The sequence below is a fragment of the Actinomadura sp. GTD37 genome (assembly GCF_041951365.1).
In the GTDB taxonomy this organism is placed as follows: domain Bacteria; phylum Actinomycetota; class Actinomycetes; order Streptosporangiales; family Streptosporangiaceae; genus Spirillospora.
This window is the reverse complement of sequence record NZ_JBGNUS010000001.1, coordinates 335,296-381,798: the sequence shown is the minus strand read 5'-3', so window position 1 is coordinate 381,798 and position 46,503 is coordinate 335,296. Positions and strand designations below refer to the sequence as shown.

Below are 46,503 nucleotides of genomic sequence, written 5' to 3'. Positions count from 1 at the left end.
GGCTTGCCGGACGCGTTGCGGTCGTCACCGGGGCGTCGAAGGGGATCGGGCTCGCGGTCACGCGGACGCTGCTGGACGAGGGCGCCCGCGTGGCGGCCGTGTCGCGCAAGGCGGGCCCGGAGCTGGACGGGCTCGCCGGGCCGAACCTGCTGCACGTGCCGTCCGACCTCATGGACCCGGACGCCCCGGCGGCGGCCGTGCAGCGGGCGGTGGAGGTGTTCGGGCGGCTCGACGTGCTCGTCAACAACGCCGGAGGCCCGCCTCCCGGCGCGTCCCTGCCGCGCTTCGGCTTTCTGACCCCGTCGGACGACGACTGGCGCGACATGTTCGAGTTCAACCTGTTCGCGGTGGTCCGGGCAGTGCGGGCGGCGCTCCCGCACCTGCTGCGGAGCGACGCGGCGTCGATCGTGAACGTCTCGTCGGGGAACGGGCGGCGGCCCGGACCGATGAACTTCGACTACAACGCGGCGAAGGCGGCGCTGAACAACCTGACGAAGGGCCTGTCGGAGGAGTACGGCCCGCAGGGCGTCCGGGTCAACACGGTCTCGCCGGGCCCGGTCCGGACGCCGTGGTGGACGGACGAGGGCGGCGCCGCCGACATCATCGCCGGGGCGACCGGCTCCGACCGAGACGCCGTGCTCGACGGCGGCGCCGCGGAGATGATGGGCCTCACGACGGGCCGCCTCGCCACCCCGCAGGAGGTCGCGGACGTGATCGCCCTGCTGGCGTCGCCGCGCTCGGCGAGCACGACGGGCGCCGACTTCGCGGTCGACTCCGGCTTCCTCAAGGAGATCTGAGGCATAAGCGAACCTGCTTGAGTCGATCAGATCTATCTCTTGGACTTCTGGCTCTCTGCTCCCGAAGATGGAGGTGAGCAGCGACAGCGTCCAAGAGGATGTGAGACCCCGCGGTCCGGCCGGCGTCCCCGGGCTCTCACGCAGGTCCCCCGGCCGGTGGGCCGGGGGCTTCTGCGTCGCTCGGGGGCAGGTCCTTCACGTAGCGGTGGACGGGCACGTCGACGGTGCCGTTCGCGGTGGGCGCCTGGTAGGTGATGGGGCCGGTGTCGCGCCATCCGTGGAACTCGTAGAAGCGCCTGGCCCGCGTGTTGCCGGGGACGACCGCGAGCCACGCCTGGCGGTGGCGGCCCCGGAAGCGGTCTTCGGCGGCCCGCAGCAGCGCCCCGCCGACGCCTCCGCCGCGTGCGGACCCGTCGACGGCCAGTTGGACGACCTCGCCGTCGTCGTCGCCGAGGATGATCAGGCCGAGGATCCCGCCGTCGTCGCCGGTGGCGACGAGGGTGGAGCCCGCGTACTTCTCGGCGTGGACGGCGAAGTGGTCGGGACCGCGCGCGTCCATCAGCTCGGCGGGGACGTGCCCGGCGTGCCCGTCCAGCCAGGCCGACCGCCACAGCGGCGCGAGCATCGGCAGATCGGCGGGCTCGGCAGGTCTCACGATCACGGTCGTCGCCTCTCTCCGCCAGGTGCCAGGACGGCGGCCACGCCGACGTCCGCGGGTGAATTTCGGACACCGTACCCCCGGGGCCGCCGGTGCGTCCGTCCGGTCGCACCCCAAGGGCTACCTACGGGAGCAGCAGGTCGACCACTCCGGTGGTGTCCTCGTCGCCATGCCCGTCGGCGAGGCGGCGTTCCATCAGTGCCATGAACGGAGTGAGCAGCTCGGAACTGACCCCCTGCTCCTCGGCGGTGCGCAGCAGGGTCCGGTTGCCCTGCACCATCATGGCGAGGTTGGACGTCACGCCCAGCGTGTAGTCGCCGCTCTCCAGATGCGCCGCCGTCCCGTGCGCCGCACCGGCCATGGCGGTGAGCCATTCGACGAGCAGCGGCGCGAACTGCTTCGGCGACGCCGCCCCGCGCGTCAGGGCGAACGCGTGCGCCATTCCAGCGAACATGCCGGTCATCGCGCTCAGCAGCGCCACATCGTGCAGGGCGGCCGAACCGGCGTCCGCACCGACATACCTGGCGGCAGACGGGACGCCCAGCGCGTCCTGGCGGTCGGCGAACAGGTCCGGCGACCCGCTGTAGAAGACGTAGGCGCCCGAGCCGGGGACGCCGATCATCGGCGGCACGGCCATGATGCCGCCGTCCAGGTACCGGGCTCCCCGTCCGGACGCCCATCGCGCGCGGTCGCGGGCGTCGCCGGGCGTGCCGGTGGTGATGTTGACCAGATCCTTGCCCGCCAGATCGGCGTCCGCGAGGGCTTCCCCGACGGACGCGTCATCGAGCAGGCAGACCACCACCAGGCCGCTCGCGGCGACGGCCTCGGCGGCGGTCGCCGCCGCCTTCGCGCCTTCGGCGACGAGCGGCTCGGCGCGGCCCGCCGTCCGGTTCCACACGGTCGTCTCGTATCCGGCGGCCAGCCAGGCGCGGGCGATCGCGCCGCCCATCGCGCCGAGGCCGAGCACGCTGACCCGCTCAGTGTCATGTCCCATGCCGTCCAGGCTCTGCCCCGGCCGCGCACCCGAACAAGTACGCACCTTGAAGTGCGTGGTTACCCTGACCTCAGTGACGAGGCCAGGGGGCGGGACGATGCGGACGGCACAGCGACCGGGGTCGTACATCTGCGGGATCGACGCCGCGATGGACGTGATCGGCGGCAAGTGGAAGGTGCTGATCCTGTGGGCGCTCAACGAGCGGCCCCACCGCTTCGGCGAGCTGCGCAGGGAACTGCCCGGCGTGACCGAGAAGGTGCTCGCCGCCCACCTGCGCGAACTGGAGCAGGACGGCATCGTCCACCGCGAGGCGTACGACGAGGTGCCGCCCCGCGTCGAGTACTCGCTGACACCGCGCGGCGTCTCGCTCAACGAGGCCCTGGCGCCGCTCGGCGCCTGGGGGCGGGAGAACGTCATCGCCGACATCACCCACCGCTGACGTCCTCCGCCGGCAGCGCGTGGAACTCCGCCCACACGGCGGTGCCGTTCAACGATGGATGCGACCCCCAGCTCTTGGAGAGCGCGTCAACGAGGAACAGCCCACGCCCGTCCTCCGCGAACGGATCGGTGCGGACGCGCGGCCGCCTCTGAGCACCGCCCTGGTCGAGGACGGTCACGCGCAACACGTCCTCGCGGGCGCTCACCACGACGGTGACCTGCCCGCCCGTACCGGACGCGGTGTGCTCGCACGCGTTCGCGACCAGCTCGTCCACGCAGAGGACGACGTCGGACAGCGCCTCGTCGTCCACATGCGTCGCGACCACGCTCACGAAGGCCCGCGCGACCCGCGCGGACCTCGGCTCGCCGGGCATCGTGATCGTCCCGAGCAACCGCAAGTCTCCGGACTCCGCCGCACAAGGCGTCATTGCCTCACTCCCTCCGGTAATCGACGCCCGCAAGCATGAATGCCCAGGTGAGAGCCCACAACCGTCTTCATGGAGAGGGGGAGGGCGGTTCGGCGGGAGATGCGTCAAGCGGGATTTCCCGCTTTTGGAAAAACGCATGACAGCCTGTGTTGTGCCAGTGACAATCGGTGTCATGGCGACACGACCCCCGACTGTTCGCCGCAGGCGACTCGGCGTCCAACTACGCAAGATCCGCGAAGAACGCGGCCTCACCCTCGACGGGGCGGCGGCCTTCCTCAAGATCTCCAAATCCGCCCTCAGCCGGATGGAGAACGCCCAGATCGTGGCACGCGTCCACGAGATCAACTACATCCTGATGATGTACGGCATCCAGGAGGACGACGACCTCAGAACCGCACTGATCGGCCTCGCCACCGGCGGCCCCTCCCGCGACTGGATCCGACGACACAAGCTCCCAGGGAAAGGCCCGAACTACGGCGAGTACGTGATGCTCGAACTGGACTCCTCGGAACTCTTCACGTACCACATCGACCTCATCCCCGGGCTCCTCCAGACCCCGGAGTACGCACGCGCCATCATGGCCTCCGTTCCCAGCAGCAGTTCTGGCAACATCGACCAGCTCGTGGCGTACCGCATGGCCCGCAAGGAGGCGCTCACGAGACCTGATCCTCTGGCGATCAATGCCGTGATCGGCGAGGCGTCGGTCTGTCAGTGGATGGGAGGCAGGGAGGTGATGCTTGCGCAGCTCCGGTACCTGCTCGAACTCACCGAGTGGCCGAACATCGATGTCCGGATCCTCCCATTCACCGCCACCACGAACCCCGGTGTTGACGGATCCTTCACCATCCTGCACGTTGAATCAGGGAACTTCCCGATCGTGGTCGTCGATGGTTTCCTGCGACGGATCTTCCTCGATGACGATGAAGGTGTCTCGGCCTACCGAGCGATTCAAGCGGAACTGACCAGAGTCGCTCTCCCCCCGACTGAGACTCGCGAACGGATTGAACAGGCCGTCCGGGACCTGCAACCCGGCGCGGCTGAGAGGACGAGCAGGTGACTTACTGGCGGAAGAGCAGTCACAGTGGCAGCTACCCCGAGACGTGTGTGGAGTGCGCGCCCCTGCTCTTGGGACGAGGCGGCGTGGTGGGTGTTCGCGACTCGACAGACCCAGATGGGCCGCGTCTCACCTTGAGCCCGGAGGCGTGGGGAGCGCTGCTCAGTCAGCTCAAGCGCCACGCATCGTAAGACCGGGAGCGGCGAGCCGTTGAGGACGGCTCGCCGCCACCGCGTGTCTACGGATAGGCCGGGCCGGGTCGATCAGATGCGGGTCGAGGTGGAGGCGTATCCGCCGCCGCCGGGGTAGACCCACTCGCCGGTGAGCGTGGTGTCGTCGGCGTCGAAGGTGCCCTTGTAGTACGCGGGGCCGCCCTTGGCACCGGCCCAGATGGTCAGCGTGTCGCCCTCCAGGTCGTAGACGTAGTCGAAGGTGTTGCCCGCCGAGTCGTAGTAGCGCGACACCACGTCCGCCCCGGTCGGCTCGCCGAACGGGCGCAGGTTGCCGATGATCTCCATGCCGGTGACGGGCTCGCCGAACTGGGTCAGCTCGACGTGCTGGACCAGGAAGAACCGGCCGGGCATCCACTCGTAGCGGACCGTCCCCTCCGCGCCGCCGGTGACCTGCCAGGTGCCGACCAGGCGGTCCAGGGCCTTCAGTTCGGGGGTGGGCTGCTGGGTCTCGATCATGTCGTCCTCCTCTGTGGGTTGCTCGCCGTTACCTCGGAGACCCCGGCCGGGCTTTGACGCGATACCGCTATGACCTGAATCACATTCGCGCAGCGTCAAAGAGCCCGATCCGGATCCGAGGTAGCGAGCGAGAACCCATCGACAAGAGAGGACGCCATGACCGCCGCCACCGCCGTTCCCGTCCGCCGGACCGTTCAGGCGTCCGGACGCCTGCCGCTGGCCGGGCCGCTCTCCGCGCTGGTGCTGCTGCTGGTGCCGATGCCGCCCGCCCGTAACGTGGCCTGCGAGGACCAATCGAGGGATTCATCATGAAGTATCTGCTGCTCAGCTACACTCCGGCCGCCGCGTGGGACGCCGCCACCGCCGACGTCCCCTCCGAGGAGGCGCTGGCCGCGTTCGCGACGTACCAGAAGCTGGAGCAGGAGCTGATCGCCTCCGGCGAGTTCGTCACCAGCGAGGGCCTGGGGCACCCGGCGGTCAGCACCACCGTCCACCGCGACGGTGCCGAGGTCGTCGCCACCGACGGGCCCTTCGCCGAGCTCAAAGAGGTCCTGGCCAGCTTCGCCGTGATCGACGTGGCCGGACGGGAGCGCGCCGTCGAGATCGCCGCGCGCATCGTCGAGGCGCTCGGCGAACCGATCGAGGTCCGCCCGATCATGGGCGAGGACTTCGCCGCGTGAACCACGAGCTCGACCATCTGCTGCGCGCCGAGGCGCCGCAGGTGCTCGGCGCGATGGTCCGCCGCTTCGGCCGCTTCGACATCGCCGAGGACGCCGTGCAGGAGGCGCTGCTGGCCGCCAGCCGGACGTGGCCGGCCGAGGGCGTCCCGGAGAATCCGCGCAGCTGGCTCATCCGCGTCGGATACCGGCGCATGGTCGATCTGATCCGGTCCGACCAGGCCCGCCACCGCCGCGAGCAGCAGGCCGGAGCGGCCGAACTCGCCATGCGGGCACCCGAGCGCCGGGCGCACCCCGCACGCGAGACCGACGACAGCCTGACCCTCCTGCTGCTGTGCTGCCACCCCGCGCTGGACACCACGTCCCAGGTGGCGCTCACGCTGCGCGCGGTCGGCGGCCTGACCACCGCCGAGATCGCCCACGCCCACGGCACGACCGAGCCCACCATGGGCGCCCGGATCAGCCGCGCCAAACAGCGGCTGGCCCGCGCCGGAGCCCGCTTCACACCACCCACCGACGCCGACCGCGACAGCCGCATGACCGCCGTGGAGCGCGTCCTCTACCTGATCTTCAACGAGGGCTACACCGCCACCGCCGGCGACCGGCTCGCCCGCGTCGACCTGACCCGCGAGGCCATCCGGCTGACCCGCATGCTCCACGCCATGCTTCCCGACGACGCCGAGGTGACCGGCCTGCTCGCGCTGATGCTGCTCACCGAGTCCCGGCGCATGGCCCGCACCGACGGCGGCGACCTCGTCCCCCTGGACGAGCAGGACCGCACCCGATGGGACCGCGACCTGATCGACGAGGGCACCGCTCTCATCGACGGCGTCTGGAACCGCGACGAGCCCGGCCCCTACCAACTCCAGGCCGCGATCGCCGCCGTCCACTCCGCGGCCGCCTCACCCGACCAGACCGACTGGGCTCAAATCGCCATGCTGTATCTCTGGCTCGAACGGCTCACTCCCACCGCACCGGTCCAGCTCAGCCGCGTGGTGGCGGTGGCCCACGCCCACGGACCGGCCCGCGGCCTTGCGCTCCTGGACGACCTCGACCAACGCCACCACCTGGACCGGCACCCGCTCACCAGGCAACGCGAGCACGCCGTCCGCGCCCACCTGCTCCAGATGACCGGCGACACCACCCGCGCAGCCGCGCTCTACCGCCAGGCGGCCGACCTGACCGCGAACCGGGTCGAGCAGCGCTACCTGCTCGGCAAAGCCGGCGACCTCACCTGAGCGACGCGGCGACCGCGTCCGATCACCGGCGGATCGACCTACCGGCCAGGCCGCTCAGTGGGCGGCTTCGGTGCGGCGGAGGGCTTGCTCGTACTGGGGGCGCGAGAACACGAAGGGCCCCAGGGCGGACAGGTCCCAGTCACTGTGGGAGTTGCGGAATCCCGACCACCGCACGGTCGTTTCCGTCACCTCGACCCGGGCGAGGAACGACCAGCATTCGGCCATTCCGCATCCCGAGCAGGTGAGCAGCATGGTCTCGCCGTCTTCCCTGATGCCGAGGGGCTCGTCCCTCGGTTCGCCCAGGAAATGGCGGCTCGGCCAGTAGTAGTTCGGCAGCAGGTCGGTGTAGGCGCCGGCCAGTTCCTCGGGGCCGTCCTCAGGACCGAAGGCTTCGGGCCGCTCCCGCATCTCCTGTATCGCGAACGGCAGTTCAGCCTGCCGCACCAGATCCAGCAGCCGAAGGCCGTTGACGGAGATGCCGGCTGCGGCGAACTCGATCGAATCCATTCCGGCACGATACTGACAGTGCCGGGCGGCCCCCTCGCCGCGTTTGTCCACCACCACCACATGCAGGTCGATCTGGCCCTCGCCATAGGCTCGCAGCAGGCGTCGAACCGCGGTGCTGAATCCCACACCGTCCCGGTCGAGCGCCCGGCGCTGCGCCGCGTCGTGTTCGGCATCTCGGTGCAGCCAGAACTGACGGGTCTGGACGTAGGGTCTACTGGCCCGGCCCACCGCTCCTGGGGAAGGCGGCCCCAAATCCACCAGCCCCGCGCCGTACGCGCGGGTGAGGGATTGCACCACCCACTGCATCGTCACACGCTCACGCCGGGCACGTTCTGCCGCCGGGTCGTACTCCCGCTCTGTGTCGATGGCGATCGGATACCTGTGCCGGCCGAGGCTGTCAACGGGCCGACCGTCGGCGTCCTTTCGGCGCACGCCGGACGGCATCTCAATATCCGGCGTGCTCGGGGTGACATGACAGGAGGAAGGCGAGCATCTGAGTCGCATCGCGCTCCAGATAGAAACGGACCATCTCCGTGTTGAACTCCTGCCTCCGTGCCGCCGGGACGCTTATCGCGTCAATTCCCTGCATCATCAGATGGCCGTTCATCATCGATCGTCCGGTCCGCTTGTTCTCGTCGAAATAGAACTGCTGGAGCGCGGCGAAGAGAAAGTAGGCCATGGCCTGCTCGGCCACGTTCGTCAAATCCGCTGTCAGCCAGGCAACGCCCCTGGCATGCAGTGCACGCAGGTTGTCGCCGCCCGGCTCGGTCTCGGGTGGTAGGTAGCGGCCGTGTTCTCCCAGGCTGGCACCCGGCGTCAGCATGACCGTCCCCTCGCCTCTGAACATGCCCGACTCAAGCGCCTCGTCACGGGCGATGATTGCGTGCAGGCGGTCGGAAGTGGCCTTGTCGAGAACGAACTCGCCATTGGAGACAAGGCCCAGCAACTCCCGGGAGGAGTCGGCCAGGGCCAATACCTGCTGCTCATCGCTGACTTTTCGGCCGCCGACGGTCACCCCGTCCATCAGGGTCTGTACTTCTGGGTAGGTGAACGGGTTGCCTTCCAGTTGGGCGGCGTCCCAAACGAATTCGGCGGCGATCAGAATAGGTACAGTTGTACCAACTGAGAATGCTCCGTCATGTGGCCCGCCGGGGGTCCCATCGACCAGATTTTCCCTGACCATGGGCATCAGGGTGGGCGACTCCTCCGAGCGTCGGCCGCTCAGGTCGTCGGCTGTTTCAGGTGGTGGGTCGTTGCTGGTCGGTGAAGCAGTAGGCGATGGCGGCGCGGGCGGCTTCGGTGGCGTAGCCCTTGCCCCAGTGCGCGCGGGCCAGGCACCACCCCACGCCCAGGCCCGGAAAGCCGTGCGGCCGCCAGGGGCCCGCGCGACCGACGAAACGTCCCGTTGACCGCTCGACCACGGCCCAGTGGGAGTAGCCGCGGATCTCGCGGTGCCCGATGAAGAGCGCGAGGCTGCGCCAGGCGTCGGCCGGGGTGCGGCCGACCGGGTCGGCCAGGCCGTCCGACACTTGAGGGTCGGCCATCATCGCCGCGTAGTCGTCGAAGTCGTCGCCCGTGAGGGGACGCAGGGTCAGGCGTTCGGTCTCCAGCACCCTGATCACAGGATGGGGGTGTCGGCGGGGGTGGTGTGCGGGGGGACGCCGAGTTGGGTGGCGAGGGCGTCGCGGAGGCGGGTGAGGTGGGTGATCTCGGCGTCGAGGGCGGCGAGGCGGCGGCGGGCGGTTCCGGTGCTCTGGGAGGCGCAGGCCGGGCCGTCGTAGGGCGGGAGCGCGTCGCCGTCCAGGAGGTGGAGGCGGTCGGCGCAGCCGCGGACGTCCTCGACGGTGAGGCCGAGGGACAGCAGCCGCCGGATGGTCCGCACGCGGGCGACGTCGGCCGGGCCGTACCGGCGCTGCCCGCCCGCGGTGCGGGACGCCGGGGGCAGCAGGCCGCGCTGCTCGTAGAAGCGCAGTGCGCGCGGGGTCGTTCCGGCCGCCGCCGCGGCGTCGCCGATCCGCATGGGTCCTCCTCCGGCCGTCTACGGTTCGACGATGACGGCGCCCAGGTGTCGTCCGCTGATCAGTTCGTGCAACGCCCGCGGGGCCTGCTCGATGCCCGTGACGCGCGCGTGCGGGAACGTGACGGCGCCCGAGCGCAGCCAGCCGCCGAAGCGCTCGGCCCACTCGGGGCGCGGGCCGGTGTCGTCGAGGCCGCCGTGACCGCGCATCTCGATCCGCTTGGCGACCAGCTGGAACGTGTCGATCTCGACCGGGGCCGTGGTGCCCGGCCGGTCCGGCGAGAGCTGCCCGGCCAGCGTTCCGACGATGACGAACCGCGCGCCGGGACGGGCCGTGGTGATCGCGGCGCGGAGCTGTTCGCCGCCGACGTTGTCCACGAGGACGTCGATCCCGTCGGGCGCCGCCTCCGCCAACTGCTCCGCGATGGGCCGTTCGCCCCGGACGAGGGCCGCGTCGTAGCCCAGCTCGGACACCAGGCGGGCCGCCTTGTCCCGCGAACCGGTGCTGCCGATCACACGGCCCGCTCCGAGCATGCGGGCGAACTGGCCGGCCAGCGAACCGACCCCGCCGGAGCCGCCGGAGACGAACACGGTGTCGCCCGGACGGACCCGCGCGTCCCGCGTCAGCGCCGTGTAGGCGACGGCCGCCTGCCCGAGATGGGCGGCGGGGTCGGGCAGCGTGTCGTCCAGCGGCGTGCACTCGGCGGCCGGGACGACGGCGTGCTCGCGCCAGCCCAGCCAGTGCTGGACGAGGTCGCCGGCGCGCAGGCCGGAGTCGCGCGGCGCCGAGACGACCTCGCCGATCGCCGCCCCGAACAGCGCGTCGCCCGGCCGCAGCGGCGGGAAGGGCGTGCCCGGCACCCCGCCGCCGATCAGCGTCCGCAAGGCGGGGAAGACCTGGAAGAAGCGGTTCCGGACGAGCACTTCGCCTTCGTCCGGCACCGGGACGGGCGCCTGGACGACGGTGAAATGCTCCGGCTTCGGCAGCCCGTCCGGCATGGCGGCGAGCCGCACCGTGCGGGATGTGGTGGACGACATCGGACACTCCTCAAGAGCTCGGAAGCAGCGCCGAGACGCTAACCCTTGACCTGCGGGTCAAGGTCAAGTCCCGGCGCGGCGCGACCGCGGGGCGGGGTCAGCGCGGCGGCCGCGAGCGCGGCGACGGCGGCGGCGACCGCGGCCAGGACGAAGCCGTCGGTGAAGCCGTCGAGGGTGTCGCCGGTCAGGCTCACGGCGGCCACGCTGGAGATCACCGCGGCTCCGATGGACGCGCCGAACTCGTGGAACGTGCTCACGATTCCGGAGGCGATGCCGGCTTCGTGCGGCGCCACCTGGCCCAGGGCCGTCGCCGAGGCGACGACGAACATCGCGCCGGTCCCGGCGCCCGCGACGGCCGTGCCGACCACGACGGTCACCGGGTGCAGGGAGAGGGCGGGCAGGGCCATGCCGGCGGCGGCGGTCAGCAGGCCGGCGACGGCGAGGCGGCGCGGTCCGGCCCTGGCGATCGTCCGGCCGGTGAGGTCGGCGCCGGCCATCGTCGCGACCGCGACGGGCAGGAACAGCAGGCCGGTGCGCAGAGCGCCGTAGTCCTCGCCGTGCTGGAAGTAGAACGTGCCCAGGAAGAACACCGCGATCATCAGCGCGGTCGCCATGAGGATCAGGAAGGTGCCGGTCGCGACCGGCCGCCTGAGCAGGAGCGACACGTCCATCATGGGTGACCTGGCGGTCTTCTGCCGGAGGACGAACGCCGCGTAGCCGACCGCGGCGAGCAGGACCAGCCAGCCGGTGGCGGCGGTGAGCCAGCCGTCGTCTCCGGCCCGGACGAACGCGTAGATCAGCGCGCCGGACGAGGCCGTGACCAGGAGCGCGCCCAGGACGTCCAGCCGGGGACGCGGCGCGGCGGCGAGCTGCCGCGGCAGCATCCGGGCGAGCGCGGCGGTGATCGCCAGCCCGATGGGGACGTTGACGTAGAAGACCCACGGCCAGCCGGGACCGGCGGTCAGCGCGCCGCCGAGGAGGACGCCCAGGGCGGCGCCGCCGCCGCCGAGCGCGGACCAGACGCCGAGCGCCCGGTTCCGCTCGTCGCCGTCGAACAGGCCGACGACCAGGGACAGGGCGGCGGGCGACAGCAGCGCCGCGCCGAGCCCCTGCGCGACGCGGCCGCCGAGCAGCACGCCGGACGACCCGGCGAGCCCCGTCACCAGGGACGCGGCCGTGAAGATCAGCAGACCGGCGAGGACGACGCGTTTGGCGCCGATGAGGTCGGCGGTCCGTCCGCCGAGCAGCATCAGCCCGCCGAACGTGAGGGTGTAGGCGCTGACCGTCCAGGTGACGGCCTGGCGGCTCAGCTCCAGGTCGGTCCCGATGTGCGGCAGCGCGATGGCCACGACGGTGACGTCGAGGATCAGCATGAGCTGGGCCACGCCGAGGAGACCCAGGATGCGCCAGCGCAGCGGATGCGCGGACGCGGATGCCTGCGATGTCATGGAAACCTCCTTAACCCGTACACCTCCGTACGAGTTATTGGAGAGTAACACGTACGTCCGTGTACGAGTTAGGATGCGGGCATGCCAACCGCCTCAACCGGCCGGCGCCGGCGCGCGGACGCCGAGCGCAGCATCGCCCGCATCGTGTCCGCGGCACGCGAGTGCCTGGGCAGGGACCCGGCCGCGAGCATCGACGACATCGCCAAGGCCGCCGGCGTCGGCCGGATGACCCTCTACGGCCACTTCCGCAACCGGCGGGAACTGGTCGAGGCCGCCATGGCCGACGCGCTGCGCGCCGGTGACGAAGTGCTGTCGGACGTCGATCTCGGCGGGCCCGCGCAAGACGTCCTGGTCCGGCTGCTGGAATCGAGCTGGTCACTCGTGGCCGAGTCGACGGCGCTCCTGACGGCGGCCGAGGAGGCGCTCCCCGCCGGACGCGTCCGCGAACTGCACGCCGAGCCCGCGGCGCGCCTCGAAGAGCTCATCCGCCGCGGCCAGGACGAAGGCGCCTTCCGCACCGACATGCCGGTCATCTGGCTGGTGAACGCGGTGCAGTACGTCCTGCACGGCGCCGCGGAGGAGAACCGCGCCGGCCGGCTGGAGCCCGCCGAGACCGGCCGGATCGTGATCTTGACCGTCCAGTCGATCCTGGCCGCGTAGCCGGGCGCCCGGCCGCCCGGCCCGTGTCACGGGACGACGCGGGCCGGTTCGCCGGGCAGGATGGCGGGGTGAACGAACTCGAAGAAGGCACCCGGCTCACCCTGGACTTCGACAAGCTCGCCGGCGTCGCCGCGACCGGCGCGCGGGTCGTGCCCGTCGTCTTGCAGGACGCGGCCAGCGGCGACGTCCTGTTCATCGGCTACGCGAACGACCAGGCCCTCAAGGCCACGCTGGACGAGAAGATCGCCGTGCTCTGGTCGACGTCCCGCAACGAGCTGTGGCGCAAGGGCGCGACCTCGGGGGACGTCCTGGCGCTGGTCGACGTCCGCGTCAACTGCGAGCAGAACTCCCTCCTCTACCTGGTCAACCGCACCACCGGCGGGGCCTGCCACACCGAGGACGCGTCCGGCGAGGCCCGTCCCACCTGCTACTACCGCTCGCTGACCGATACCGAGAACCTCCGCCACATCACGGCGTAGGAACGCCGAGCGTCGCCCCGGCGCGGGCCCGCACCACAGGCCGGGCCCGCACCACAGGCCGGGCCCGCACCACAGGCCGGGCCCGCACCACAGGCCGGGCCCGCATCACCGGCCGGGGCGGCTCGGTCAGCTCGTCGGGAACTTCTGGCCCAGCCAGGTGGCGAGGGCCGTGCGGGCGGCGGCCAGTTGCGCGTCGGTGGGCCGGGCGCCGGTCGCGGTGTTGACGACCAGGGCGAAGTGGACGCCGTTGTCCGGGGCGGTGATCTGCAAACGCTTGGCGGTGGCGGAGCCCGTCTCCGCGGTGGCCGCGATCGGGCCGGATGCCGGGACGCCGCCGAGCGTGCCCATGTCGCTCACGACGGCGGTGCCGGCCGGGGCGAAGGAGTTCGGCAGGTGCAGTTCGGTCGGGGCGTTCGTCCCCGCCGAACGCCAGACGAGGATGCCGTACTGCCGGTCCTGGACGAGCGACGCGAGCTGCGGCATCGACGTCGGGACGGTCAGCCACGCCTTCTGCTGCCCGGCGCCGCCGTAACCGGAACGGGCGAGGTCCTCGAAGGCGAACGCCAGCGTCTCGCCGTTGACGGCGGACGGGTAGAGCCGGTCGAGGACGCGCCGGTCCAGCCGCAGCGCGACGGATCCCGCCTCGTCGGTGGACACCACGGAATGGTCCTCGTCGTTCCAGCCGTCCCCCTCGGTCTGCACCTTGCCGGGATTTCCGTTCATCAGTTCGTGGTGCCGGCCGTTGTAGACGTCCCAATGCCATTGGAGCGCGGACAGCACCGTCCCGCCGGACGCGGGCGCGTTCCACCAGCTCTTTCCGGCGACGCCGTAGTCCATCGCCTGGTACATGGCGCGGACCATCCACGGCGTGCGGTCGTCGGACATCTTGTTGCCGAATTCGGAGACCAGCGGCGCGGTTCCGAGGTCGGTCGCGCGCTGCCGGATCTCGTTCATCGCGGCGTCATAGGTTCCGTCGGACGCGGCGGACGGGTCCAGCGTCATGCGGGCCCCGTCGTAGTAGTGGGTGTTGAAGACCATCCGGGCGCCGAGTTGCCCGACCGTCGTCATTCCGCCCTGCTCGAAGAAGCCGGTGTTCCAGAAGACGAGCGGCTCGGCGAAAGTGGGCTTGGCCGTCCAGCCGGCCTGGTCCATGGCGGTGCGGACGCGCTGGTAGAACGGCATCAGATAGGTCTTCTCCCAGTCCAGGCCGCTCTTGCCGTCGAGTCCGCCGTCGAAGGGCTCGTTGAACGGGTCGAGGCCGACGATGTTCTCGAACGCCGGCTGGGGGAGTTTCTGCTTGAGGTACGCCATGGTCGCCTTGGTCTGGGAGAGGTAGGCGTCCTGGACGCCGATCGCCCCGGCCGGCGTGGTGAGCACCCGGTTGCGCCAGAAGTCGTAGGCGGCCTTGCGCACGGCGGTGTTCGTCTGCATGTTCTGGCCCCACATGATGCAGATGCCGCACGATTCCTTCGGATAGCCGCCCGCGTCGATCACCCATTTCGGCGCCCCGTCCCCGGTGTACCAGCTCCCGGAGTTGAACAGGTGGGAGGAGTAAAGGTCCTGGTGGTAATCCAGCAGGACGCGGATTCCGCGATCCGTGAACGCCCTGATCTGTGCGACCGCCCGGTCGAGATAGGCGTAGTCGATCCGGTCGGGGGCCGGTTGGACGCCCTCCCAGCTGATCAGGAAGCGGACCGCGTTCGCACCGGTCAGATCGCGCATGGCCTGCGCCGATTTCGCCGCGTCCGCCGTGCTGCGGAACGGCAGGAGGCCGTTCTCGTAGAGCTTCGTGCTGCCCGAGACGTTGAAGCCGCGCAGCGTGATCTCGCGGCCCGCCGCGTCGCGGAACACCCGGTCCGGGGAGACCGTGATGTCGGCGCGGGCTTCGGTCGCGGTGACGGCCGCCGCGCCTGCGGCGGCCATCGCCGCGGCCACGGCGACGCTGAGGAAACGGATGGACGAAGCGCGCATCACTGGCATGGCGGGGGCCTTTCTGGGGGCTCTTGCCCAGCAGTGTGCAAGAACCTTCTTGCATCCGCAAGAACTATCTTGCATTCGTGCCATCCACCACGCGTGAGCGCATTCTCGACGCCGCCCTGGAGCTGATCCAGCAGCAGGGATTCGGCGGCACCACCGTCACCGACATCGAGGAACTGGCCGGGCTCTCGCCGGGCAGCGGCAGCTTCTACCGGCATTTCCGCTCGAAGGAGGAGGTCTTCCGCGAGGTCTTCGAGCGCGAACTCGCGCGGGCGCAGGAGCACCGCCGGGACTTCGAGCGCGGCCCCGTCGCCGACCCCCGGGAAGCGCTGACCCGCCGCCTCGTCCAGCAGCTCGACTACCTCACGCGGGTCAGGCCGCTGATGAACCTGCTGGCCCGGGAGCACGGCCGGTTCCCCGACCTGACGCGCAGGATCCGCAGCGTCCTCGTGGACCAGGGCATCGCCGAGGAGGCCGAGCACCTGGCCCGCGACCTGCCCGCGGGGCCCGGCCACGACGACCCGCACGCCCTGCTCGCGGTCGTGGTGTCGGCCCTGACCGGCTACGAACTGTCCCGCGGCTTTTTCGGACGCCCCCCGGCCGACATCGCCCCCGACCGCTTCGCCGCGACCCTCGCCGCCCTCATCACCGACCGTCCCGGTCACTCCTGATCCGGCCGTGGGACGGGGCCGGATCCGGCCAGGCGGTGGAGGCTCGGTCGATCGGCTGCGACGTTGTCTTCCGGGCGTCCCTGCTCGCTGGGATCAGGGCCGCGCTTGCGGGTTCGGAGGGTCCGGGGGATGCGGCGACCGATCGCGGCGGTGCTGGTGGCGGGTGCCCTGCTGACCGGGTGCGGGGGCGAGGAGAAGGCGTCCGTCCTCGACGAGGAGACGCTGGTCGCGGGCGTCCGGCCAGACCTGCCGGGCATCGGCGTCCGGCGTCCGGACGGGACGTTCGAGGGCCTGGACGTGGACGTCTCCCGCTACCTCGCCGAACGGATGGGGAAGAAGGTCCGGTTCGTCCCGGCGCTGGCGCGGGACCGTGAGGATCTGCTCCAAAAAGGCGACGTCGACATGGTCCTGACGTACTGGCTGGAGCCCGCGTGGGCGCAGCGCCTCTCGTTCGCGGGCCCGTACCTCCTGTCGTACCAGGACATCCTCATCCGGGACGGCCAGAAGGACGTGGAGAACGTGCGCGACCTCGCGGGCCGCAAGATCTGCGACGTCGACGGTTCGGGTGCGGCCGACGCGGTGATCGTGGAGCGGCAGGTGCCGGCGGTGCCGATCGCGGCGCGCTCCTACGACGAGTGCATGACCATGCTCAAGGACGGCCGGATCGACGCGGTCACGACGAACGACACGATCCTGGCCGGGCTGAAGACGCGGCAGGGCGAAGGGTTCCGGCTGCTGAACTCCAGGTTCGGCGAGCGGGGTACCGGCATCGCGATCCGCAAGGGCGACCCCGACGGGTGCGAGGCGATCAACCGCGCCATCACCCTGATGTACCAGGACGGGACGATGCCGAAGCTCATGCGCAAATGGTTCGGCACGTCCGGCCTCGACCTGACCGGCATCGAGGTCCCCCAGTTCAACGGCTGCCTCTGATCGCCGCTCCGGGCCCGGCCGCCTAGGACCCGCCGACGCCCTCCGCCGTGCCGTACTTCGTCGTGCCGTCCTTCAGGCCGCCCGTGACGCCGTTGCCCGAGTTCTCGCCCGCCGGGGTGCCCTGGTTCGTGTTCCTGCCCTTCCCCTTGCCGGGATTGGCGGTCGGCGTGTTGTTGCCGTTGTCGTCGCCGGGGCCGCGCGGGGGCGCGCTCGTGCTGTGCGAGTTCGAGCTCTTGCTCTTCTGCTGGTTCGGCGCGGCCGACTCGCCGTTCCGCTTCGCCGCCGTCGAAGACGGAGACGGGGACGCGGACGGGTGCGGCGAGGGCCTCGGCGGCAGCGGGGACGGCGAGTACCGCGTCGCCGGGGTGCTGTCGTGGCCGCCGCCCCGCCGATCGTGCGTCGGGGACGGGGCGGGCGACGGCTCCTGGCCGGGGAAGTGGCCGGTCGCGTAGGCCACGCCCCCGGTCAGCAGGATCGAGCCGCCGACCAGCGCGATGGCCTTGGCGGTCAGGAACCGGTGCAGGACGGTGAGCCGGGACGTCCGCGCGGGCGCCGGGGCGGCCAGGAACGCGGCGGCGGCGGCGTCCTCGCCCGCGAGCTCCCCGGGACGGCCGGGCGCCGCGGCGGACGCGAGCAGGGCGTGCAGCGGCTCCTGCCCGCCCGCGCCGTCGAGCGGGCGGTCGCCGTCGAGCAGGCGTTCGGCGGTGCGCTGGTCGAGCCGGCCGCCCTCGGTGTGGTCGCTCATGACACCCCTTCAGCGCCGGTACCGCCGGATTTGTCACCTCGGACCAGCGGCCGGGCGGAGTCGGCGTCCGACAGCCGGTCGGCGAGGCGGCGCAGGCCGCGGTAGGCGGCGGTGCGGACGGCGCCCGACCGCTTGCCGAGGACCTTGCCCGCCGACTTGGCGTCCAGGCCGACGACGACGCGCAGCAGCACGGCCTCGGCCTGGTCGCGGGGGAGTTCGGAGATCAGCTTCAGGGCCTCCTCGGTGGCGATGCCGTCCAGGGCGTCGAGTTCGGTGTCGCCGTCGGCGGCCAGCGCGGCCAGCTCGTCGACGGGCAGGTCGGAGCCGGGGCGGCGGGACTTGCGGCGCAGGTGGTCCAGGGCGCGGTGCCGGGTGATCGTCGCGGTCCAGCCGCGGAAGCCGTCGAGGTCGCCGCGGAACGAGCGCAGGTCGCGGGCGATCTGCAGCCACGCCTCCGACGTCACGTCCTCGGCGTCCGCGCCGACGAGCGCCCCGGCGAACCGGATGAGGCGGGGCTGGACGTCGCGGTAGAGCATGCGGAAGGACTCCTCGTCGCCGTTCTGCGCCGCTCGCAGCGCACGACCGAGTTCGTCCTCGTCCATCGCGCCATTGTGCAGAAATTCTCACCGTGGTGTGACACGTACGCACAGGTTCGCGCTGATGGAGTGATGCCCCGCGGCGCCGGGACGTCCCTCCCCGCCTCGATCACTGGACGATGATGAGCCGCAACACTCCGCAGAACCGGGACGAACTCCTCGTCACCGGCATACCGCCGGTCGCGGATCCGCTGCCCGACTCCGCCACCGCGACACGACCGCTGCCCGAGGCGGCCCCCGTGTTCGTCGACGCGTCCGGATGGCGGGCGCGGTTCGGACGCCGGCTCGGCCTTCTCACCGGTGCGCTCCTCGTCGTCTTCCTGGGCGCGCTGGGTCTCGGCATGACGACAGGGCCGGATATGCCGCTGACCCCGTGGAGTGAGCCGTCCCCCCATCCGCGCGTGAAAGTGAGCCACCCCCAGGTGACACCGACCAGAACGGCCGAACCGCCCGCTGCCGCTAGGCCGCAGCCCACCATGCCGACCACCATGCCGACCGGAGGCCCCGCTCCCTCCGCCGTGCCCACACCGTCGTCCACGCCGAGGTCGGCGCCGACTGGGGTCACGTCCACGAGCCATCCGGGCAAGTCCACGGCGGAACCGCCCGCATGGGGACGTAAGAAGAAGAACAGCTGACCATGCGACGCAGCGAGCCGCGAGGGCACTGGGTTCTGCTCCTGCTCGGTGGGCTGGCCCTCACCGTGCTTCTCCTGCTGGACGGCTTCGCGCACGGCGCCGTCGGCGAGGCGCACAGGGACGTGCCGAAGCGTCCTGTCCCGGCTCCGCAGCAGGTTCGTTCCGGCGGGCCCGTGCTCAACCTCGCGGACGGCACGCCGCGCAGCCGCCGCATGCCGCCGAAGACGATCGCGCTGACGTTCGACGACGGCCCCGACCCCGAGTGGACGCCGCGGATCCTGGACGTCCTGCGCCGCCACCGCGCCCACGCCACGTTCTTCGCGGTCGGCGCGCACGTGGCCGAGAACCCGGCGCTGACCCGCCGCGTCCTCCGCGAGGGCCACGAGATCGGCTCGCACACGTACACGCACGTCGACCTGGCCACCGCGCCCGCGTGGCGGGGACGGCTGGAGATGGACCTCACCCAGCGGGCGCTGGCGGGGGCCGCCGGCGTGCACACGCGGCTGATGCGGATGCCGTACTCGTCCCGTCCGGACGGCATGACCGCGCCGGAGTGGCGGGCGGCCGAGCGGGCGGGCGGGGCCGGGTACATCGTCGTCCTCACCGACCGCGACACCGAGGACTGGGCGCGTCCCGGCGCCGCGAAGATCGTCCAGACGGCGCTGGCGGCGGAGCGGCGCGGCGAGGGCGCGGTCGTGATGCTGCACGACTCGGGCGGCGACCGGGCCCGGACCGTCGCGGCCGTCGAGGCGATCATCGACCGGCTCCAGCCGCAGGGGTACCGGTTCACCACGCTCACACAGGCGCTCGGCATGCCGCCGGCGGAGGTCTCGGTGCCCGCGCACGAGAGGGCCGTCGGCTGGACGCTGGTCGCCGCCCAGCGCGCCGCGTCCGCGCTCACCGGGACGATGGGCGCCCTGTTCGCCGTCGCCGGGGCCCTGTACGTGCTGAGGCTTCTGCTGCTGCTGGTGTTCGCGCACGTCCACGTCCGCCGCGTCCGCAGGCCGCCGGGCCCGCCCGACCGGCCGGGCCCGTCCCTCATGCCGGAGACGGCGGAGTTCGGGGAGCTGCCGCCCGATCCGTTCCCGCCCGTGTCGGTGATCGTCCCCGCCTACAACGAGGAGGCGGGCATCGCGGCGACGATCGCGTCCCTCCTCGACACCGACTATCCGGGCACCGTCGAAGTGATCGTGGTGGACGACGGCTCCACCGACAGCACCCCCGCCATCGTCGAGAGCATCGGCCTGCCGGGCGTCCATCTGATCCGCAAGCCGAACGGCGGCAAGCCCAGCGCGCTCAACGCCGGCCTGTTCGTGGCCCGGTCCGAGCTCCTCGTCCTGGTGGACGGCGACACGGTCTTCCAGCGCGACACCATCCGGCACCTTGTCGCCCCGTTCGCGGACCCGGACGTTGGGGCGATCAGCGGCAACACGAAGGTCGCCAACCGGGGCGGGATCCTCGGGCGCTGGCAGCACATCGAGTACGTCATCGGATTCAACCTCGACCGGCGGATGTTCGACGTCCTGCAATGCATGCCGACCGTCCCCGGTGCGATCGGCGCGTTTCGGAGGTCGGTCCTAGCCGAGGTGGGGTGCGTGCCAGGCGACACCTTGGCCGAGGACACCGACCTCACCATGGCGATCTGCCGCACCGGTGCGCGCGTCGTCTACGAGGAGAAGGCCATCGCCTGGACGGAGGCGCCGTCATCACTGCGGCAGTTGTGGAGGCAGCGCTACCGCTGGTGCTACGGCACCATGCAGGCGATGTGGAAGCACCGCCGCTCCCTCATCGAGAGCGGTGACTCGGGACGCTTCGGACGCCGCTGCCTGCCCTACCTGACGGTGTTCCAGGTGCTCCTTCCGCTGTTCGCACCCGCCGTGGACCTCTTCGCCCTGTTCGGCTTGGTCTTCCTGGACCCCGCCGCGCCCGTCCTCACCTGGACGGCCTTCGTCGCCGCGCAGGCCGCCGCCGGCGCCTACGCCCTATGGCTGGACGGCGAGCCCATCCGTCCGCTGTGGGCACTGCCTCTCCAGCAGTTCGTGTACCGGCAGCTCATGTACCTGGTGGTCGTCCAGTCCGTGGTCACGGCGCTCCTGGGATCGCGCCTGGGCTGGCACACCATCCTCCGTACGGGAACGTTCGCGGAGGCCCGGGAACAATCCCGGGGACCCGTCGGTTACACATGACAGCCGGTGTGCCTGGTGTCCCCGGGCCTCACCTTTCGCCTTCACGGAATACCGTCCGGCTGGAGCCGTGTTGTGCATTTCGCCGAGAGGCGACCCCACACACCGGCCGCAAGACCAGGGCCCTGCCGGGTCGCACGACCCGGCAGGGTCTGGTCGTTTTCCGGGGCGGCTCCTCAGGCAGACTGGCGCCATGAGCCTCGCCGCGCACCTGGAAGACATCGGCCGCCCCCTGATCGACGAGCAGCTCGTGCACCCCACCGTGGCGGGCATCGCCCAAGGGAACCTGGACGAGGCCGTGTTCCGCTCCTGGCTCGAACAGGACTACCTCTACCTGCACGACTACGTCCGCGTGTTCTCCCGCCTCGCCTGGCAGGCCCCCAACGCCCACGTGGGCGACCTCGTCGACCTGGCCTACTCGACCTTCCACGAAGAACTCGACCTGCACCGCTCCCTCTCCGCCGAGTTCGGCGCCGACCTGGACGGCGCGAAGATGGGTCCGGCCTGCGCCGCCTACACGTCCTTCCTCCTGGACAGCGCCGCCGTCTACACCGAGGGCCTCGCCGCCCTCTACCCGTGCATGTGGGGCTATTCCACGCTCGGCCGCCGCCTGGCGGAGAACCCGCCGTCCGAACCGCGCTACCGCCGCTGGGTCGACACCTACGCCGACCCCGGCTTCGCCGAGCTGACCGCTCGCATCGCCCAGATGATCGACGAGTGCGGCGCCGACCCGGAGACCGCCGAACGCCTCTTCCTGGAGGGCATGCGCCACGAACTGGCCTTCTGGGACGTCCCCCGCTGACCGCCGCGTTACGTCGCGGCCTGCGGGACGGGGGCCGTCGGGTAGTCGGTGTAGCCCTCGGCGTGGCCGCCGTAGACGAGCTTCTCGACCGGGGCCGCCAGCGGGGCGCCTGCGGCGAACCGGTGCGGGAGGTCGGGATTGGCGATGAAGTGGCGGCCGAAGGAGAAGACGTCGGCCAGGCCCGCCGCCACCACGACCTCGCCTGCCCGCTGGGACGTGGGGTCGGGTCCGTTGAAGTTCCCGATCAGGGTCCCTGACCAGCGCGGGCGCAGGTCGGCGAGCGCTCCGTAGGCGCCCCGCTCGATGACGTGCAGGTAGGCGAGGCCGAGCGGGTCGAGGGCGTCGACGAGCGCGCGGTAGGTGCCCTGCGGGTCCTCCTCGGCGATCTCGTTCTCCGGGTTGTGCGGGGAGACGCGCAGGCCGACCCGTCCGGCGCCGACCTCGGCGGCCACGGCCTCCACCACGTCCAGCGCGAACCGCAGCCGCCCCGTCCGGGAGCCGCCGAACCGGTCGGTGCGCCGGTTGGTGTTCTCGGCGAGGAACTGCTGGACGAGGTAGCCGTTCGCGCCGTGCACCTCCACACCGTCGAACCCGGCGCGGACGGCGTTGCGGGCCGCCGCGGCGAAGTCGGCGACCGTCGCCTCGGCCTCGGCCGTCGTCATGGCGCGCGGCGTGACGTGCGCGACGTCGCCCTCACGCGTGTAGATCGGCTCCCCCTCGATCCGGACCGCCGAGGGGGCGAGCGGCGTCGCGCGGCCCGGCAGGTTGAGCGGATGCGTCATCCGGCCCACGTGCCACAGCTGGGCGAAGATCGTCCCGCCGGCGGCGTGGACGGCCCCGGTGACCTCGCGCCACCCCGCGACCTGCGCGTCCGTGACCAGTCCCGGGATGCCGGGCCCGCCCTTGCCGAGGACGTGCGGCCACAGCCCCTCGGTGACGATCAGCCCGGCCGACGCGCGCTGCGCGTAGTAGGTCCGGGTCAGCGGGTGCGGCACGCCGGTCGCGTCGTCGGCGCGCCCGCGCGTCATCGGCGCCATGGCGATCCGGTTGCGGAGCTTCAGCCGAGGCCCCTCGTAGGGGACCAGCAGCGGACTGGGCATCGTCATCACCTTCCGGCCGCGAACACGAGTTTACATGTACCTACATGAGTTGTATGTACATGCAGATATTGGCATTGCATGTAAGGTGGTGTCAACCAGGAAGCGGGTGCGGGATGAGCGTGGACGAGAAGGCGCCGGTCACGGCGGACGGGCTGCTCTGGGACGGCGTCGTGACCCTGCACGGGCGCGTCGAGCACCGGCTCACCAAGGCGCTGCAGAGCCGCCACGGCCTCGGGCTCTCGGAGTACCGGGCGCTGTGCCGGCTGTCCCGCGCCGGCGACGGCGAGCTGCGGATGCAGGAACTCGCCGACCTCATCGGCCTCAACCAGAGCTCCGTCAGCCGCCTGGTCGCCCGCCTGGAGACCGCCGGGCTCACCCGCCGCGACATGTGCCCCAAGGACCGGCGCGGCGTCTACACCGTCATCACCGACGAGGGCCGCGCCGTCCAGCGCGACGCCGCCCCCACCTACGCCGAGACCCTCACCGAAGCGCTCGACGACGCCGCGCGGGATCCGGCCCTGGCCCCGCTGCTGGGCGTCCTTCGCCCCTGACCGCTCCGGCGGCCGTCCGCGCATGCGCGAGCGCGCGGTCCCCGGGCGGGGGCCGCGCGCTCGCGGGGCGCGGATCAGCTCTGCGGAGCGCCCGTCAGTGCCTTGAAGCGGCGCAGGCGGAGGCTGTTGCTGACCACGAAGACCGACGAGAACGCCATCGCGCCACCGGCGATCATCGGGGTGAGCAGGCCGGTCGCCGCGAGCGGCAGGGCCGCCACGTTGTAGGCGAACGCCCAGAACAGGTTGCCCTTGATGGTGCCGAGCGTGCGGCGGGAGAGGCGGATCGCGTCCGCCGCCGCGCGCAGGTCGCCCCGCACCAGGGTCAGGTCGGACGCCTCGATCGCCACGTCCGTCCCGGTGCCCATCGCGAGGCCCAGGTCGGCCTGGGCGAGCGCGGCGGCGTCGTTGACCCCGTCGCCGACCATCGCCACCGTCCGGCCTTCGGACTGGAGGCGCTTGACGACGTCCACCTTGTCCTGCGGGAGGACGTCGGCGATCACCTCGTCGATGCCGACCGCGTCCGCGACCGTGCGGGCCACCTTCGCGTTGTCGCCGGTCAGCAGCACCGGACGCAGCCCGAGCCCGGTCAGCTGGTCGATCGCCTCCCGCGAGGTCGGCTTGACCTGGTCCGCGACGGTGACGACCGCGCGGGCCTCGCCGTCCCAGCCGACCGCGACGGCCGTGTGTCCGAGCGACTGAGCCTCGTCCATGGCCCGCTCCAGGTCGGGCGTGAGGTGCTGCGACCACTCGGCCAGCAGCTGCGGGCGGCCCGCCAGGACGCCGTGGCCGTCCACCACCCCCTGGACGCCGAGGCCCTCGACGCTGGCGAAGTCCTCGACCGCGCCCAGCTCGCCGGCCCTTTCCAGCGCGCCCTTGGCGATCGCCTGCGCGATCGGGTGCTCGGACGCGTTCTCCAGCGCCCCCGCCAGCCGCAGGACCTCCTTCTCGGACACGCCCTCGGCGGTGACGACGCCGACCAGGGCCATGCGGCCGGTGGTGACGGTGCCGGTCTTGTCCAGGACGACGGTGTCGACGGCGCGGGTGGACTCCAGCACCTCCGGGCCCTTGATCAGGATGCCGAGCTGCGCGCCGCGCCCCGTCCCGACCATGAGCGCGGTCGGGGTGGCGAGGCCGAGCGCGCACGGGCACGCGATGATCAGCACGGCGACCGCGGCGGTGAACGCGCCCGCGAGGGGCTCGCCGGTGCCGATCCAGAACCCGAGGGTGCCGGTCGCCAGCGCGATCACGATCGGGACGAAGATCCCGGAGATCCGGTCGGCGAGCCGCTGCGCCTGGGCCTTGCCGGTCTGCGCGTCCTCCACCAGGCGCGCCATCTGGGCGAGCTGGGTGTCGGCGCCGACGCGGGTCGCCCGCACCAGCAGCCGCCCGCCAGCGTTCACCGTCGCGCCGACCACGGTGTCGCCGGGCCCGACCTCGACCGGGACCGACTCGCCGGTCAGCATGGACGCGTCCACGGCGGACGAGCCCTCCTCGACCGTCCCGTCCGTGGCGATCTTCTCGCCGGGACGGACGACGAACACGTCCCCCGGCGAGAGCCGGTCGACCGGGACGCGCTCCTCGCGCCCGTCCCGGATGACCGAGACCTCCTTCGCGCCCAGCTCCAGCAGGGCGCGCAGGGCCGCGCCGGCGCGGCGCTTGGACCGCGTCTCGAAGTAGCGTCCGGCCAGGATGAACAGGGTCACGCCGGCCGCGGCCTCAAGGTAGATGTTCATCGACCCGTCCGAGCGGGTCATCGAGAACTCGAAGCCGTGCTTGATGCCCAGCTCGCCTGCGGTGCCGAAGAACAGCGCCCACAGCGACCAGCCGAACGCGGCGATCGTGCCGAGCGAGATCAGCGTGTCCATGGTCGCCGCGCCGTGCCGCAGGTTGATCGCCGCGGCCCGGTGGAACGGCCAGCCCGCGTACACGACGACCGGTGCGGCCAGCGTCAGCGACAGCCACTGCCACCCCTCGAACTGGAGCGCCGGGATCATCGCCATCGCGATGACCGGCACCGACAGCACGAGCGCGGTGACCAGCCGCTGCCGCAGCGGGCGGAGCCCGTCGTCCGGCTCCGGCTCCCGCTCGGCGCCGGACGCGGGCGCGGCCGGAAGCGCGGCGGTGTAGCCCGCCTGCGCGACCGTCGCGATCAGCTCGTCCGGGGAGACCCCCGGGGCGAACTCGACGCTGGCCTTCTCGGTGGCGTAGTTGACCGTCGCGGTCACGCCGTCCATCTTGTTGAGCTTCCGCTCGATGCGGTTGGCGCACGACGCGCACGTCATCCCGCCGATCGCCAGCTCGACACGCCCGGACTCGATGTCCGTGCTCATCGCTCCTCCTCTGCCTTGATCGTGCGGGACGTTCAGTGCGTGTGCGGCTGGTCGTCGTGGCCCGGCTCCGGCTCCGGCGCCGGCTCTTCGGCGGGCGTCCCGGCGTCTCCGGCGTGCACGGTGAACTCGGCCGTGCGGACCTTGCCGTCGTGCTTGAAGTCCAGGTACAGACGGTATGCGCCGGCGCTGGGCGCCTCGGCGAAGAACGTGACGCCGGGGCCCGGCTTCGTCTCGCCGTCGCCGGGCTCCCCGTCCGGGTGGACGTGGAGGTAGGCGAGGTCGCCCTGCCGCAGCGCGACCAGGTGCCCGTACGCCTCCAGGTACGGCTCCAGGTCGGTGACCGGCTTGCCGTCCTTGCTCACCGTGAGGGTGAGTTCGGTGGACTTGCCGGGAGTGAGGCCGCCGGTGAGCCCGACCTCGTACCCGTCCACCTTCGCGACCTGCTCGGGCTTCGGCAGCGGCGTGCGCCGCAGGTCGCCCGGGGCGAAGACGTCGGTGCCCAGGGTGAGCTGGCGGGTCGCGCCGTCCGGCTGGATGTCGGTGAAGAACCGGTACACGCCGGGCTTCGGCAGCTCGATCGGGACGGTCCAGACCCCGCCCCCGATCTCGGTCGGGTGCAGGTGCTGGAAGCCGGACAGGTCCCGCCGCGCGACGATCAGGTGCAGGCGCTTGCCGTGCAGGGGCTTGAACCCGGTGACGGGCCTGCCGTCCGGCCCGTTGATCGTGAACCGGAAGTCGGTCTTCTCCCCGGGGGTCAGGGTCGTCTCGCGCGGGGTCAGCGTGTAGCCGTCCTCGGACACCTGGAGGCCGCCGGGGACGCTGCCCGCGCTCGGCGTCGTGCTTCCGCCGCCGCCGTGGCCGCCGCCGTGCCCTCCGCCGTCGCCTTCGTGGGACGCCATCTCCGCGGTGCCGCCGACGGGGCCGACGGCCTTGCCGATCCCCGCGGCGCCGCCGAAGGCGACTGCGAGGCCGAGGGCGTAGACGCCCACCTTGGTCGCGCTGTTCATGCCGATCCACTCCACTCCGTGCTCACCGCGTCCACCCCGCCCGGAGGCGGGGTGCGCCGGTCATGACTTCAGTTCGTATCCGGCCTCTTCGACGGCGTCCTTGACGCGGGCGTCGTCGAGGGGCGTGTCGCTGGTGACGGTGACCTTGCCGGTCTGGAGGTCGACGTCGACGGCGGTGACGCCGGCGATCTGCTCGACCTCCTCGGTGACCGAGCTCACGCAGTGGCCGCAGGTCATCCCGGTGACGGTGTAGGTGGCGGTGCTCATCGGCGTCTCCTTCTCTGTTACCCCTAGGGGGTATCTTCCGAACGTCATGCTGCCATAACAGGACGTCTCTGACAACCCCCGGGGGGTACCCCCGCATTTCGAGATCCCGGTCACACCGGTCCCCGAGGTTGTCCACAGTTGTCCACAGGGCTGTGGACGACGTTCCGGCGGCGCCGCTCTTCGCCGATACTGAAGCCATGCCTGAGCTACCAGAGGTGGAGGCGCTGGCGGGGTTCCTGCGGGAGCGCGTGGTCGGCCATGCCGTCGCCCGGGTCGATGTTCTCGCCATCTCCGCGCTGAAGACGTACGACCCGCCGGTGACCGCGCTCGGCGGGCTGACGGTGACGGGCGCGGCCCGGCACGGCAAGTTCCTCGACCTCGACGTCGACGGGCTGCACCTCGTGATCCACCTCGCCCGCGCCGGCTGGCTGCGCTGGCGTGACGAGATCCCGGCCCGGCCGCCCCGGCCCGGCGGCAAGAACCCGCTCGCCCTGCGCGTCCACCTGGACGACGGATCGGGCTTCGACCTCACCGAGGCCGGCACGAAGAAGGGCCTCGCGGTCTACGTCGTCCGCGCCCCGTCGGACGTGCCGGGCGTCGCCGCGCTCGGCCCCGATCCGCTGGACGACGCGTTCACGCCCGCGGCCCTCGCCGAGATCGTCGGCGGCGAGCGCACCCGGATCAAGGGGCTGCTGCGCGACCAGAAGGTGATCGCCGGCATCGGCAACGCCTACTCCGACGAGGTGCTGCACGCGGCGAAGATGTCCCCCTTCAAGATCGCCGCATCGCTCACCGGGGAGGACGTCGCCGTCCTGCACGAGGCGATCGTCACCACCCTCCGGGACGCGGTCGAGCGCTCGCGGGGCCTGGAGGCCCAAGACCTCAAGGGCGAGAAGAAGACCGGCCTGCGGGTGCACGGGAAGGCCGGCCAGAAATGCCCGGTCTGCGGCGACACCGTGCGCGAGGTGTCGTTCGCGGATTCTGCCCTCCAGTACTGCCCGACCTGCCAGACCGGCGGCAAGCCCCTCGCCGACCGCCGCATGTCCCGGCTGCTCAAGTGAACCGCCGCGGCTGAATCCGGCCGCCCGGCCGGGACGGCGCGGCCGGGCGGCGTATCGTGTCGCGAGACAACCCCGGTGATCGCCTCGCTCAGGAGCCGTCATGGGATACCCCCCACCCCCACCGCCCGGCCCCGGGTACGGTCCGCCGCACCCGGGCTACGGCGCTCCTCAGCCCGGCGTCGCGCCCGCTCCTCCCTACGCGCCCGCTCCGCCCTACACGCCCGCCGCCCCCCAGCCCGGGTACGGATATCCGCCGCAGCAGGGCGGCTACCCGCCTCAGCAGGCCGGTTACCCGCAGCACCAGCAGGGCGGTTACCCGCCGCAGCACCAGCAGGCGCCGCAGGCCGCCCCGGATCTCTACGGCTCGCCGATCCTCGTCTACGACCAGCCGGCGCAGTTCTTCTCGACCGAGGCCAACTACACGATCTGGAGCCCGCAGGGGCAGCCCGCCGCCTACGTCCGGGAAGAGGGTGTGAGCGGCGCCAAGAAGGCGTTCCGGGTCATCAACCAGGGCAGCCAGACCAAGGCCGAGCGCAAGCTGACGATCTACCGCCCCGACGGCATGCCGTACTTCCACTTCTACAAGCCGTACGGGTTCATGGGCACGCCCAGGATGCAGGTGCTGACCGCGCAGGGCGGCCTCATCGGGCACCTGCGCAAGCGGGCGATGCGCGGCTGGGAGATCCTGACCGCGCAGGAGCAGCAGATCGGCTACTACGAGCTGCTGAGCGGCCGGGTCACCGACTGGCAGCAGCAGGAGATCGCCCGCATCCAGCGCGGCTTCGACGGGATGGGCGAGCTGCTCTCCCAGATGTTCACCGGCGCCGACCGGTACGTCCTGCAGATGTACGCCCAGCAGCCCGAGCCGATGCGCACGCTGCTGCTGGCCTGCCCGCTGGCGTTCGACACCGCCGTCTCCCAGAACCGCAGCATCGGCGGCTGGATCTAGACCGCATCGGCTGGCGGCGCCGCCAGGCCCCTCGGCGCCGTCACCCGATGCACCCCTGCCGTCCGGCGGGCCGCGGACGAGTCGGGCCCCGGCATCTCGCCGGGGCCCGGAATCGGTGGACTCGGAATGGATGGACTGAATGGACTGGGAATCGGTGAACGGAGCCGGAACGGGGATGGCTCGTTCAGCGGACCTTCGGGACGTCGCCGAACACGGGGGCCACCTCGGTCCAGCGGTGGAACTGGCAGCCGTCCGCGCGGGTGAACTCGGTGTCGATGTCCTTGCCCTGCCAGGTGCCCTTCACCGTGGCGATCTCAGGACCGCCGTAGATCTGGGTGCACATCTTGTCCTTGGGGACGGGCTTGAAGGGGTCCTTGGCCTTGGTCAGGGCCGCGCAAGCGTCGGCGGCCTTCGGGTGGGTACCGCCCGGAGGACCGCAGGTCAGCTTCCAGGTCTTGGCGGGGGCCTCCGCGGAGGCCCTGACGGTGATGGTGAGGGAGTCCGCCGGGGTGCCGGAGGGTTGCACGGACGTCGTGCCGGACGGCGCTTCGGCGGGGTTTCCGTTGGCCTGTTCATCGCCGCAGGCGGCCAGAGGCAGGAGCATGGCCAGCCCGGGCGCTGCGAAAAGGAGCGTCCGATACCGCATGCGTGATTCGACGCAGGGCGGGTTCGCGCGGTTCCATGGGGGTGTGATGAATTTCGGGGAAGACGTACCGGCCGTGGTCGCGGCCGACGTCCCGCAGGGCGGCTACCTGCTGGACGTCCGGGAGCAGGACGAATGGGACGCGGGCCACGCGCCCGAGGCCGTCCACATCCCCATGCGGCAGCTGGGCGATCGGGCCGGCGAGGTCCCCCGTGACCAGGAGGTCTTCGTGATCTGCCGGTCCGGGCAGCGGTCCGCGCAGGTGACGGTGGCGCTCAACCAGGCGGGCTGGCTCGCCAAGAACGTCGACGGCGGGATGAAGGGCTGGGCGGAGGCCGGGCGTCCGATGGAGGGCGCCGGCGACGGCCCGCCGTACGTCGCCTGATCTCGTTTGCTATGCCCCCTTCTGGGGGAAGACGGGCGGTTGTACGATCGGGACCGACCGATAACCGCGGGAGCTCGGGCCAGAAGCCGGGCTGAGAGGGCGGCCTCCAGGGCGTCGCCGACCGCATGAACCTGTCCGGGTAATGCCGGCGTAGGGAGCGTGTCCCGTGACGTCCGATGTCGAGAAGCGCCCGCGGAACGAGCGGCCGGACAACGAGGTCCCCTTCACCCTCGACGAACCCGCCCCCAGGGTGCTCGGGTTCTGGGACCAGAGCGCGTTCTGGGCCAACCTCGGTGTCAGCCTCCTGGCCTTCTCCGGCGCCTACACCGTCCTCGCGCCGGACGCCGACGGCAAGCCGACCATCTCCATCATGGCGGGCATCGTCGCCATGGCCGTCGGGACGATCCTCGGCGGGCTGATGCTCGGCCTCGCCGCCGTCCCCGGCGCGCGCACCGGCCAGCCCGCGATGGTGCTGCTCCGCGGCCTGTTCGGCGCGCGGCTGTCGTACGCGCCGACGATCCTGAACATCGCGCAGCTCGTCGGCTGGGGGACGTTCGAGCTGATCGTCATCGCGGACGCGGCCCGCGAGCTGTGGGACGGCGTGCCGCGCTGGGGCTACGTCGTCGCCGCCGGGCTGATCACCACCGTGCTGACGGTCTGGCCGCTCGGCTCGGTGCGGCTGCTGCGCCGGTACGTGACGGTCGCGGTGGCGATCGCGCTCGTCTACTTCTACGTCGAACTCGTCCGGCAGCCGCTGCCCGACCTGGCGCAGGGCTCGTGGGGCGGCTTCTGGATCGGGGCGGACGCGGCGCTGGCGGTGTCGATCTCCTGGGTGCCGGTCGCCGCCGACTACACCCGGCATTCCCGGACGGAGCGGGCGGCGTTCAGCGCGGCGTCCGTCGGCTACTCGGTCACCCAGATCGTCGCCTACGTCCTCGGCCTGCTGGCGCTCGCGCTGGTCGCGGGCGACAGCACCCGGATCTTCGACCCGTTCCTCGGCGCCTCCCTGGGCGTGGTCTTCTTCGCGATCTTCGTGCTGCGGGAGGCGGACCAGTCGTTCGCCGACACCTACTCCACCGCCGTGTCGATCCAGAACCTGTTCCCGCGCGCCGACCGCCGGGTGCTGAGCGTGGCGCTCGGCGCGGGCATCACCGTCCTCGCGCTCGTCCTGGACATCGGCGACTACGCGGGCTTCCTGACGCTGATCGGCTCGGTCTTCGTGCCGATGCTGGGCGTCCTCGCCGCCGACTTCTTCCTGGGCCGCCGCCACGCGCCGGACGGGTGGGACGTCTCGCGGCGGGCGCCGTCGCGGTGGGGGATGATCGCGGCGTGGGCGGTCGGGTTCGTCGCCTACCAGCTGATCAATCCGGGCACGGTCGAGCACTGGGCGGGGTTCTGGCTGGACGTGCGGGAGGCGCTGCACTTCGCCCCGCAGGGCTGGATGAGCGCCTCGCTGCTGTCGTTCCTGGTCGCGGGCGTGGCCGCGCTCCTCATCGGGAGGCTTACCAGGCGGTAGCCTTACCTGAAGGTAAGGTTCCCGTGGCAATTTTCGCTGCAAGTTACCCGGCGCCGCGCCGGAGTCCGGTGGCACGATGACAGACGTGTACGAGCACGTCCACGATCCGATCGCGCGGGCCGTCATCGAGAGCGCCGCCGACGCGATCGTGGCGGTGGACCAGCGGCACCGGGTCACCGTGTGGAACCCCGCGGCCGAGCGCATGTTCGGCTGGAGCGCCGCGGAGATGATCGGGCGCGTCCCGCCGATCGTCCCGGACGAGCTGAAGGCCGAGCACAACGCCGTCCAGGAGCGGCTGCTCACCCGGCCCGCCGGCGAGGGCGACAACGGGCGGATCTCCATCGCGACCCGCCGGTTCCACCGGGGCGGTCGCCTCATCGACGTGCGCATCGACACGAGCCTGCTGAAGGACCCGAACGGGACGCTGCTCGGCTGGGTGGGCGTGTACCACCCGGTCGAGGAGGACGACATCGCCCAGCACCACATGGCCGAGCGGGCCCGGCTCGTCCGGCGGCTGAACGACATCGTCGCCGACCTGAACGCCGAACTCGACCTCGGCGTCGTCCTCGACCGGATCACCACCGCGCTGATCGAGCTGACCGGCGCCGACGCGGGCGGGTTCGTGCGGATCGAGGGCGAGCGGCTGCGGCTGGTCAGCATGTCCGGGCTGCCCGAGCACATGCGCGGACGGTCCGCGGAGCTGCGGACGAGCCTGGTCGGGGAGCTGCTGCGGTCCGGCAAGACCGTCAAGCTCGCGACCGGCGAGCAGCGCCTCGGCGACCTGATCTGGTCCGAGCTGCCCGGCCTGCACACGATCGCGCTCGGCCTGTCGTACCTGCAGAACCGGCCGTACGGCGCGCTCTACGCGCTCTTCTCCGGCAGCAAGGCCGGGCACACCGAGCTCGAACTGCTCGAACTGCTCGCCGGGCACGCCGGGGTCGCGGTCGGCAACGCGGTCGCGTACGCGGAGGTCGTCCGGCAGCGGGCGTACGAGCGCGCGGTGATCGACTCCAGCGCCGACGGCATCGCGGTGCTCGACCACGACCTCGTCGTCCGGCAGTGGAACCCGGCCGCGCACGCCCTCACCGGCATCCCGCCGGAGGACGCCCTCGGCCGCCCGCTGCCGTTCGGCATGCCCGCCCTCGGCGAGATGCTCACGTTCCGGCTGGAGTCGGGGACGTGGCTGAACGTGCTGGCCGCCGAGATCGAGGAGACCGGCGAACTGGTCGTCGACTTCCGCGACGTGTCCGAGGCGAAGGCGCTGGAGGAGGCCAAGGACCTGTTCCTCGCCACGACCAGCCACGAGCTGCGCACGCCGATCACGGTCGTGCAGGGCTTCGCGTCCACGCTGGTCAACCGGTGGGACGAGATGGCCGACGGCGACCGCCGCGCCGCCGTCGCCACCATCGCCGAGCGCGCCCAGTCCCTCGGCCGGCTCGTCGAGCACCTGCTTCTGGGGTCGCGCGCGGGCGCCGACGAGCTGGCCGTGACGATCGAGTCGTTCGACCTGACCCGGGTTCTGGACGGTGTCGTCGGCGGTTTCCGGTCCCTGTCGCCCCTGCACCGCGTGGAACTGGAGGTCGCGCCCGACCTGCCGCCCTGCCAGGGGGACGCGATGGCGACCGACATCGTCCTCGGGCAGCTGCTGGAGAACGCGTTCAAGTACTCCCCGGACGGCGGGACGGTCAGCGTCCGCGCCTGGCGGGAGGGCTCCGACATCGTCGTGACGGTCGAGGACGAGGGCATCGGCATCCCGGCGGGCGACCATGAGCGGATCTTCGAGCGGTTCGTCCAGGGGGACGCCGGGGACCGCCGGCGCTTCGGCGGCATCGGGCTCGGGCTGTACATCGTCAAACGGCTCACGGAGGCACAGGGCGGGAGAATTTCAGCCCATCCGGTCGAACGTGAGAGATATCACATAGAACCTTACAAGGCTTCCGTAGGCCGCGAAGCGGGCGAAATGGAACGGGCCATAAACCCTCCGCACATGCTCGCCGAGGCCGCGGACGGCCGCGGACCCGCAGGTGGCGCGGGTGCGGGCGACGGAACCCGGATGCGCCTCGTGTTGCGGAGCGCCGGATGACCCGTCATGGTTACTCACCGTGACGACACTCCCTCCGGGGCGACCCGGTGAGACCGTTGTGACCTGGGCGTTCAGCGGTCTCAGCGGGTGGCAACCTGGACTGGTGAGAGAAAGTACGGTGACCGCAGGGTGTGACGGACGAAACGAGTGCGCGAGGAGTAAGTCCGCCGTTGGCTGGATAGATCCTTTGATGGTTGCCGTTGGTGACGAGATTCCGTTCCGGGGGTGATCACCGTGACCGGACGGCCGGTGACTCGTTGTGCGGGTGATGAACTGAATCGTCCGTGTTTCCGGTCATGGCCATCAGGGCATTTCGGTCTTACCGGAAGGGCGATGACGACGGGACGAATCCGAGTAAGCGGAACCACGGGGAGGTGAGGGCGTCGAGCGTCGTACTGCTGCCACACGCACCGTCCAGCGTCGCGGTCGCCCGCAGGCGCCTCAGCTCGGAGCTGGTCGACTCGGGCGTCTACGAGACCATCGTGGACGACGCGAGCGTCATCGTCAGCGAGCTCATCAGCAACGCCCTCCGGCACGCGCGGCCGCTGCCGTCCGGCCAGGTGAGGGTCTGCTGGCTCCGCCGCGGTGACGTCCTCGAACTCGAGGTCAGCGACGGCGGCGCCATGACCGAGCCGCGCCGGGGCCCGGGGACGCTGTCCTCCCTCGGCGGGCGCGGGCTCGGCATCGTCGAGGCCCTGTCCGACGGATGGGGAGTGCGCCACGAGGACGGCTCCACCACCGTCTGGGCCGTCCTGCGCGCCCCCAGGTCATCGGGCGACAATGGAAGATCAGCGCCCGTCGGGCTGCACGCCGTCGTCCCCGATCTGGCCGACTTTCCCGATCTCCTGGACGATCCCAACGAGGATCTGTGCAACGGAACCAGGAATGAAACCGCTCCAAGTAGGGCATATCCGGCATAAGAGGGTCCCGCCTGGAAGGAACCCCGCCCAACCTTGTAGGGTCCTCCCAAGCTCGGGCGCTGTCGTGCCCCCGTCGACACCGCCCGAGCTCTTTATATTTCTTCGCTCTCGGCGTCCGGCGCTGGAGCGCCTTCCTGCAACGAGCAAAGCGGCGATCGCCGCATCGCTCCGGCTCTGCGCTAGATGTCGTCGCGGAGGGTGGGGCAGGACATGCAGCGGGGGCCGCCTCGGCCGGTGCCCAGTTCGCTGCCGCTGATGCGGATGACCTCGATGCCCGAAGCTTCCAGCTGGGCGTTCGTCTCGATGTTGCGTTCGTAGGCGACGCAGAGGCGGGGGGCCACGGCGAGGGTGTTGTTGCCGTCGTCCCACTGCTCGCGTTCGGCGGTCACCGGGTCCAGGCCCGTGTCGATGACCTTGAGATGGTCGAGGTCCATGGCCTCGGCGGCCGCCTCCAGGAAGGGGCGCGGCTCGGAGACGCGCAGGTCGCCGTTCGTGAGGGTGACCTTGTGGGCCATCAGGGAGTGCGCCACCGGCGGGTACATGACGACGGTGTCCACGTCGACCATGGTGCAGACGGTGTCCAGGTGCATGGTCGCGCGTTCCTGGGCGATCGGGACGGCCAGGACGGTGTGCGCCAGGCCGGCGTCGAAGACCTGGCGCGCCAGGCGCTCCACGCCCGCGGGGGTCGTCCGCTCGCCGGTCCCCACGGCGATCACGCCGGGGCACAGGAGGAGGACGTCGCCCCCTTCGACGTGTTCCAGGGACGGCTCGTACACCGGTTCCACGCCCGCGAAGCGCGGGTGGTGGGCGTAGACGAGGCCGGTCAGGGCCGATTCGCGGCGCCGGGCCTCCATCGCCAGGCTCGTCACCGCCACGCGGTCGCCGATCCAGGTGCTGTTGTCGCGGGTGAACAGCAGGCCGGGCAAAGGGTCGATGATGAAGTCCAGCGTGTCCATCAGGCGGTAGACCAGGCCGTGCCCCGACTTGAGCTCCTCGTGCGCCAGCCCGCCGATCAGCGTCTGGGTGAGGTTCTCGGGGTCGAGGTCGCGCAGGCAGTCCTCGACGATGCGGCGGAGCTGGTCGCCGAGGCGCAGGTCGACGACGGCGTCGGCGATCGCCTGGTCGCGCGCGGCCTCGTACTCCATCGCGTCCTGGAGCAGCTCGGTCAGGTAGAGGACCTCGACGCCGCGCGAGCGCAGGGCCTCCGCGAACGCGTCGTGCTCCTCCTGGGCGCGACCCGCCCACGGGATCGCGTCGAACAGCAGCTTGTCGCTGTTGCGCGGGGTGAGCCGCTTCAGTTCGGCGCCGGGACGGTGCAGCAGGACGGTCCGCAGCCGTCCGACCTCACTGGTGACCCGGTGCTCGTGCGCTGTCTTCGCTGCCGTCACTCTTCGAAGTCTAAGCGTGTGCCAGCATGCGGGGATGATCGGCAGGACCGCGGCGCTTCCGCTCCACCTCACCTCGGCGACGCTGCTGCGGGTGTCGGCCGAGGGCGTCGCGACGGCGCTGGTCCTGACCGTCCAGGCGCGGACGGGCGACGCCGCCACCGCCGGATACCTGCAGACCGCCATGACGCTGCCGTACGTGCTCAGCGGGCCGATCATCGGGAACGCGCTGGACCGGGTGCGGGCGCCGCGGTCCGTAGCGGTCGCCCTGGCCGCCTGCTACGCCCTCGCGACCGGGCTGCTGCTGGCGATGGCGGGAAGCTCCCCGCTCGTCCTGGCCCTGTGCGTCGCCGCCGTCATCGGCTGCACGGAGCCGATCGTCGTCGCGCTGACCGGCCTGTTGCCCCGGTTCGTCCCAGCCGGACGCCTTTCGCGGGCCTATGGCCTGGAGGCGTCCAGCTACAACCTCGCGGGCATCGCGGGTCCGGGCCTGGCCGCCGCCCTCGCCGCGATGGCCGGCGGACAGTACGCCGGCACGGCCGTGGTCGCCGTCGGGGTGCTCGGCCTGCTGACACTGCCGCTCCTCCCGTTCCCCGGCCCGGACGCGACCCCGGAGACCGTTGACCAGGCGTCCCCGGCGAGCGCGGTCGGGGTCGCCGGGGCGGACGCGGGCAGCACGGCGGAGATGGCCTCGTCCACCCCGGCCGCGACCGACGCGGAAACGGGGACGGGCAGGGTCGGCGCGCTGGTCTCGGTGATCACGGGCGGGCTCGTCGTGCTGGCCGAAGGGCGGGTGCTGCGGGCGCTGACGGTGGCCACCACGCTCGCCTGGATGGGGTTCGGCGGCGTCGCGGTGACGGCCGTGCTGCTCGCCGAGCACATCGGGGCCCCGCCGAGCGCGGGCGGGCGGCTGCTCGTGGCGCTCGCGGTCGGTTCGCTGATCGGGTCGCTCGCGGCCAGCCGGTGGCTGACGCCGAAGCACGCGGAGCCGGTCATGCTCGCCGGGCTGGTCGCGTTCGGGGCGTTGCTCGCGGCCCTCGCCGCCGCGCCGTCGCTGCCGTGGGCGACGGCGGCGTTCGTCGCGGCCGGGATCGCGGAGGGGCCGGTGTTCGCGGCCACGCTGATGCTCCGGCAGCGCGAGTCGCCGCCCGACCGGCTCGGCCAGGTCAACACCACGGCGGGCAGCCTCAAGATCGGCGCGTCGGCGCTCGGGGCCGCGCTGACGGCCGCGTCCGCGGACGCGATCGGGCCCACCGGTCTCGTGCTGGCGATCGCCGGGTTCCAGTTCGCGGGCGCGGCCGCCGGCCTGGTCCTCCTGCGCCGGCGGGGAAAACCGGTCGACTTCGGGGGAAGGCGCCCGTAGTGTCCGGAACATGTTCTTCGCAGCCGGCACCAGGACGCTCGCGGGCATCGCCCCGCTGAGCGCGGTGCCGGCTGCCTTCTCGGCAGCCGCGGCAGCCGCAGCCGTCGTCGACGGCCTGCGAAGCTGACCCCTCTCCGTCCCGCCCTTCCGGAGAACCAGCGGAGGGGGGTAGGCCCGAAACGCGCATGCGCGCATGGGTTCTCACCGGATCCACCAGTGAGGACGAGACCGATGGCCGAGCAGCTCTACGAGCGCGACAAGCCCCACCTCAACATCGGGACGATGGGGCACGTCGACCACGGCAAGACGACCCTGACCGCGGCGATCACGAAGGTGCTCGCCGAGCGCGGGCTGGCGTCCGCCGTCCCGTTCGACCGCATCGACCGCGCCCCGGAGGAGCGCGACCGCGGCATCACGATCAACGTCGCGCACGTCCAGTACGCGACCGCGACCAGGCACTACGCCCACGTCGACATGCCCGGCCACGCCGACTACGTGAAGAACATGATCTCGGGGGCCGCGCAGGTCGACGGGGCCGTCCTCGTGGTCTCCGCGCAGGACGGGGCCATGCCGCAGACGCGGGAGCACATCGTCCTCGCGCGGCAGGTCGGCGTCGGTCACATCGTGGTGGCGCTGAACAAGGCCGACATGGTCGAGGACGCCGAGCTCCTCGACCTCGTCGAGCTGGAGGTCAGGGAACTGCTGTCGGAGTACGGGTTCCCCGGCGACGAGGTGCCGATCGTTCGGGTGTCCGGGTTGCGGGCGCTGGACGGCGACCCGTACTGGACGGCCCGGATCGGCGACCTGCTCGACGCGATCGACGGCTACGTGCCCGTCCCGCGACGGGTGCTGGACCAGCCGTTCCTCATGCCGGTCGAGAGCGTCCTCACGATCACCGGGCGCGGCACCGTCGTGACCGGCGTCGTGGCGCAGGGCGCGATACGGCTCGGGGACGCGGTGGAGGTCGTCGGGCTCGGCGAGTCGTTCGGCACCGTCGCGACCGGGCTGGAGACGTTCGGCCAGAAGATGGACCACGCGGAGGCGGGTGACAACACGGCGATGCTGCTGCGCGGCGTCAAGCGGGACCAGGTCCGGCGCGGGCAGGTGGTCAGCGCGCCGGGCGCGATCCGGCCGCACGCGCGGTTCCGGTCCCGGGTCCGGGTGCTGACCGTGGGCGAGGGCGGACGGTCCAGGCCGTTCTTCCACGGCTACCGGCCGCAGTTCCACTTCCGCACGACGGACGTGGTCGGCGGCATCGACCTCGGCGGCGAGGGCGGCATGGCGCTGCCCGGCGACACCGTCGAGATGGCCGTCGAGCTGGGCCGGCCGGTCGCGATGACCGAGGGGCTCGGCTTCGCGATCCGCGAGGGCGGCCGGACGGTCGGCGCGGGCACGGTCACCGAGCTGATCGACTAGCGGGCGGGGGCCCGGCGGGGAGCATCCGCCGGGCCCCCTAGCCTGGGTGCGCCGGAAAAATTGTCACATCACGAGTGACCGCGTGGTCGCGAACGGCTGGCGAAAGCGATCTTGATGTGGTGAGATTCCGGCATCACCCCCGCAGATAGCCCCATTCTGGAGAACGTGTGCGATCCCCCCGCGCCCTGATCCCCCTGCTCTCGGTCTGCGCCGCCGCCGCGGTCGTCACGGCGGCCGCCACCGGCGCGACCATCGAGGGCCTGCCGGGCGGCGGAGGCCCCGCCCACGCCGACGGAGCCGCCGATCGCCCCGCCGCCGTGACGGTCAACGCCGTCACCTGGAACGTGTGCGGCGGGTCCGGCTGCCCGTCCGGCGCCGCTCCCGCGCAGCTCACCAAGCAGATCGTCCAGCGGACCCGCGCCACCGAGGTCGGCGGGCGCAAGGTCAAGACCAACGCCGTCCTCCTCCAGGAGGTCTGCGAGGGCCACGTGCGCGCCTTCAAGAAGGCCGCGGCCAACTGGACGTGGGCGTTCGCCGCGTCCCCCGGCGCGTCCTGCGCGCCGGGCCAGGGCCGGGCCGGCGTCGCCATCGGCACCGACACCCCGCTCACCGAGCCCCGCCAGGCCAGGCTTCCGGCCCCCGCCGGGCAGGCGCGCGTCGCCCTGTGCGGCGAGGTCCCGTCCTGGACGGCCCGGGTCTGCGTCACGCAGCTCAGCCCGGCCGAGGGCGGCGACTGGCGGCAGAAGGAGGCCCGCGCCCTCGCCACGCTCGCCGGCGGCGGCCGCGTCCTCCTGGGCGGCGACTTCGCCGACAGCCCGGACAGCCCCGCCCTCGACCCCCTCTACGGCGCCTACGCCGAATGCGACCAGTCCGGAACGTCCAGGACGGGCGCGAAGACCCGGCAGAACTGGCAGGGCGCCGCCGTCCAGAAGACCGACTACCTGTTCATCACCAAGTCGGCCGCCGTCTCCTGCAGCGTCCCCACCACCCGGACCACGGCCTCCGACCACCGCCCCCTGTCCGCCGAGATCCGCTTCACCTGACACCCCCGCCGGGACCGGGACGAATCCCCGACCCCGGCGGCACCTTGAGGTGGGCGTCCTTAAGCTCAGCCCGCAACGACCTCAACGTTGCGATCGCGTCCGAAGGATTAAGACACTCCGCGGTCCTTGCCCTGCCAGTAGGGGGCGCGGAGTTCGCGCTTGAGGATCTTGCCGGTGGGGTTGCGGGGGATCGCGTCGCGGCGTTCGACGGAGCTGGGGCACTTGAAGTGGGCGAGGTGCTCGCGGCAGTAGTCGATGATGTCCTGTTCGGAAACGTCCGAGGTCAGCACGACGATGGCCTTCGGGGTCTCGCCCCAGCGCTCCGAGGGGACGCCGATGACGGCGCAGTCGGACACGTCCGGGTGGCCCATCAGGACGTTCTCGATCTCCGCCGGGTAGATGTTCTCCCCGCCCGAGATGATCATGTCCTTGACGCGGTCGTGGATGAAGAGGTAGCCGTCCTCGTCGATGTAGCCGGCGTCGCCGGTGCGGAACCAGTTGTCGGCGGAGAGGGCGGTGGCGGTCGCGTCCGGCATCCCCCAGTAGCCCTTCATGTTCTGCGGGGTCCGGCAGAGGATCTCGCCGACCTGCCCGGCCGGCGCCTCCTCCTGCGTCGCCGGGTCGACGATCTTGAGGGTGGTGGTGGCGTTGGCGACACCGGCGCTGCGCAGCCGGTGGGCGTTCGGGCCGTCCGGGTCGTGGTCGGCGGCGGGCAGCATCGTGATCGCGCCGGTGACCTCCGTCAGCCCGTAGACCTGCATGAACTCGGTGTCCGGCAGCATCCGCATGGCGCCGCGCAGGACGTCCTCGCTGATCGGGGAGGCGCCGTACAGCATGAGCTTCAGGCTGGACATGTCGCACGCGGCGACTTCCGGGATGAGCTGCATGAACTGCAGCAGGACCGGGACGAGGAAGATGTGCGTGACGTGGTTCCGCTCGATCGCCTGGGCGATCAGGGTGGGGTCGGGCTCCCGCGCGATGACGCCCGTGATCGAGTTGTAGACGGCGGAGATCGTGAGGACGTTGCCCGCGACGTGGTACATCGGCATCGCGACCATGAGGACGGACGACTCGTCGATGTCCCACACGTCGGTGGTCACGTCCAGCGCCGCGAAGAAGTTGTCGTGCGTCAGCATGACGCCCTTGGGCAGGCCCGTCGTGCCGGACGAGTAGAGCTGGACGAACACGTCCTCTCTGCCGGGCTCGTGGTCGGGCGGGGTGTCGGGCGCCGCGTCGATCCAGGCGGCGTAGTCCTGGTAGGCGTGGTCCGAGCCGCCGATGACCACCATGTGGGTGGTGTGCTCCAGCTTGCCGGCGATCGCGTCCAGGACGGGGACGAATTCGGGGCCGACGATGAAGGCCTTGGCCTGCGCGTTGTTGACGATGTAGGCGACCTCGTCGGGGGCCAGCCGGTAGTTCACCGGGACCTGGACGGCGCCGATGCGGGCCGCGCCGAACAGCTGCTCGGCGTATTCGAGGGAGTTCTTGTCGAGGATCGCGACCCGGTCGCCGTGCCCGACGCCCGCCGACGCGAGCGCGTTGGCGACCCGGTCGGCGCGCCGGTCGAAGTCGCGGAAGGTGATCTGAGTGTCGCCCGCGATGTACGCGACGCGGTCGGGATGTGCACGCGCGCGTTCGCGCAGGACCTCTGTCAGACCCGGCACGGTATGTCCCTTCGCCGATGACCGCCTGGTTATTCCGGCATCATGCGGTCACCGGCGACGCCCCGCAAGGGGAACGCGCTGGTTGCCTAGCGACTCTTGGACATTTTGGACACGGCGGTCACGGCGAGTACCACGACGACGGCGATGAGTCCGATGAAGAAGAAGAACTTGAGCATCGAGATGATGGCGCCGACGATGGTCAGCGCCAGCCACACCGCGAGCACCACGCCGATGACGGTCAGAATCGTCTTACCCATGCCTCCACCGTATGCGCCCGTCCCGGGGAGGACATCACCCTCGGGGACGACCTGGAACCCGCCGCGCGGCGGAGGGGCACCCTGAGGACCCCAGGGGGCGGACCCTGACCCTGGGGCCGAATCCTTACAGGGTGGTGACGGGACGGCTGTGCGGCGCCGTCCACGGCATAGCTTTGCGGGGTGGACTCCGTGACCCCCGCCGGCCGCGTCCTGGTGGTCGACGACGATCCGACGGTCGCCGAGGTCGTCGCCCGCTACCTGGCCCGCGACGGGCACGAGGTGGTCTGCGCGGCGGACGGCCGGGCCGCGCTGCGCGCCGCGCTCGACGATCCGCCGGACCTCGTCGTCCTCGACCTGATGCTGCCCGGCATGGACGGCCTGGAGGTGTGCCGCCGGCTCCGCGAGACCTCGACCGTCCCGATCGTGATGCTGACGGCGCTCGGCACGGAGACCGACCGGCTCGTCGGGCTGGAGACCGGCGCCGACGACTACGTGACCAAGCCGTTCAGCCCGCGCGAGCTGGCGCTGCGGGTGAGGTCGGTGCTGCGCCGGGCGCGCGGCGCGCTCGTGCCGACCGGGCCGTCCGGGCCGCTGCGCGACGGCGGCCTCGTCGTGGACGTCGGCGCGCACGAGGCGGGGCTGCGCGGCGAGCGGCTCGCGCTCACGTCCCGCGAGTTCGACCTGCTGGCGTTCCTGCTGCGCCATCCGAGGCGGGCGTTCACCCGCGACGAGCTGCTGCAACGCGTCTGGGACTGGACGTTCGGCGACTCGTCCACGGTGACCGTCCACGTCCGGCGGCTGCGCGAGAAGATCGAGGACGACCCCACGACCCCGCGCCGCATCGTCACCGTGTGGGGTGTCGGCTACCGCTACGAGCCCGCCGGGGACGACGCGTGATCCCCTTCGAGGACCTCCTCTGGGTCGTCTTCTACGCGGTCCTCGCCGCGTTCGCCGTCGCGGTCGTGGCGCTCGGCGTCCTGTACGGGCTGCGCGGACGCTCGGTCGCCACCCAGCTGACCGTGGTCGGCGTGGCGACGGTGCTGGCGACGATCTCCGGCATCCTCGTGATCTCGTTCATGATGGTGCTGAACGACCACGACCGGTCGGTCGTCCTCGCGGTGGTGACGTCCGCCGGGCTGGTCGCGACGGCGGTGTCGGTCCTGCTGGGGCGCCGGCTGGTCGCCGCGAACCGGACGCTCGTGGAGGCCGTCCGCGCCGACCGGTTCCGTCCGCCGCCGGCGCGCCTGCCCGCCGAGCTGGCCGAGCTGTCCCGCGAGCTGGCGGCCGCCTACGACCGGCTGGCCGCGTCCCACGAGCGTGAGCAGGCCCTCGAGACGAGCCGCCGGGAGCTGGTCGCCTGGGTGAGCCACGACCTGCGCACCCCGCTGGCGGGCCTGCGCGCGATGGCGGAGGCGCTGGAGGACGAGGTCGTCGCCGACCAGGACACCGTCCACCGCTACCACGGGCGCATCCGCGTCGAGGTCGAGCGGCTCACGGAGATGGTGGACGACCTGTTCGAGCTGTCCCGCATCCACGCGGGGGCGCTGCGCCTGTCCCGCGAACGCGTCGGTCTCGCGGACCTGGTCGCGGAGGCGGTCGCCGGCACCGAGGCCCTCGCCCGCGCGAAGGGGGTGCGGCTGCGCGGCGACGTCCGCGAGGGGCTGCCCGTCCAGGTGGACGCGGGCGAGCTGGGCCGCGCGCTCCGCAACCTCGTCGTCAACGCGATCCGGCACACCCCCGGCGACGGCGCCGTGGAGATCATCGGCGAGGTCAGCGGCGGGGAGGCGCGGGTGACGGTGGCCGACGCGTGCGGCGGCATCCCCGAGGACGACCTGCCGCGCGTGTTCGACGTCGCGTTCCGCGGGGAGGCGGCCCGCACTCCCGGCGGCGGGGCGGGCCTCGGCCTCGCCATCGCCCGCGGCATCGTCGAGGCGCACGCCGGACGGATCGGCGTCGCCAACGACGGCCCCGGCTGCCGCTTCGAGGTCCGCCTCCCGCTGATCGTCTAGCGGGCGGGCCCGCTCAGGGGTCGACGGCCTCGGAGATGGTGCGGAAGGTGGGGCACGGCCAGCGGGACATGCAGGCCCGGCAGCGCCGGATCGGACGGTCGGGGTCGCTCGTGATGCCGCCCGCCTCCTGCGCCCGGTGCAGGTCGAGCAGCCGGGCGGCGAGCTCGGCGAAGGCGAGGACCTCCTCCCGCGCGCCGGCGAGGAAGGCGAGGTCCTCGCGGGACAGCCGCGTCCGGACGGGGACGAAGCCGTCCCGGTTCACCAGCCGGGACAGCACCTGGGTGGACGTCCGCCACGAGCTCGACTTCGCCGAGCGGGCCCGGATCGTCTCCAGGCGTTCGCGCAGCCGGGTCTCTCTCGGATCGGCGTTCTGTTGCACCCTTTCAGCCTCCCTTACTCCCGCCCCCCGTGAGAGGGGAACCGGAGAGATCGCGCGGGCCGGATCGCGCTGCCGAAACACCTGAAACCGGATCATCGCCCTACGTAGTTATCAAAGCGTACGGGGCTGGCAAGGCGGCGACACGCCCCGGAAACGCCCACGCCACACGGGACTTGGCGAACTGCCTGGCCCCTGTGCCGTTCCCGAGATAGTGTGCCGAACGTGGAGCTAAACGTCTCGACCGCGTCTCAAGGAGGTCACGCCGTCGTCACGGCGACCGGCGAGCTCGACCTGTATACCGCGCCCAGGCTGCAGGCGGCCCTCGCGGGCCTGCTTCGCGAGCAGGTCACCCGCATCGTGGTCGACCTGAGCGGCGTCGAGTTCTGCGACTCGACGGGCATGAACGTGCTGCTGTCGGCAATGAAGCGGCTCAAGGAGCAGGGCGGCGCGCTGGAGCTCGCCGCCCCGCGCCCCGCCGTTCAGCGGATCCTGCAGGTCACCGGGCTCGACACCGTCTTCACCGTGACGAAGGCGGCGCCGGTCCTCGATCCCGGCTGAACCGTCCGATAATCCGATCCTCCGACCCGAGGCGGCCTGCGGGGTGAACCCCGGGGGTCGCCGCGTCGGCACGTGGGTAACGGTTCGCCGCGCCCTGCCGCGCCGCGCGCCCACCCCGACTACCATCGCGGATATGCAGGACGTAGCGGTGATCATCCCGGCCAAGGACGAAGCCGACCGCATCGCGGCCACGGTCAAGGCCGCCCAGGAGCTTCCCGGCGCCGACCTCGTCGTGGTGGTCGACGACGGCTCGTCCGATCCGACCGGCCGGGTGGCCCGCGAGGCCGGGGCCAGAGTCGTGCGGCACAGCCGCAACCGCGGCAAGGGTGCCGCGATGGAGAGCGGCGCCGAGGCCGTCCGGCTGCTCGACGACGGCCGTGACCGGCCGCGCCACCTGCTGTTCCTCGACGCCGACCTCGCCGGGACGGCCCGCGAGGCCGCGCCGCTCGTCGAACCCGTCCGGGCCGGCGACGCCGACATGACGATCGCCGTGTTCAGCACGACGGTGAAGCTCGGCGGGCACGGGTTCGTGGTGCGGCTGTCCCGCGAGGGCATCCGCCGCGCCACCGGCTGGGAGCCGGACGCGCCGCTCAACGGGCAGCGCTGCCTGACCCGCGCCGCGTTCGACGCGGCGCTGCCGCTCGCCGCCGGGTTCGGCGTCGAGACGGCGCTGACCATCGACCTGCTGCGGCAGGGGTTCCGGGTGCGGGAGGTGGAGGTGCCGCTCGCGCACCGCGCCACCGGCTCCGACTGGCGAGCCCAACTGCACCGCGGCCGCCAGTTCCGCGACGTGGCGCGGGCGCTCGCCGTCCGCGAGCCCGCGGTGGCGCGGCGGCTCGGCCGGGCGCGCGGCAGCCGCCCGTGACCCGACTCGGGACGGGCGGGCTGTGGGGCATCGGGGCCGGCATCGCCTGCTTCCTCGGCACCGCCCTCCTCGGCCCGTCGGTGTTCCAGCCGGAACTGGAGGGCTCGCGCGCCCAGCCCCCCTACGCACTGGCCGCCCACCCGTCGCCGTACCTGGTGATCGGGCTGGTGGTCGCGGGGATCATCGCGAGCACCGCGGGGCTCGGGATGTGCTTCGCCGCCGTCCGCAAGGGCTGGCGCGTCCGCGCGCTGCCGCTGGTCGGCGCCGGGCTGCTGGCGGCGGTCGCGTTCATGTGCATGCCGCCGGTCGGCTCCACCGACCACCTGAACTACGCCTCCTACGGGCGGATGGCGGCGACGGGCCACGACCCGTACGCGACGAGCGCCGAGGACCTGCCGCGCGACCCGGTCGCCGGGGCGCCCGAGGAGTGGCGGACGACGCCGTCGGTGTACGGGCCGATCGCGACCGGCGAGCAGGCGCTCGCCGCGTGGATCGGCGACGGCTCCGTCCGGCTGACCGTGTTCGTCATGTCGCTGGTGAACGTGCTCGCGTTCGCGGTGACGGCGCTGATCCTCTACCGGACGTCCCGGACCGAGGAGCGGCGGCTCCGCACCGCGCTGCTGTGGACGTGCAACCCGCTCGTGCTCTTCCACCTGGTCGCGGGCGCGCACAACGACGTCCTCGCGATCGCGCCGATGGTCGCCGCGCTCGCCGTGTACGGGCAGCGCGCCGGATGGGGCGGCTGGGCGCGCGCGCTGGCCGCCGGAGCCCTCGCCGGGGTCGGCGCGGCGATCAAGCTGCCGGCCGCGCTCGTCGCCGGCGGGCCCGCCTGGGCGCTGGTCCGGGAGCGGCGGTGGCGGTCGCTCGGCGGCCTGATCGCGCTGGCCGGCGGCGCCCTGGCCGTCACCGCGGCCTCGTACGCGCTCGCCGGGCCGCACGCGCTCGACCAGGTCCGCGAGGCGAGCAACATGGTGTCGTTCGCGACGCCCTGGCACCTCGTCGACGAGTCGCTCGGCCGCGGCTCGCAGCGCGACATCATCAAGACGGGCGCGATGCTGCTCGGGCTGGTGCTGTTCCTGCTGCTCGTC

General features: G+C 71.9%; 50 protein-coding genes, 1 pseudogene and 1 riboswitch. Of the genes and pseudogenes, 29 read left to right on the top strand and 22 right to left on the bottom strand.

Annotated features, from left to right (window positions below; genetic code table 11):
* Positions 1–797, top strand: a 797-nt coding sequence (locus tag ACA511_RS01870; RefSeq protein ID WP_375022244.1) for an SDR family NAD(P)-dependent oxidoreductase, incomplete at its 5' end; no start/stop codon positions are given.
* A gap of 136 nt (positions 798–933) precedes the next feature.
* Here the strand turns inward: ACA511_RS01870 and ACA511_RS01865 are convergent.
* Positions 934–1,458, bottom strand: a complete 525-nt coding sequence (locus ACA511_RS01865; RefSeq protein ID WP_375022243.1) for a GNAT family N-acetyltransferase — start codon at positions 1,456–1,458, stop codon at positions 934–936.
* Positions 1,459–1,579: 121 nt separating this feature from the next.
* Positions 1,580–2,449 carry an NAD(P)-dependent oxidoreductase gene (locus ACA511_RS01860; RefSeq protein WP_375022242.1) on the bottom strand — a complete coding sequence of 290 codons (870 nt, stop codon included), beginning with the start codon at positions 2,447–2,449 and terminating at the stop codon, positions 1,580–1,582.
* A 97-nt stretch (positions 2,450–2,546) separates the two neighbouring features.
* On the opposite strand from ACA511_RS01860, the gene ACA511_RS01855 reads away from it, so the two are divergent.
* Positions 2,547–2,888 (top strand): winged helix-turn-helix transcriptional regulator, encoded by a 342-nt coding sequence (locus tag ACA511_RS01855; protein ID WP_375024668.1) that lies wholly within the window; start codon positions 2,547–2,549, stop codon positions 2,886–2,888.
* Here ACA511_RS01855 and ACA511_RS01850 read toward each other — a convergent pair.
* Positions 2,875–3,285, bottom strand: coding sequence for an ATP-binding protein (locus ACA511_RS01850; protein ID WP_375022241.1), 411 nt, complete (start codon positions 3,283–3,285; stop codon positions 2,875–2,877). The genes ACA511_RS01855 and ACA511_RS01850 overlap by 14 nt on opposite strands.
* 202 nt (positions 3,286–3,487) lie before the next feature.
* On the opposite strand from ACA511_RS01850, the gene ACA511_RS01845 reads away from it, so the two are divergent.
* Together ACA511_RS01845 and ACA511_RS01840 are read left to right on the top strand one after the other, a co-directional pair.
* On the top strand, positions 3,488–4,372 hold the full coding sequence (locus tag ACA511_RS01845; protein ID WP_375022240.1) for a helix-turn-helix domain-containing protein: 885 nt from the start codon (positions 3,488–3,490) through the stop codon (positions 4,370–4,372).
* Positions 4,369–4,560, top strand: a complete 192-nt coding sequence (locus ACA511_RS01840) for a DUF397 domain-containing protein (RefSeq protein WP_375022239.1) — start codon at positions 4,369–4,371, stop codon at positions 4,558–4,560. Before ACA511_RS01845 ends, ACA511_RS01840 begins: the two co-directional genes overlap by 4 nt.
* 72 nt (positions 4,561–4,632) lie before the next feature.
* On the opposite strand, the gene ACA511_RS01835 is transcribed toward ACA511_RS01840, so the two are convergent.
* Positions 4,633–5,058 (bottom strand): hypothetical protein, encoded by a 426-nt coding sequence (locus ACA511_RS01835; protein WP_375022238.1) that lies wholly within the window; start codon positions 5,056–5,058, stop codon positions 4,633–4,635.
* Positions 5,059–5,214: 156 nt separating this feature from the next.
* Here ACA511_RS01835 and ACA511_RS01830 point away from each other — a divergent pair, with 156 nt between their 5' ends.
* The 3 genes from ACA511_RS01830 to ACA511_RS01820 are packed head-to-tail and all read left to right on the top strand — an operon-like array spanning position 5,215 to position 6,973.
* Positions 5,215–5,370 carry a hypothetical protein gene (locus ACA511_RS01830; protein WP_375022237.1) on the top strand — a complete coding sequence of 52 codons (156 nt, stop codon included), beginning with the start codon at positions 5,215–5,217 and terminating at the stop codon, positions 5,368–5,370.
* Complete coding sequence (locus ACA511_RS01825) at positions 5,367–5,738, top strand: YciI family protein (protein ID WP_375022236.1); 372 nt, start codon at positions 5,367–5,369, stop codon at positions 5,736–5,738. The genes ACA511_RS01830 and ACA511_RS01825 overlap by 4 nt, the downstream gene beginning before the upstream one ends.
* Positions 5,735–6,973: an RNA polymerase sigma factor gene (locus tag ACA511_RS01820; RefSeq protein ID WP_375022235.1), complete on the top strand. Its 1,239-nt coding sequence runs from the start codon at positions 5,735–5,737 to the stop codon at positions 6,971–6,973. Before ACA511_RS01825 ends, ACA511_RS01820 begins: the two co-directional genes overlap by 4 nt.
* 54 nt (positions 6,974–7,027) lie before the next feature.
* On the opposite strand, the gene ACA511_RS01815 is transcribed toward ACA511_RS01820, so the two are convergent.
* From ACA511_RS01815 to ACA511_RS01790, 6 genes are read right to left on the bottom strand one after another with little or no spacing between them, the layout of a single operon-like run.
* Positions 7,028–7,924, bottom strand: coding sequence for a hypothetical protein (locus tag ACA511_RS01815; RefSeq protein ID WP_375022234.1), 897 nt, complete (start codon positions 7,922–7,924; stop codon positions 7,028–7,030).
* 1 nt (position 7,925) lies between these two features.
* Positions 7,926–8,669, bottom strand: coding sequence for a hypothetical protein (locus tag ACA511_RS01810; RefSeq protein ID WP_375022233.1), 744 nt, complete (start codon positions 8,667–8,669; stop codon positions 7,926–7,928).
* Between the two features lie 49 nt (positions 8,670–8,718).
* Positions 8,719–9,102, bottom strand: a complete 384-nt coding sequence (locus ACA511_RS01805; protein WP_375022232.1) for a GNAT family N-acetyltransferase — start codon at positions 9,100–9,102, stop codon at positions 8,719–8,721.
* On the bottom strand, positions 9,099–9,500 hold the full coding sequence (locus ACA511_RS01800; RefSeq protein ID WP_375022231.1) for a MerR family transcriptional regulator: 402 nt from the start codon (positions 9,498–9,500) through the stop codon (positions 9,099–9,101). The genes ACA511_RS01805 and ACA511_RS01800 overlap by 4 nt, the downstream gene beginning before the upstream one ends.
* 18 nt (positions 9,501–9,518) lie before the next feature.
* A complete protein-coding gene (locus ACA511_RS01795) occupies positions 9,519–10,535 on the bottom strand; it encodes an MDR family NADP-dependent oxidoreductase (protein WP_375022230.1) in 1,017 nt (338 codons plus the stop codon).
* 38 nt (positions 10,536–10,573) lie between these two features.
* Complete coding sequence (locus ACA511_RS01790) at positions 10,574–11,983, bottom strand: MFS transporter (RefSeq protein ID WP_375022229.1); 1,410 nt, start codon at positions 11,981–11,983, stop codon at positions 10,574–10,576.
* Positions 11,984–12,064: 81 nt separating this feature from the next.
* Between ACA511_RS01790 and ACA511_RS01785 the strand changes: the two genes are divergently transcribed.
* Together ACA511_RS01785 and ACA511_RS01780 are read left to right on the top strand one after the other, a co-directional pair.
* Complete coding sequence (locus tag ACA511_RS01785; RefSeq protein ID WP_375022228.1) at positions 12,065–12,643, top strand: TetR/AcrR family transcriptional regulator; 579 nt, start codon at positions 12,065–12,067, stop codon at positions 12,641–12,643.
* A 68-nt stretch (positions 12,644–12,711) separates the two neighbouring features.
* Positions 12,712–13,122 carry a phosphoribosyl-AMP cyclohydrolase gene (locus tag ACA511_RS01780; RefSeq protein WP_375022227.1) on the top strand — a complete coding sequence of 137 codons (411 nt, stop codon included), beginning with the start codon at positions 12,712–12,714 and terminating at the stop codon, positions 13,120–13,122.
* Positions 13,123–13,248: 126 nt separating this feature from the next.
* Here ACA511_RS01780 and ACA511_RS01775 read toward each other — a convergent pair whose 3' ends face one another.
* Positions 13,249–15,093: a cellulase family glycosylhydrolase gene (locus tag ACA511_RS01775; RefSeq protein ID WP_375022226.1), complete on the bottom strand. Its 1,845-nt coding sequence runs from the start codon at positions 15,091–15,093 to the stop codon at positions 13,249–13,251.
* An 86-nt stretch (positions 15,094–15,179) separates the two neighbouring features.
* Between ACA511_RS01775 and ACA511_RS01770 the strand changes: the two genes are divergently transcribed.
* Both ACA511_RS01770 and ACA511_RS01765 read left to right on the top strand, forming a co-directional pair.
* Complete coding sequence (locus ACA511_RS01770; RefSeq protein WP_375022225.1) at positions 15,180–15,770, top strand: TetR/AcrR family transcriptional regulator; 591 nt, start codon at positions 15,180–15,182, stop codon at positions 15,768–15,770.
* Positions 15,771–15,899: 129 nt separating this feature from the next.
* Positions 15,900–16,703: a transporter substrate-binding domain-containing protein gene (locus ACA511_RS01765; RefSeq protein WP_375022224.1), complete on the top strand. Its 804-nt coding sequence runs from the start codon at positions 15,900–15,902 to the stop codon at positions 16,701–16,703.
* A 22-nt stretch (positions 16,704–16,725) separates the two neighbouring features.
* Here the strand turns inward: ACA511_RS01765 and ACA511_RS01760 are convergent, their stop codons facing one another.
* The gene (locus ACA511_RS01760) at positions 16,726–17,448 is read right to left on the bottom strand and encodes a hypothetical protein (protein ID WP_375022223.1); all 723 of its coding nucleotides are present in this window, start codon (positions 17,446–17,448) and stop codon (positions 16,726–16,728) included.
* On the bottom strand, positions 17,445–18,050 hold the full coding sequence (locus tag ACA511_RS01755) for an RNA polymerase sigma factor (RefSeq protein ID WP_375022222.1): 606 nt from the start codon (positions 18,048–18,050) through the stop codon (positions 17,445–17,447). Before ACA511_RS01755 ends, ACA511_RS01760 begins: the two co-directional genes overlap by 4 nt.
* A gap of 116 nt (positions 18,051–18,166) precedes the next feature.
* Here ACA511_RS01755 and ACA511_RS01750 point away from each other — a divergent pair, with 116 nt between their 5' ends.
* The 3 genes from ACA511_RS01750 to ACA511_RS01740 all read left to right on the top strand — a co-directional run bounded on the left by ACA511_RS01750 (position 18,167) and on the right by ACA511_RS01740 (position 21,664).
* Positions 18,167–18,679, top strand: a complete 513-nt coding sequence (locus ACA511_RS01750) for a hypothetical protein (protein WP_375022221.1) — start codon at positions 18,167–18,169, stop codon at positions 18,677–18,679.
* Between the two features lie 2 nt (positions 18,680–18,681).
* A complete protein-coding gene (locus ACA511_RS01745) occupies positions 18,682–20,865 on the top strand; it encodes a bifunctional polysaccharide deacetylase/glycosyltransferase family 2 protein (RefSeq protein WP_375022220.1) in 2,184 nt (727 codons plus the stop codon).
* Between the two features lie 190 nt (positions 20,866–21,055).
* Entirely contained in the window at positions 21,056–21,664 is a 609-nt protein-coding gene (locus ACA511_RS01740; RefSeq protein WP_375022219.1) for a TenA family protein, read from the top strand.
* Positions 21,665–21,672: 8 nt separating this feature from the next.
* Here the strand turns inward: ACA511_RS01740 and ACA511_RS01735 are convergent, their stop codons facing one another.
* Positions 21,673–22,770: an alkene reductase gene (locus ACA511_RS01735; RefSeq protein ID WP_375022218.1), complete on the bottom strand. Its 1,098-nt coding sequence runs from the start codon at positions 22,768–22,770 to the stop codon at positions 21,673–21,675.
* Between the two features lie 107 nt (positions 22,771–22,877).
* Here ACA511_RS01735 and ACA511_RS01730 point away from each other — a divergent pair, with 107 nt between their 5' ends.
* Positions 22,878–23,315, top strand: a complete 438-nt coding sequence (locus tag ACA511_RS01730; protein WP_375022217.1) for a MarR family winged helix-turn-helix transcriptional regulator — start codon at positions 22,878–22,880, stop codon at positions 23,313–23,315.
* Positions 23,316–23,389: 74 nt separating this feature from the next.
* Here ACA511_RS01730 and ACA511_RS01725 read toward each other — a convergent pair whose 3' ends face one another.
* Genes ACA511_RS01725 through ACA511_RS01715 form a run of 3 tightly spaced genes read right to left on the bottom strand, consistent with a single transcriptional unit; the run spans position 23,390 to position 26,919 of the window.
* Complete coding sequence (locus ACA511_RS01725; RefSeq protein ID WP_375022216.1) at positions 23,390–25,645, bottom strand: heavy metal translocating P-type ATPase; 2,256 nt, start codon at positions 25,643–25,645, stop codon at positions 23,390–23,392.
* Between the two features lie 32 nt (positions 25,646–25,677).
* Positions 25,678–26,652 (bottom strand): hypothetical protein, encoded by a 975-nt coding sequence (locus ACA511_RS01720; RefSeq protein ID WP_375022215.1) that lies wholly within the window; start codon positions 26,650–26,652, stop codon positions 25,678–25,680.
* A 60-nt stretch (positions 26,653–26,712) separates the two neighbouring features.
* On the bottom strand, positions 26,713–26,919 hold the full coding sequence (locus ACA511_RS01715; protein WP_375022214.1) for a heavy-metal-associated domain-containing protein: 207 nt from the start codon (positions 26,917–26,919) through the stop codon (positions 26,713–26,715).
* Between the two features lie 197 nt (positions 26,920–27,116).
* Between ACA511_RS01715 and ACA511_RS01710 the strand changes: the two genes are divergently transcribed.
* A complete protein-coding gene (locus ACA511_RS01710) occupies positions 27,117–27,980 on the top strand; it encodes an Fpg/Nei family DNA glycosylase (protein ID WP_375022213.1) in 864 nt (287 codons plus the stop codon).
* Positions 27,981–28,080: 100 nt separating this feature from the next.
* Complete coding sequence (locus ACA511_RS01705) at positions 28,081–28,929, top strand: hypothetical protein (protein ID WP_375022212.1); 849 nt, start codon at positions 28,081–28,083, stop codon at positions 28,927–28,929.
* A 184-nt stretch (positions 28,930–29,113) separates the two neighbouring features.
* Here ACA511_RS01705 and ACA511_RS01700 read toward each other — a convergent pair whose 3' ends face one another.
* Positions 29,114–29,533, bottom strand: coding sequence for an SSI family serine proteinase inhibitor (locus tag ACA511_RS01700; protein WP_375022211.1), 420 nt, complete (start codon positions 29,531–29,533; stop codon positions 29,114–29,116).
* Positions 29,534–29,621: 88 nt separating this feature from the next.
* Between ACA511_RS01700 and ACA511_RS01695 the strand changes: the two genes are divergently transcribed.
* From ACA511_RS01695 to ACA511_RS01680, 4 genes are all read left to right on the top strand, one after another.
* Positions 29,622–29,957, top strand: coding sequence for a rhodanese-like domain-containing protein (locus tag ACA511_RS01695; RefSeq protein WP_375022210.1), 336 nt, complete (start codon positions 29,622–29,624; stop codon positions 29,955–29,957).
* A 56-nt stretch (positions 29,958–30,013) separates the two neighbouring features.
* Positions 30,014–30,131: riboswitch (TPP riboswitch) on the top strand.
* A complete protein-coding gene (locus ACA511_RS01690) occupies positions 30,124–31,473 on the top strand; it encodes a purine-cytosine permease family protein (RefSeq protein ID WP_375022209.1) in 1,350 nt (449 codons plus the stop codon). (Overlaps the previous riboswitch by 8 nt.)
* A gap of 76 nt (positions 31,474–31,549) precedes the next feature.
* Positions 31,550–33,556 carry a PAS domain S-box protein gene (locus tag ACA511_RS01685; RefSeq protein WP_375022208.1) on the top strand — a complete coding sequence of 669 codons (2,007 nt, stop codon included), beginning with the start codon at positions 31,550–31,552 and terminating at the stop codon, positions 33,554–33,556.
* Positions 33,557–33,930: 374 nt separating this feature from the next.
* Positions 33,931–34,476 carry an ATP-binding protein gene (locus ACA511_RS01680; protein WP_375022207.1) on the top strand — a complete coding sequence of 182 codons (546 nt, stop codon included), beginning with the start codon at positions 33,931–33,933 and terminating at the stop codon, positions 34,474–34,476.
* Between the two features lie 179 nt (positions 34,477–34,655).
* Here ACA511_RS01680 and ACA511_RS01675 read toward each other — a convergent pair whose 3' ends face one another.
* Positions 34,656–35,864, bottom strand: a complete 1,209-nt coding sequence (locus ACA511_RS01675) for an arginine deiminase (RefSeq protein ID WP_375022206.1) — start codon at positions 35,862–35,864, stop codon at positions 34,656–34,658.
* Between the two features lie 34 nt (positions 35,865–35,898).
* Here ACA511_RS01675 and ACA511_RS01670 point away from each other — a divergent pair, with 34 nt between their 5' ends.
* The 3 genes from ACA511_RS01670 (at position 35,899) to ACA511_RS01660 (ending at position 39,683) form a co-directional block, all read left to right on the top strand.
* The gene (locus tag ACA511_RS01670; RefSeq protein WP_375022205.1) at positions 35,899–37,224 is read left to right on the top strand and encodes an MFS transporter; all 1,326 of its coding nucleotides are present in this window, start codon (positions 35,899–35,901) and stop codon (positions 37,222–37,224) included.
* A 231-nt stretch (positions 37,225–37,455) separates the two neighbouring features.
* Positions 37,456–38,640 carry an elongation factor Tu gene (tuf, locus tag ACA511_RS01665; RefSeq protein WP_375022204.1) on the top strand — a complete coding sequence of 395 codons (1,185 nt, stop codon included), beginning with the start codon at positions 37,456–37,458 and terminating at the stop codon, positions 38,638–38,640.
* Positions 38,641–38,807: 167 nt separating this feature from the next.
* Positions 38,808–39,683, top strand: a complete 876-nt coding sequence (locus ACA511_RS01660; RefSeq protein WP_375022203.1) for an endonuclease/exonuclease/phosphatase family protein — start codon at positions 38,808–38,810, stop codon at positions 39,681–39,683.
* Positions 39,684–39,790: 107 nt separating this feature from the next.
* On the opposite strand, the gene ACA511_RS01655 is transcribed toward ACA511_RS01660, so the two are convergent.
* Both ACA511_RS01655 and ACA511_RS01650 read right to left on the bottom strand, forming a co-directional pair.
* Positions 39,791–41,347: a long-chain-fatty-acid--CoA ligase gene (locus ACA511_RS01655; protein WP_375022202.1), complete on the bottom strand. Its 1,557-nt coding sequence runs from the start codon at positions 41,345–41,347 to the stop codon at positions 39,791–39,793.
* Between the two features lie 86 nt (positions 41,348–41,433).
* Positions 41,434–41,604, bottom strand: coding sequence for a hypothetical protein (locus ACA511_RS01650; RefSeq protein ID WP_375022201.1), 171 nt, complete (start codon positions 41,602–41,604; stop codon positions 41,434–41,436).
* 180 nt (positions 41,605–41,784) lie between these two features.
* On the opposite strand from ACA511_RS01650, the gene ACA511_RS01645 reads away from it, so the two are divergent.
* Complete coding sequence (locus tag ACA511_RS01645) at positions 41,785–42,501, top strand: response regulator transcription factor (RefSeq protein ID WP_375022200.1); 717 nt, start codon at positions 41,785–41,787, stop codon at positions 42,499–42,501.
* Positions 42,498–43,613, top strand: coding sequence for a sensor histidine kinase (locus ACA511_RS01640; protein ID WP_375022199.1), 1,116 nt, complete (start codon positions 42,498–42,500; stop codon positions 43,611–43,613). The genes ACA511_RS01645 and ACA511_RS01640 overlap by 4 nt, the downstream gene beginning before the upstream one ends.
* Positions 43,614–43,626: 13 nt before the next feature.
* Here the strand turns inward: ACA511_RS01640 and ACA511_RS01635 are convergent, their stop codons facing one another.
* On the bottom strand, positions 43,627–43,992 hold the full coding sequence (locus tag ACA511_RS01635) for a hypothetical protein (RefSeq protein WP_375022198.1): 366 nt from the start codon (positions 43,990–43,992) through the stop codon (positions 43,627–43,629).
* 222 nt (positions 43,993–44,214) lie between these two features.
* On the opposite strand from ACA511_RS01635, the gene ACA511_RS01630 reads away from it, so the two are divergent.
* The 3 genes and pseudogenes from ACA511_RS01630 to mptB all read left to right on the top strand — a co-directional run.
* A complete protein-coding gene (locus ACA511_RS01630; RefSeq protein WP_375022197.1) occupies positions 44,215–44,550 on the top strand; it encodes an STAS domain-containing protein in 336 nt (111 codons plus the stop codon).
* Between the two features lie 133 nt (positions 44,551–44,683).
* Positions 44,684–45,415: a glycosyltransferase family 2 protein gene (locus ACA511_RS01625; protein ID WP_375022196.1), complete on the top strand. Its 732-nt coding sequence runs from the start codon at positions 44,684–44,686 to the stop codon at positions 45,413–45,415.
* Positions 45,416–45,621: 206 nt separating this feature from the next.
* A pseudogene (gene mptB, locus ACA511_RS01620) lies at positions 45,622–46,119 on the top strand (polyprenol phosphomannose-dependent alpha 1,6 mannosyltransferase MptB); the annotation flags it as partial.
* Positions 46,120–46,503 lie beyond the last annotated feature (384 nt).

Excerpts from the sequence above, each read along its gene's own strand:
- ACA511_RS01750 (WP_375022221.1), top strand. The coding sequence starts at position 18,167 with ATGAGCCGCAACACTCCGCAGAACCGGGACGAACTCCTCGTCACCGGC.
- ACA511_RS01695 (WP_375022210.1), top strand. The coding sequence starts at position 29,622 with ATGAATTTCGGGGAAGACGTACCGGCCGTGGTCGCGGCCGACGTCCCG.
- ACA511_RS01720 (WP_375022215.1), bottom strand. The coding sequence starts at position 26,652 with ATGAACAGCGCGACCAAGGTGGGCGTCTACGCCCTCGGCCTCGCAGTC.
- ACA511_RS01740 (WP_375022219.1), top strand. The coding sequence starts at position 21,056 with ATGAGCCTCGCCGCGCACCTGGAAGACATCGGCCGCCCCCTGATCGAC.
- ACA511_RS01705 (WP_375022212.1), top strand. The coding sequence starts at position 28,081 with ATGGGATACCCCCCACCCCCACCGCCCGGCCCCGGGTACGGTCCGCCG.
- ACA511_RS01860 (WP_375022242.1), bottom strand. The coding sequence starts at position 2,449 with ATGGGACATGACACTGAGCGGGTCAGCGTGCTCGGCCTCGGCGCGATG.
- ACA511_RS01670 (WP_375022205.1), top strand. The coding sequence starts at position 35,899 with ATGATCGGCAGGACCGCGGCGCTTCCGCTCCACCTCACCTCGGCGACG.
- ACA511_RS01760 (WP_375022223.1), bottom strand. The coding sequence starts at position 17,448 with ATGAGCGACCACACCGAGGGCGGCCGGCTCGACCAGCGCACCGCCGAA.
- ACA511_RS01845 (WP_375022240.1), top strand. The coding sequence starts at position 3,488 with ATGGCGACACGACCCCCGACTGTTCGCCGCAGGCGACTCGGCGTCCAA.
- ACA511_RS01830 (WP_375022237.1), top strand. The coding sequence starts at position 5,215 with ATGACCGCCGCCACCGCCGTTCCCGTCCGCCGGACCGTTCAGGCGTCC.
- ACA511_RS01765 (WP_375022224.1), top strand. The coding sequence starts at position 15,900 with ATGCGGCGACCGATCGCGGCGGTGCTGGTGGCGGGTGCCCTGCTGACC.
- ACA511_RS01735 (WP_375022218.1), bottom strand. The coding sequence starts at position 22,770 with ATGACGATGCCCAGTCCGCTGCTGGTCCCCTACGAGGGGCCTCGGCTG.
- ACA511_RS01755 (WP_375022222.1), bottom strand. The coding sequence starts at position 18,050 with ATGGACGAGGACGAACTCGGTCGTGCGCTGCGAGCGGCGCAGAACGGC.
- ACA511_RS01810 (WP_375022233.1), bottom strand. The coding sequence starts at position 8,669 with ATGCCCATGGTCAGGGAAAATCTGGTCGATGGGACCCCCGGCGGGCCA.
- ACA511_RS01725 (WP_375022216.1), bottom strand. The coding sequence starts at position 25,645 with ATGAGCACGGACATCGAGTCCGGGCGTGTCGAGCTGGCGATCGGCGGG.
- ACA511_RS01710 (WP_375022213.1), top strand. The coding sequence starts at position 27,117 with ATGCCTGAGCTACCAGAGGTGGAGGCGCTGGCGGGGTTCCTGCGGGAG.
- ACA511_RS01730 (WP_375022217.1), top strand. The coding sequence starts at position 22,878 with ATGAGCGTGGACGAGAAGGCGCCGGTCACGGCGGACGGGCTGCTCTGG.
- ACA511_RS01855 (WP_375024668.1), top strand. The coding sequence starts at position 2,547 with ATGCGGACGGCACAGCGACCGGGGTCGTACATCTGCGGGATCGACGCC.
- tuf (WP_375022204.1), top strand. The coding sequence starts at position 37,456 with ATGGCCGAGCAGCTCTACGAGCGCGACAAGCCCCACCTCAACATCGGG.
- ACA511_RS01625 (WP_375022196.1), top strand. The coding sequence starts at position 44,684 with ATGCAGGACGTAGCGGTGATCATCCCGGCCAAGGACGAAGCCGACCGC.
- ACA511_RS01790 (WP_375022229.1), bottom strand. The coding sequence starts at position 11,983 with ATGACATCGCAGGCATCCGCGTCCGCGCATCCGCTGCGCTGGCGCATC.
- ACA511_RS01785 (WP_375022228.1), top strand. The coding sequence starts at position 12,065 with ATGCCAACCGCCTCAACCGGCCGGCGCCGGCGCGCGGACGCCGAGCGC.
- ACA511_RS01745 (WP_375022220.1), top strand. The coding sequence starts at position 18,682 with ATGCGACGCAGCGAGCCGCGAGGGCACTGGGTTCTGCTCCTGCTCGGT.
- ACA511_RS01685 (WP_375022208.1), top strand. The coding sequence starts at position 31,550 with ATGACAGACGTGTACGAGCACGTCCACGATCCGATCGCGCGGGCCGTC.
- ACA511_RS01815 (WP_375022234.1), bottom strand. The coding sequence starts at position 7,924 with ATGCCGTCCGGCGTGCGCCGAAAGGACGCCGACGGTCGGCCCGTTGAC.
- ACA511_RS01775 (WP_375022226.1), bottom strand. The coding sequence starts at position 15,093 with ATGCGCGCTTCGTCCATCCGTTTCCTCAGCGTCGCCGTGGCCGCGGCG.
- ACA511_RS01650 (WP_375022201.1), bottom strand. The coding sequence starts at position 41,604 with ATGGGTAAGACGATTCTGACCGTCATCGGCGTGGTGCTCGCGGTGTGG.
- ACA511_RS01700 (WP_375022211.1), bottom strand. The coding sequence starts at position 29,533 with ATGCTCCTGCCTCTGGCCGCCTGCGGCGATGAACAGGCCAACGGAAAC.
- ACA511_RS01795 (WP_375022230.1), bottom strand. The coding sequence starts at position 10,535 with ATGTCGTCCACCACATCCCGCACGGTGCGGCTCGCCGCCATGCCGGAC.
- ACA511_RS01825 (WP_375022236.1), top strand. The coding sequence starts at position 5,367 with ATGAAGTATCTGCTGCTCAGCTACACTCCGGCCGCCGCGTGGGACGCC.
- ACA511_RS01715 (WP_375022214.1), bottom strand. The coding sequence starts at position 26,919 with ATGAGCACCGCCACCTACACCGTCACCGGGATGACCTGCGGCCACTGC.
- ACA511_RS01835 (WP_375022238.1), bottom strand. The coding sequence starts at position 5,058 with ATGATCGAGACCCAGCAGCCCACCCCCGAACTGAAGGCCCTGGACCGC.
- ACA511_RS01800 (WP_375022231.1), bottom strand. The coding sequence starts at position 9,500 with ATGCGGATCGGCGACGCCGCGGCGGCGGCCGGAACGACCCCGCGCGCA.